We start from the raw sequence: 57,671 nt of genomic DNA on the forward strand, positions 1-57,671 counted from the left end.
CCCCCTGCCTCCCCCCACTGCTCCCCCATCCCCCATCTCCCGCATGACCCAAGCACCTAACCAGGAAACCAATATTTTAAGTAAATTCACGAGTGTACTTGGTTTACTGGGTGCAGCACTTTTCTTTGCAGGCTGGATTTATCGTTGGTCATATTTTTACTTTTTTCAACTAGAAGTTAATACCCTCGACTTACCTGCACAGTCTTTTCTCATAGTTCCCCTGCAAATATTTCTCGGAGATGGCTGGGCAATATGCAAAACAGCGATCGCCTTTTTTATCGCTGCGATCGCCATTCAGGTAACATTATGGTTAATTAAGATCATTAGTGATGTAATAGTCTCTGCAAGCCAATCACTAGTTAGCCGTATCATCTCTGCTACTCAACGCAGACGTTCATGGATAGCTAAACAGCTAAAATCTCTAGCTGAATTTGGTTCTGGGCAATTGCGTTCAGTTGATTTTTTGCGATCGCTAATTAATGAGATAGTAATAGTATCCTGGGTTCTAATTGTGATATTTTGGTTAGCTCGTTGGCAAGGCATTGCAGATGCTAAACGGGATGCTGGTCAAAACTCCACTTTACCTGTTGTAGCGCTAATTACACCTGAAGAAAAGTTTGCTGTAGGGCGCAAACTTGATGATGTATTTGCCGATCCTTCCTTGAAAGGTTATCGCATTATTGGCGATCGAGGTCTATTCGAGGACTTGCGAGGTAGGGAAGATAGTGATAGCAATCTCAAGCCGCCGAGAGTCTGGCGCTTACTCTTAGAACGTGGCGGCTGGATTTATTTGTTTCGAGCATTGCCCCCAAATGCAAAATCTAACGAGATACCATCGGTTTTAGCTATTCAAGAAAGTGAGAAGGGACATATCATCATTCGTAGCCCAGAAGTTTCTAAAACTAGTTCTCCTTGAACGAATTACGAATTACGAATTTCTTTCGTTTCGCCCACCAGCCAAAACCAAGAGCAACTAATGAGCCACCGACTGTATAAGGTTCAGGAATAGGACGTGAAGTAACACTAAAGTTGCCATAATCTACATTGCTGGAGAACTCTGAATAACCTTCACCAAAACTACTGTAAAATACGTTAACGTTTCCCTTTCCGTCCTCCCCACTTCCAGAAACTCGGTAAGAAAAACCATTCTTAGTTAACAGCGGCATACTTGCATTCAACAGATTATCATTTGTTCCATATTCACCTGGCGAGAGCAGTCCAATAATTTTCTCTGCAATTCCTTCTACCGTTCTTGTCCCATTGATTCCTGTGATTGTGTAATTGTTATTTATAGGATCTAAGTCGGTAGTGGTGAGGATGCCGCTAGCGGAAATTGCTGTACCATTTGCTTCATAACTGGGAAAAGAGTATTGAAAATCAAAGAACTGTGCAGCTTGTGCCACAGATGTACTAACACCAGTGAAGCCGATAACAACACTAACAGTAGCAATACGAAGCTTATTGGTTAATTGCATCAGATAATTCTCCAAAAACAAAGTTAACAAATTAGGTGTTGCGATCGCTACGCCCCACCATAGGCGATCGCTAATCTTGATTTGTCTAAGATGATACCAATTCACGAAAATCTTGATAAATATAGATTTCTGGTAGGGGCACGGCAATGCCCATTGGTGTCAACTTAAGGTGAAAGCCTAGTCTGATAAGCATTTCAAAGTTTTTCGATGTACCACCTAGATTTGAGATCCCCCCTAACCCCCCTTGGAAAGGGGGGAATTAGAATCGAATGCCCCCTTTTGAAGGGGGTTGGGGGATCTGAAACTACGGGAAATGAGTGTTTGAGCTGAAGTTGACACCAATGGGCAATGTCGTGCCCCTACCAACGTATTTGTATCATTTTTAAAGTTAAATGGTATGAGTTGCAAAAAAATGTAGGTTGTGTTGACGTAAGGAAACCCAACACCCTTATCAATGTTGGGTTTCGCGTTGCTCAACCCAACCTACATCTATACTTTCCGTGTAGATCGTCATTAGTCATTAGTCATTTGTGTTTACCAACAACAAAGGACAATTAATTAGAAATTACCAGGGTCATCATCAAGCGCTAGCAAGAAATTAATCAAGTCTGTTTGCTGATTTAAATTAAACCCAGCTTGCCTATCTACGTAAAATTCATGCCCAGTACCATCAAGATTACTCCGTACTAAACTAGGGTTAGCTTTATTAGCTTTCACAACTAAGGCACGAAGTTCACGATCAACCAAAGCACGCAAACTACTAGCAGCATCAGCAGGTATACTTTGGCTAAGAGTGCCAGTTAACCCTAACCCACTCTTATCAACAACAGTGATGCCATTTGAGTTAACTTGCAGGCTTCCTGCTCGCACTGCTACCCCACCATCATGCAAATATGGTGCGCTTAAATAAAGACCACGTAAGGAAATAGTTTTGTAACCGCCTTTTGGCAATATACCTTTAGGTAACGTTGTAGGATTGTCAGAAATACCCTGTGTTGGCACATCTAATACTTCAGCGTTCGCAGGTATGGGAACGGGAGTATTGAAAGTGTACAGCTTAGGTGGCACTAACAAGTTACTCAGCGCTAGCCGAGACTCAGCACGAGCTGGGTTAGTACGAATTTTATCAATTGGATAAATTTTGTTATCAGTAAAGAAAGGTGGAATGTGACAAGTTGCACAATTAGCTTTCTCAAAAACTTTGGCTCCACGTTTAACAGAATTGCTATTTAATGCTTGCCAGTTTTCCGAAGTTTTGTTAGCAGGTGGTACTAAACTATTTTGGAAAGCAGACATGGCGTTATTAGCAAATAAAAAAGAGCCACTAGCGATATCATTAGGTTTCCCAGTATTTGGACTGAAAACCAAACCGTTGTATGTAAACAAGCTAGGGCGCAGATTAGGAGAATTCCCGGCTCCTGGAGCAGCAACTTGGTCTTCTAATTCTGCTTGTATAGCATCCGGTGCAATTTGACGCAGCCACTCTGAAGGTTTGACTTTAACTCCTTCTGGTAAACGTAGACGTGGATCGGCAGCATTCTGAAGGAATGTACCAATATAAACTTCTGGATCAATGTTAAGAGTTTCTAAACTGAGTTGAGCAGCCGCCAAGAGATTAATTTCCGAAGAATGAACACCGTTATTATTAGCGCTTAATCCCGCAAACGGCCCCACAGAAAACTGTCCATCAAAGAAATAAGGATGATTGTTAAATGTGAAAGCGCTGGGAATTTGAGTAGTATTGTTGATACTATCTGAAGAACTTTCAAAATTCCCGAAAGGCACATCTAATACTGCATCGTCGAAAGCTTTTTCAAACTTTTCAGGATCAGGTAATTCTACTTCATTACCTTTACTGTCTAGAATGATTTTGCCATTGCCTCGGTATTCTGGGTTTAGGGGGTTAAACTTTAACCGCGAAAACGCCGCAGCAGAATTTGGTGCTAAAGCAACTAACAAAGGTGTGGCAATTTCGCCATTAGGTACTCCGATTAGAGGTTCACCCTGACTTGAAAGGGAGACGTGGCAGGCAGCACAGCTAATATCAATGTTAGGTGTAATTCCTATTCCAATAGGAAAAGTTCCTCCCTTTTCCATTTTTAAGCCTGTATTAATCACAGTTCCTTGAGGAAAAGTTCGACTACCTAACGTTATATCTTTCTCAAGAGTAATTTGTAAGTTAGTTGTTGGCTGACCTTGCAACTTAACTATTGCTGTTTGTAATTCTGGCAAAATCGTTGCAATACCAGTTCCAAAACCGAATACTCCTTGCAGACCAAATGTATCGCCAATTTTGCGGTTAAAGAATATATCTTTACCTTTGGTAATTAACTCTTCAGTGATTTGAACTGCTCCTACTCGTTGATAGGAAATTGGGTCATTAGGATCAAGTCCCTGCTTGGCAACTATTCTTGCTGCTTGTTGAGGATTTAGCAATTTACCAAAATAGTCGTAATAGCCTAAAGGTTGAGTTGGAGCCGCTTGCAGCAAGCCATTCTTAGCTATGGCTCTCTGTGTCATCAAGCAATTTGATAACAGAATACCAAACAAACTAATGACAAAAACACAGATTAATAAGACAACCTTAGTTTTCAAAGCATATATGACCCTAAATACACCAGTATTAGGGTTTTTTTGGCGTTTCATATTGTTAAATGCATTTTAAAATCTGTAGGTAGATATAGCACACGTCAATGTAGATATATGCAAACTAGAAAGTTTTTTCATATTCGTTAATAATATAAAAGTTCACGCGGTGTCCAGATCCCCGACTTCTCAAAGAAGTCGGGGATCTAACCTAACTGAACTAATCAATCATCTTCTGTAATGCAACCTGCAAATCTCTTGTCAAATCGCTCAAAGCTTGTCTAACTGCGTGGCGATCGCCTTGAGAGTTCGCCCAGCGATCGCTAACTGAAATTGGCTCACCCACGGTGATTTGCGCTTCTTTCCAACCTAACCGAGGTCGCCCCGGAAGTGTTGTATCTTTAATTCGGGAGAGCATATCGAACATGAGTAACGCTATTTCCGCAAACCTTTCAGCAGTAGGTTGTTCTTGAATATAAGTGGCTGTAACTGCGACAAAACTTTCCACTAACCGCATGTGTCGCATCCGCAAGTCTGCTTCTTCGGCAATCCAATCTGCTAGCCCACGTTTAAAGGGTGGTAAAGCCTTGATGTCTGGCAAATCTTCCCGGTAGATATAACTCCAGCCAGCTTCTTCCAAACGGCGACAGCGGTCAATAAAAGTTCCCTGTGACTGGAGTCCAAAATATTGCTCAGCAACTTGTAAAGCTGTATTCATTAAGCGGTGCAGTCGCTCAGTCAGCACTTGATTGGGACTAGGAGATTCTTCATTTGAGATGCTTTTGGGGATGTCTTGATGATAGAAGCGCCGATAAAACTCTTCCATCTCTGCAATCAAATATTCAGCCAAACGATAGATGCGTTGGTAGTATATTTCTTGTTGCTCGCCTTGAGCAATTTCCTTTATTGGCAAGCCGCTATCAAGTTCCAATTTACTCAATAGCCAATCTAGCTTTGACCAAGGTGGTTCAGTGTAGCGATACTGGATGGCGATCGGTACAATCACAACAGTCTCAGAACGGTTGGCTTTTTGCAAGTCTTCTAAGCACCAGAAACTCATTTGGGCAACACCAGGTTCTAAAGGGCTAACAACGCCACTAAGACCATTAGTACCGCCTTCGGGTGCAACTGAAATGGGAAATTTGCCATTAGCAAATAACTCCCGTGCTGTTTGGATAGCGTGTCTATCTAACCGCCTACCGCGACGAACTGGCACACCCCCGATTCGAGAGAACAATCTACCCAGCCAGTCCCCAGCCCATATTGTCATACCTCGGTCATAAAGAAAATAGCTGTGAACCCGATTTTTTAGCTCAATATTTTGTTGACGAGCAACCTTTGGTACAATCCGGGAAAGCAGATACAGCATACAAAGGGGATCTTCCACCTCTGGGTGACGAAATGCTATCAAAAAGCGAATTTTGCCAGCTTGAAATTGTTGATAAAGTTCGGCTAATACCTTAACGTTCCTGGCTTCAATATTGACTATACCAGCAGGTAGCCAAGGTCGAGTCCGAAACCGTAGCAAGAGCGGTAGTAACCACTGAGTAATCTTGAGTATAAATGGGTTAAAACGTAGGGCAATAAATCTCAGTGGTGGCTGAGTAGAGTGAATCGATCTAGGCAAGTCGCTCTCCAGATTGTATCTCTAGCGATTGTACAATATAGGGTCTTTGTTGTGCGGCTGGCTTTGTCAATTCATCTGTTTTTTGTCTCTCTCTTCCCTTGCTCCGACAACCGAAAGTACACGTACTAAAGCGCGTTTGACTAATTCAATTTTGAATTCATTGTGTGTTTGCGGTTTGGCATCTTTGACGGCTATTGTCGCTGCGGCTGTAAATGTAGCTTCGTTAACAGGTTTTCCTTTGAGAAACTCCTCAGCTTCCCACCCACGCCAAGGTTTGGGTGCGACTCCGCCAAAAGCGATTCGTGCTGATTTAATCGTGTCCTGTTCTACATCTAAAGCAACAGCAACAGAAACCAAAGCAAATTCATAAGCTGCGCGATCTCTGACTTTTAAATAGTAAGATTTATATGCCAAATCCGGGATTTCAATGGCAGTAATTAATTCTCCAGGCTGTAATAGAGTTTCTTTTTCTGGTGTTTCACCTGGCAACAAATAAAAATCATGAATTGAAATTCGACGTTCTGTTTGCAATCCTTGAGTACAAATTACAGCATTTAATGCTGTTAGAGCTACAGCTAAATCTGAAGGATGAACGGCAATACACGATTCACTAGCCCCAAAAATGGCGTGCATCCGGTTGTACCCTGAAACTGCCGAACAACCTATACCAGGAGTGCGTTTATTACAAGAAAAAACCGGATCTCGAAAGTAGCCACAGCGTACTCGTTGCAGCAAGTTACCGCCTACCGTTGCCATATTTCGTAGTTGAGGCGAAGCACTTTGTAGCAATGCTTGGCTAATAACTGGATAGCACTCTTGAATCTTGGGATGAAATGCCACATCACTCAGCTTACAGACTGCACCTATGCGGATTTTATTAGCTTGAAATTCAATATTTGCTAAAGGCAAACTGTTAATATCAACTAATTTATTTGCTGCTTGTACCCCATCTTTCATCAATCCCAGTAAATCTGTGCCACCAGCGATAAATGTAGCAGTTTTGTCTTGATCAACTGAAGCGATCGCCACTTCTTGGGAGGTAGGTTTAGCATAGCTAAATGGCTGCATTTTCCATCTCCTATAGCACATCTTGAATTGCAGCAATAATATTCGGGTATGCTCCACAACGACACAGGTTTCCACTCATTTTTTCCTGAATTTCTGTCTCCGATTTTGGTAATTCTTCTAATATCATCCCCACGGCTGAGACAATTTGCCCTGATGTACAGTAACCACATTGAAAAGCATCATGGGTAATAAAAGCTGTTTGCATGGGGTGAAGTTCGCCATCTTTAGCTAATCCCTCAATGGTAGTAATTGATGCACCAATGTGCATGACTGCTAAAGTCATACAAGAGTTAATTCGCCGACCATCAATTAACACAGTACAAGCACCACATTCACCGCGATCGCAAGCTTTTTTAGTACCCATTAGACCGAGATGTTCCCTAAGTGCATCGAGTAAGGTAACACGAGGTTCCAATCTTAGTGAGTAAGAAATATCATTGACATTCAGCGCCAAATCTACTACCTCCGGGCCCAATATTTGAAATTCCTGGGGAAGAGAGTTTGAAGTTATTGGAGTTAAAGATTTATCTTCCATATTTGGATTGCTAATAATAATTGTATTTATTATCTATCTTTCGTCTGTTATTTTTTTCATAATTATTAGTTAATCTAGCAAATATAGAAGTAAGTGCAAGCATTTTGTCATTTATATTTATTCACAAAGGACAAATGACAAGTGACAAATGACAAAAAACCCGTATTAGAGAAAATTGCTATCATCGGTGCTGGACTAGGCGGTTTAGCTACTGCGATCGCCCTACGAAATCTTGGCTATAACGTGCAAGTATACGAAAAAGCACAAGAGTTTCGACCTGCGGGTACTGGTTTAGGATTAGCTCCAAACGGTTTAAATTTTCTAGATGCGATCGCGCCGGGAATAGTTGAAACTCTCACAATTTCCGGCTGTCCAGTTCACAACTCAGTTTTCAAAAGTAATACCGGAGAAACGATCCGAGCTAACCAAAGCACATACTTAGAAAAATATGGACGGCCATTATTAACTGTTTGGTGGTGGCGTTTGCAGCAAACCCTGGCATCTAGATTACCATCCGATATTATTCATCTCAATCATCGCTGCATCGGTTTTGAACAAAATGAAAACGGTGTGGAAGTCTACTTTGATGGCGGAAAAACAATATATGCAGATTTGCTGATTGGTTCTGATGGCGTCAACTCCACAATCAGAGAAACTTTAGTTGGAGATGGCAAGCCGAATTATCTGGGAAGTATGTGTTGGCGTTCTGTCCTACAGTATCAGCACGAACTATTTGATTCTTATGATTTAGTTTTTATTAAAGGCAACAAACAGTTTATGTACCTTCTCAATGTTGGCGAAGGATACACCAGTTGGATTAGTCGTAAATCTACACCAGATTACTCGCTTTCTCAAACTGCTGATAAGGTTAAGTCTCGCATTCTCAATGATTTAGCTGGCTGGGATGAATCATTTCGAGTAGTTGTAGAAATGACACCAGCCGAGCAAATTTGGGAAGGGCTGATTTGCGATCGCCCACCGTTAAATCACTGGAGCGAAGGCAGAGTAGTTCTTTTAGGCGATGCTGCCCATCCGATGGCTCCATCTATTGGACAGGGAGCCAACAGCACTTTTGAAGATGCGTACGAACTGCAAGCGTGTTTTTCCCAATCATCTAGCTTAGCACAAGCTCTGACTAGCTACGAAAAGCGTCGCATCGAGCGCACACAAGTAATACAAGCTCGTAGTGCTTTGGGTGAGATACGTTACTACGAAAGCGACAGCGGGCCCTCTGCTAGGCAAATGCAAGCAAATAATGATGATTTTCAAAATTGGCTTTACAACTACAAACCCTCTGCAATTGGTTTATCTTAAGCTAGGGGTACGAGCGTCACCCGTACCCGTACGGGCAAGCAAGCTACGCGCAGCGTCCCGTAGGGAAGGGTAAGGACTTTAGTCGAATGGCACTAAGAAAAGCCGAAACACTTGTGGTTTAAGCGGTTTGCAATTGGTTTTGTAATTCGTGCCGAGGTTTCGTCATTAAAGGGTAAGCTTTCGGGCGGCGTTTACGGACTCGTGGTTCACTTCTGAGCGATCGCTCACTGCCTTGTGAGTCGGGTTCATAAATAAAAAAACAAAAGCCACCCTTTGATTTAATAGTCGGATGGCATTTAAATTTATATTCACGTTATTTTTAGGCTAACTTGCCCAACTCACGTACGGCAATTTTGCAGCCGTCGCCCGAACTTCGTTGGCGTTAGCCACCAACTGACCGCAAGCATCCCAAGTCCCAGAAATGAATGTGCTTCTAGTACCTTCACCGATCGCAACTGGGGCGGTGTAATCACCAATTTGCACTTGCAAGGTTTCTAGATTTATAGTGACGGCTGCTTGGGGATTGGCAGCTACTAGTTCTTGCAGTTGTTTAACAGTACGAGCATCAGCTGTAACACAAGGTATCCCCATTGCGACACAGTTACCAAAAAAGATTTCCGCAAAGCTTTCACCTATTAAAGCTTGGATTCCCCATTTAGCGATCGCTTGGGGTGCGTGTTCCCGTGATGAGCCACAGCCAAAGTTCCGATTAACTATTAAAACTTTTGCCCCTTGATACTGGGGTTGGTCAAATGGATGTTCACCATTTAGGGCTTTGCGATCGTCAATAAACGCGCCTTCGCCTAAACCATCAAATGTGACGGCTTTTAAATAGCGTGCAGGAATGATGCGATCGGTGTCTATGTCATTACCCACTAAAGGTACACCGCGCCCGGAAACTGTCTTAACTTCACTCACCATAAACTTAAGTTCTTATTTGAATTATTGAGATTTCTCCATTCCCCTCCTCGCTTGCAAAGAGAAGTCTGAGCGGCGGCTTCCGCCGATGGTCTGTATCACTGCCGAGAGGCGCAAAGCCTTGCGCCTCTCCCTTGTGTCCTTTGGACACAAGGCAACCGTTCTGAAAGAACGGTTGGGCAGTAAGACCCGCATAGCGATCAGAACTTCGGGGGAGAGGTTAGGGGTGGGGTTACAGCAACTCGCGCACGTCAGAAACTTCACCTTTAATTGCAGCAGTGGCGACCATCGCCGGACTCATTAGCAATGTGCGCCCGGATGATGAACCCTGTCTTCCTTTAAAGTTGCGATTGGAGGAAGAGGCGCTGATTTGCCTTCCTTGTAGTTTGTCGGGGTTCATGGCTAAGCACATAGAACATCCCGGTTCACGCCACTCAAATCCAGCTTCCTGGAAGATTTTATCCAATCCTTCGGCTTCTGCCTCTTGTTTGACTCGCTCGGAGCCAGGAACAACAAAAGCTTTAATTCCCTCAGCAACTTGACGACCTTTGGCGATTTTCGCAGCTTCCCGCAAGTCGCTAATCCGTCCGTTGGTGCAACTACCAATGAAGCAGACATCAACTTTAGTGCCCTTAATTGGTTGACCAGGTAACAAATCCATGTAGCGGTAAGCTTCTTCAGCAATAAATCGGTCTTCTTCTAGCAATTCTTCAGGCTGAGGCACTAACTGGGTGACGCCGATACCTTGACCCGGAGTGATTCCCCAAGTAACTGTCGGCGGAATCTCAGCAGCGTTGAATACGACTACATCATCGTACTCGGCATCAGCATCGCTCTTGATAGAATCCCACCAGCCTACTGCTTTGTCCCAATCTGCTTCTTTAGGAGCAAAGTCTCTACCCTTGAGGTAGTCGTAAGTAACTTGATCGGGATTGACATAGCCGCAACGCGCACCGCCTTCGATCGCCATGTTGCAGACTGTCATCCTTTCTTCCATGTTCATTTGCTCAAAGGTAGTGCCTGCAAATTCATAAGCATAGCCCACACCACCTTTGACGCCAAGTGTGCGGATAATATGCAAAATGACATCTTTGGCGTAGACACCGGGGTTCAAAGTGCCGTTGACTTCAATTTTGCGGACTTTCAACTTGGAGAGAGCGAGAGTTTGGGAAGCCAGAACATCTCGAACTTGGCTAGTACCAATCCCAAATGCGATCGCCCCAAATGCCCCATGACTTGATGTATGACTATCTCCACAGGCGATCGTCATTCCTGGCTGAGTTAGCCCCTGTTCTGGAGCGATGACGTGGACTATACCCTGACTGCCAGAACCGATATTGTAAAAAGTGATACCATTTTCTTGACAGTTCTGCTCAAGCGCCTGGATCATTTCCTCTGCCAAACTATCAGCAAACGGGCGTGCCTGATTTTCTGTCGGCACAATATGATCCACTGTGGCCACAGTCCGCTCTGGAAACAGTACTTTTAGACCCCTTTCGCGTAACATAGCAAAGGCTTGAGGACTGGTGACTTCATGAATTAAGTGAAGCCCGATAAATAGTTGCGTCAGCCCTGAAGGAAGTGTACCAACGGTGTGTAAGTTCCAAACTTTGTCAAACAGGGTTCCTTTGCTCATACGTCAATCGGTGTTTAAAGAGTCGGATCTCTTATGGTATCAAAAAAGAGTCGAGCATCTTCATATAACAATGAGCATCTGTCTTCACAAATCCTAAACGTAAAATTAATAATATGCAAAGATTTAGGCTAGACTAAATCTTTGCATATTCACCAGCCAAATCTCCTAGCTGCAAAAGTTGGGGGATTTGTTAGCAAGAGATTATATTCCCTAAAATTCCAAGCCATGTCTGAAGTAGATTTGAGTGCTCATATACCAGAGGTAAAACTAATCACAGATTTGAGGGACATAAAAGCAGCTAATCTGCATTGGAATAGCAAAGTTATTCTTGGTGATTGTCTAAAAGTATTGAAGCAGATGCCAGAGGGCATAGTTGACTTAATTGTGACATCTCCTCCCTATGCTGACAGCCGCAAGAAGACATACGGTGGCATTACACCAGATAAATATGTTGCTTGGTTTCTACCAATCTCTCAAGAGTTGAAAAGAGTTTTAAAACCAGGCGGAACGTTCATTCTTAATATTAAAGAAAAAGTTGTTAATGGACAAAGACACAACTACGTAATCAAACTAATTTTAGAGATGCAGAATCAAGGCTGGTTATGGACTGAGGAGTATATTTGGCATAAAAAAAATAGCTTTCCTGGTAAGTGGTCGAATCGTTTTAGAGATTCTTGGGAACGTTGTATACAATTCAATAAAGAACAAGATATTGAGGAAGAAGTTCCTGATGACTGGGAACATTGTATCCAGTTCAATAAGCAAAAAAAATTTAATATGTATCAGGAAAGCGTTATGGTTCCTATGGGTGATTGGGCAAAATCTAGGCTTAAGAACTTGAGTGATACTGATAAAAAAAGAGATAATTCTAGAGTTGAAAGTGGTTTTGGTAAGAACATATCAAATTGGTTGGAACGAAAAATGGCTTATCCAACCAACGTTTTACATTTATCAACAGAGTGCGGTAATAAAAATCATAGTGCGGCATTTCCTAAATCTCTTCCATCTTGGTTCATTAAATTATTTACTGAGCAAGGTAATACAGTACTAGACCCATTCCTCGGTTCTGGTACAACGTGTGTAGCAGCAAAGGAGTTAGGTAGAAACTATATAGGTATTGAGTTACAGAAAGAATATTGTGAATTAGCTGTTGCAAATATTGAAAAAGCAAAACTCAACTTACAACTTACAACTTTGACACAATCTATGAGTAGTAAAGACCAAGATAAGGTTAATGCAGACTATGAAGCTTATTATGAATATCTTATACAACACGTTCTCACTCCCTTCTATGACAAAAGACTTGAAAAGCTGAGTAAACTTAAGCTTAAAAGTATTCTCAAGCGCAAGAATCCATACCTGTTTAAGGCAAAAAACATAGAATTTGCTCAAGATTTCGTTAAAGGTATTGTAGATGCTTTTCTTTCGTCTCAAGAAGAAACTATTTTTGGCAATTTATTAGAGGAATTTGCTATCTATATATCTGAAATATTATATGGTGGTTTTAAATCCAAACTTAATAGTGTTGATTTAGAGTTTAAAAGAAATGGAATTTATTATATAGTAGGAATTAAATCTGGAATTTATTGGGGTAACTCTGACCAGATAAATAGGATGAAGGAAAATTTTAAAAAGGCTAAACAAACTTTAAGACAGCAAGGTGTGACAGATGAAATTATTGCTGTTAATGGTTGTATGTATGGAAAAGACCGTAATCCTTTAAAAGAAGATGCAGATTCAGGTAAATCTTATTATAAGTATGCTGGTCAGGAATTCTGGAACTTTATTTCAGAGGATGAAAATCTCTATCAAGAAATAATTGTACCAATTGATCAGGAAGCTAAAAATAAAGATGAACTCTTTAAAAATACATACCAAGCTAAAGTTAATGAAATGACCTTTGAGTTCATGCAATACTTCATGAATAACGGTCAGATAGATTGGGTTAAGCTGGTAAATTATGTTTCTAAGAAAGGTGATGTTAAGTTAGAGCCTTCGCCCAAACAAATGATGTTGGATTTGGAAGAAGAAACTTCAGATTTAGAAGATACATTAGACTTTGCAGATGTTTTAGACTCTGAAGAAGCTTAGATGTCAAAGCCAAACTCAAAAATATTTAGCGTAAAAGGGACTGGGGGCTGGGGACTGGGGATTGGGTAAAGAGCAAAGGAAAAATTATGCTTGTTAAGCGTAGCTAAAATATGTCCGGGGTTATTACCCACAGACAAATTTTGGAATGTTTTCCCAGTACAACCAGCACCTAGTCCCAGAGCGGCGTACCTACAGCAAAAAAGCCGTCAGTTTGGCGGCTTTTTAATAATGGGCAGTACCAGACTCGAACTGATGACATCCTGCTTGTAAGGCAGGCGCTCTACCAACTGAGCTAACCGCCCGTTTTGTCTCACAATTAAATAATATAGCAAAATATTTCGCATCGCGCTAGTATTTTTGGGAAAATATTTTTTGTATTATAATCACCCAGTACTCAGGACTTAATAATGCCCTCTGGTCGGACGCACGATCGCATTACTATGTATGCTCTGCCGTTCGTGGCGGGCGTGACTTTCTGGCAAACTCGCAGCAGCAATGCGACTTTGTTGGTTGCAGGTGGGTTTCTGTTTGGGGGGCTGATGTTTGGCCCTGATTTGGATATTTACTCTGTGCAATTTCAACGTTGGGGTTTTTTGCGCTGGATTTGGCTACCTTATCAAAAAAGTCTCCGCCATCGTTCTTTTTTCTCCCACGGGCCGATTATTGGTACGACGCTGCGGGTGCTTTATCTGAGCGGCTTGCTAGCTATCTTGGCAATTGTAATTTTGGCAGTTGCCGAAAAGCTGTGGAATATTGCTTTTACTTGGCAGGATTTGGGTGTAACTGTAGGGCGATCGCTCACGAGTTACAGTACTGAATATATCGCCCTATTTTTGGGCTTTGAACTCGGTGCGATGAGTCATTCTCTCAGCGATTGGGGCGGTTCTGCATACAAGCGCTTTCAAAAACAGGGGGTTCGGGGGTTGCTTCCAAGTGGCAAAATTAAGAAGCGTAAAGTTACAAGTCGTGGCCGTCGTCGGATTAAGCCAAAAAAATAATTCTAAAACGCAAAGGAACGCAAAGGGAAGCGCAGAGGTACGCAGAGGTATGGAAAATCAAAATGAAAGTTTGGTGGCGTTGCAGGAATTAATTGAGGTGGTGGCGAAATTACGATCGCCTGATGGTGGTTGTCCGTGGGATTTGGCGCAAACTCCCGAAACGCTGACGCCTTATGTGATAGAAGAAGCTTATGAAGTGGTAGACGCGATTAAGAGTGGGGATAAAGAGGCGATCGCAGAAGAGTTAGGCGATTTATTATTACAGGTGGTACTGCAAGCCCAAATCGCTAGCGAATCCGGGCAATTTTCTCTTAAGGAAATAACTCAAGGGATTTCCCAAAAGTTGATTCGTCGTCATCCTCATGTGTTTGGTGATGTGTCTGTGGCAAGTGTAGATGAGGTGCGGCAAAACTGGGAACAAATCAAAGCTGCGGAAAAAGGCGAACCATCACCAGAGGAGCAAAAACTTAGTGCTAAACTTAGTCGCTATGGACGTACTCTTCCCCCACTAACGGCAGCGATGAAGATTTCCCAAAAGGCTGCTGCTGTTGGGTTTGAGTGGGAAAATATTGATGGGGTTTGGGATAAGTTTCACGAAGAGTTGGGCGAGTTTCAGCAGGCTTTGGCTGAGGAAACACCAGCACGACAACAAGCAGAATTAGGCGATTTACTGTTTGCAGTGATTCAGCTTGCACGTTGGCATAATCTCGATCCTAGTGAAGCATTACAAGGTACAAATCAGCGATTCGTCCAGCGGTTACAAAAAATGGAGGCAGTTGTTAACCGCCCCCTTTCTGATTACAGTTTGGATGAGTTAGAAACTCTCTGGCAACAAGCAAAAGCCCAACTTGCTAAAGAGCATTAATACATACCAGTTTACAACTTGATAGTAACAGTCTTGATCTCTGTATATTGCTGCAAGCCATATTCGCCTAGTTCTCGACCAATACCAGATTGCTTGAACCCACCGAAGGGCGCAGCAGCATCAAATACGTCGTAGCAATTTACCCAGACTGTACCAGCACGTAAGTTGTTAGCGATCGCGTGTGCTTTGGTGATATCCTTTGTCCAGACTGCGGCGGCGAGTCCGTACATGGTGGCGTTCGCCCGTTGAATTACTTCGTCGAGATCTTTAAACTTGATGATGCTCATGACTGGGCCAAAGATTTCTTCTTGGGCAATCTTCATGTCATCGCGGACATCAGCGAAGACTGTGGGGGCGATAAAGAAACCCTGTTCTCCTACACGATTCCCACCACATAGCATTTGAGCACCTTCGCGCATCCCAGACTCAATGTAGCTCATCACCTTGTCGAATTGGTCTTTGTCTACTTGCGGCCCTTGTTCTGTGTTGGCATCGAAGGGATTACCGACAACGCGCTGTTTAGCTCGTTCTACAGTCCTGGCGACGAACTCGTCATAGCATTTTTCTTCCACGAATAGCCGCGAACCGGCACAGCAACACTGACCTTGGTTAAAGAATATGGCATCGTGGGAACCTGCGATCGCTGCATCCATATCAGCATCAGCAAAGACGATGTTGGGACTCTTACCACCAAGTTCGAGGGTGACGCGCTTGAGGTTACTCTTGGCAGCTGCTTCCATAATTAAATGCCCGACTTCAGTGGAACCAGTAAAGGCCACTTTGTCAATATCCATGTGGCGAGCGATCGCAGCTCCGGCTGTTGGGCCATAACCTGATAAGATATTTACCACACCAGGGGGAAAACCAGCCTCAATAATCAACTCGCCCACTCGCAGCGCTGATAATGGTGTTTGTTCAGCAGTTTTGAGAACTACAGTATTGCCAGTTGCCAAAGCCGGTGCTAACTTCCACGCCTGCATTAATAGCGGGAAATTCCAAGGGATAATCTGCCCAACCACACCCACAGGCTCATGACGAGTGTAGCAGAAGTACGGCCCGTTTATTGGGATGGTTTTACCTTGTACCTTGTCAGCCCAACCTGCATAGTAGCGGTAGCAGGCGATGACTAGCCCCAAGTCGTCTAATGAATCTTGTAGCGGCTTGCCGTTGTCCAGAGTTTCCAGACGCGCCAATTCATCAATATTCTGCTCAATTAAATCGGCTAGCTTGTAAATCAACTCGCCGCGACGGGTGGCAGATATCTTAGACCATTCCCCATTAAAGGCTGCGCGGGCGGCTTTTACTGCTTTATCTACATCTGCGGCGTCTGCTTCTGCTACTTCACAGATTACTTCGCCTGTAGCTGGGTTAATCGTTTCAAATCGGCGATCGCTAATACTTTCTACCCACTCGTTATTAATTAACAGTCGAGTTGGGCCGATTTTGACCTGTTGTCCTGGTTGTGTTGCTGTAACCATCAGGCCCTCCTTAAGCTTAAGAAAAAGTTTGCTTAAATCTATTAGTTATGTTTTCTTAAGTACAGCAAATTTTGTAATTTTCTTTATTTATTCTTTGGATTTATCTAACAAAAATTAACATATCAGTTAATGAGTAAAATATTCACGCTGCCATCGAATGTATTCATGAACTATCAGGACTGGCTCACGGTATTTTGCCATTTGAGGAGTGCCTTTGAATACAGGGATTTATTTTGGAGTTAGCTAAATCGCAATTTGATGTTTAATTAATCGCAAGCACAAAAAATGATGTTTATGAATCGATTATTCAAGGGATTTACTGTTGTTTTGACAGCTATAGGAGTCATATTAATTATTTGGTTAGTAGTTAACTTGGTACAGTCGCAGCTAAGAACATTGTCCCCTCGTCTTGAAGGTGGTTCTCTAGCCATAGGGCTTAATTTAGCTTTTAAGTATGCTCAAATTCAACAGAATATAACGCTTCTGCTCATTGCTAGTGGAGTTGAAATTGCCTTATTATGGCTATTAGTACTTCTCAATGTTATCTCTCGACGCCGTGGATTAATAGCTACTTTAGTCCTGTTTATTTTTGTTGGAATTGTCGTTTTGATTGTCTACAGTCAGTATCCAACGATATTAGGTTAAGTTTGGGTTGTTCAGATCCCCGACTTCTTTGAGAAGTCGGGGATCTTGGTTTATCTACTGCTCAAAAACATAGTCAAGACCACTCCTAGGATAATCGATCCACCACCGAGGATAAATGACCACAAGCGATGGTAACTGTTGACAATAGTGCCATTTTCACTTTGGAGTTGGATGAGATCCATCCAAGGTGCAACACCCCGGCGGAACCAACCCACAGCCCCGACTTGTTCACCAATCAGGCTTTGAACTCGTTTCATCCCAAACAAGAAATTGCCAATGGGGCCAAAGCGTGAGGCGTAATGCAGATAAAGCATCCCGCTAGGGTCTTGGATTTTTAGATCGGAACCAAATTTATAACCTGCGTCGCCACGGCCAATTAGTTGACCTTCAAGTTTTGCAGGTTGTCCACGCAATGGACTTGCATAGGGGTCTGACATCAGGGTGAGAATATCCGTTTCTGGTGCTTGCTTGTAGTTGGGGAACATCACCAAAGCTTTAATTAAAATTCCTATTCCTAAGCCGATGAATGGCGCACCCAATATTAAACCTGAGTTGGGTGAACTTGACCAGAGAATCACACCCATTATCAAACCGAGGAAGAAACCAATGGTTTCAGCACCATATAGTACAACATCTAAGAAGAAGTTACCGTAGAGTCTACTCTTACTCAGACTTTTACCTTCGCCAATAACTCGCCCCATATCGAACTCAGTTGGTAAACCTAGCTGTTCGGCATAGGTGCTGAGGGCGCGGACTCGTTTGCCAGTTAAGGGGTGAGTGGAATTTAACTCCATCCACCAACCCCAAGGGTTAAACATATCCCACAAAAAGACGCGACCGATTTTTTCTGGGTCGGATGCTATGCGGTAGGCGGTTCCTGTGGAAGCAGCGGCTTTATGGTCATAAATACCCAAAGCACGAGTACCTTCAATCAAGCGACTGGGTTCTGGCGATCGCGAACCTTCTTCTAAAATTCCGTAAGCAATCTTCACCAAAGCGCGGGATAATCCATTAGGGTTGCCTGTACTTTCTGCTGCAAAGTGGTCAGCAAAGTACTCCCTGGTGCGGGAGAGATATAGCAACAAGTAAGTACCGACGATGTAAAATACGTAGGCAACCAAAGCAGCTGTTTGCATGGCATCTTTGATTTTGCTGTCGCCGCCACGTCCAAATCTTCTAGCTGTGCTGTAAATGAGGTAGCAAATTTGTACTAAGGTGGAAGCTACTGTCATCACTGCAAAGTCCCAGTGGACGACGTGTCCTAGTTCGTGGGCGTAGACTGTAGCAATTTCATCATCATCAAGATAAGTGAAAAGTCCTTGACTGACTACTAGGCGGGCGCTGTTGGGCAATGAGCCATAAGTAAAAGCCGTAGGGTTTTGGTCATCAATGATTCCCAGTCTGGGCGTTTTTAAATTTTTTTGCTGACAGACTTGACGAATAACTCTAGCTGTCTCTGGACTGAGGCTTTCAACTTCTGCCAACTCTACCCAGCGAGTTTGGTACAACCAGCGTTGGGTTAAGTCCATCAGGAAGGGAGACAGGAAAAAAGCGGCGATATTAAAAATTAGGGTAATACTAATTGCGATCGCTAGCCCTTGGAGTGGATCGTCACTACCCAAAATAAATACTAAGCTCAAACCCAAAACAAACACCATGCCAAACAGCAAGGTCATGGTGACACCAGAAGCTAACACCAGACTCCCACCCACACCCCCCATTGCTAATTTCACACCAACAGTAGCAGCACGGCTGGCTTTTTGGATGGCGTTAGATTGGGTTACTGGCGTTTGGGGGAAGGATTTACTAGCTTGTTCTGCCCAAGCGCGAACCTGTGGGTTTTCACTCACGATTAACTTTTGCCACAAATTTGTAGCTTTTTCGATTTGGCCTGTGCCTTGATAGGCTTTCATCAGCCACATCTGTGCGGAAAGATAATCTGAGGAATTGTAATCAACAGCGTTACGGCAAAACTGTTCTAGTAATTGAACTGCTTCTTGATAACGTCCTTGTTGAAAGGCATCTAATCCAGATTGCAATGACATAGGATCTCCCTAATAAAGGAGTGGTATTTGATCCATGAATACTCAATAGATCCAACATACGTCATCGCAATTTCGTAAAAGTTTAAATAATTACGGTATAAATTATTTGCTTTTAGTAAAAGACTAGAGAAAGGAGACTCACTGTGTCTCTTTTCTCTAGTCTAGGGGACGCATAATTACATTTGTTTTGTGGCCGTATTAATACTTATATTTATTTAATTTACAGCTAAGTAATTACTCTTGTTTTGTCTGTACTCAACAATTACAGAATAAGTGATTTAAACCCATTCAAGCCTCACCCAATCAGAGTAGTTTTATCTACCCAGATGGTTCACCCAATTGGGGGAAGCAGAGGGGCAGAGAAGAAATAACAGTCCCCATGCCCTATACTTCTCTACGTTCGCGTAGCGTGTCGTAGATAGAGGCTGCGGCTTAAGCGTAGCTATGCCGCAGGCTTTACGATTTTGCTCAGCACAAGTCAGGGCAAGCCGCTCAGTACAAGTGCCCAATGCCCCATTCATAAATGACAAATGACTAACCAACGTTGATAGGATGGGAAAAAGGTAAAGATTTTTGCCATATTTGAAAGCTCTTTTGTGCCATGACTATTCTCGATATTGCTTCTCCCCTAATTACGATCGCCCAACGAACTCGCCAAGCTGCAAGTAAGCTAGCACTTCTCTCTACTGAGGCGAAAAATCAAGCGATCGCAGCGATCGCCCAAGCTTTAGAATCGGCTAGAGATGAAATATGCCGAGCAAATATTGCTGATTGTGAAACCGCTGCTGCTGATGGAATTCCTAAACCACTTTACAAGCGCTTGCAGTTGGATGAACATAAGTTAAGAGATGCGATCGCTGGGGTACGAGATGTCGGCAAGCTAGCTGATCCAGTTGGACAAGTGCAAATTCACCGCGAACTCGATACTGGCTTAGTTCTCAAGCGGATTACTTGTCCTTTGGGCGTTTTAGGGATTATTTTTGAAGCACGTCCAGAAGCAGCAATTCAAATTGTTTCTCTGGCGATCAAGTCGGGTAATGGTGTGATTCTCAAAGGTGGAAAGGAAGCTGTCCGTTCTTGTGAGGCAATAGTCAAGGCAATAAAGCAAGGATTATCTCAAACTGCTGTTAACCCTGATGTAGTGCAGTTGTTAACAACTAGAGAGGAAACTCTAGAACTTTTGAAGCTAGATAAATATGTGGATTTAATTATTCCTAGAGGTTCTAACTCTTTTGTGCGGTTTGTGCAAGAAAATACGCGCATTCCAGTATTAGGTCATGCAGATGGAATCTGTCATCTTTATATCGACAAAGTCGCTGATATTAATAAAGCAGTTTCTATTACTGTTGATGCTAAAGCACAATATCCTGCTGTTTGTAATGCAATTGAAACTTTGCTAGTTCATCAGTCGATTGCCGCAGAATTTTTACCAAAAGTGGCTGAGGTTTTGGAAGAACGCCACGTAGAATTAAGAGGTGATCAACGCACTTTGGCAATTTTACCTCAGATTAAAACTGCAACAGCCACGGACTGGGCAACAGAATATAGCGATTTTATTTTGTCGATTAAAATAGTGGATTCTATAGAAGATGCGATCGCTCATATTAACGAATATGGTTCTCGCCATACGGATGCGATCGTTACTGAAGATTTAACTACTGCTGAAACTTTCATCGGACTGGTAAATTCAGCCAATATATTCCACAACTGTTCTACCCGCTTTGCTGACGGTTTCCGCTACGGTTTTGGTGCAGAAGTGGGAATTAGTACCCAACAAATGCCACCTCGTGGCCCTGTTGGTTTAGAAGGATTGGTGACATACAAGTATCAAATGACTGGCGATGGTCATATTGTGGCTACTTACACAGGAGCAAATGCTAAGTCCTTTACTCATCAAGATTTAGTTTAAAGGAGATTGGGGATTGGGAAGGAATTTTGTTCCTAATCACTAATCGTTAATCCCTAGTTCCTCTTAGGAAAACTCTCTGAAGAGTGATGAAAAATTGTATTACTTAAGCTAAAAATCAATAATCAAGCGAAATACAACTTTTTGTTAGGAAAATTCCAGCAAAAACCCAAAATCATGGTCAAAAAAGTAGTTATTATCGGTGCTGGACTTGGTGGTTTGGCAGTTGCGATCGCACTGCGAAAACAAGGTATTGATGCTCAAGTCTACGAGAAAGCATATTCCTTGCGACCAATTGGTGCTGGTTTAACGCTTTTTCCTAACGGTTTGAATAGTCTCGATGCGATCGCTCCCGGTATAGTTGAGTCCTTGGAAGGCGCGGGTAGCCAAACCCGTATGCTGAACTTGAGAAAAAGTACTGGCGAACTGATTGCCCAGAAATCAGTCACGTTCATGGAGAAATATGGGCGGCCGATGTTGCAGATCCGGTGGTCACGTCTGCAAGAGATCCTTGCATCCGCATTGCCAACCGACGCTATCCACCTCAATCATCGATGCATTGGCTTTGAGCAAAACAACAGCGGTGTTGAAGTATGCTTTGACGAAGGCGAGACAGTGCAGGCTGATTTGTTGATCGGAGCTGATGGGTTAAACTCCGCAGTTAGACAGGCGTTGATTGGTGACGGATCTCCTCGCTATGCTGGTCGCATGTCTTGGCGTGCCATTCTCAAGTACAGCCATGAACTACTACCTCCTAACGAAGTCATGTCAATGACAGCACCCGATGGCAAAATTTTCGGTTTCTTTGACTTGGGTAGCGGATATTTATTCTGGAGTGCTGCTACACTAGCGCCGGACGAATTTGTCGCCCAGAGTGCCATTGATGTTAAGTCTCGCGTCCAAGAAAAGTTTTCTGGTTGGGCAGAACCAGTGCAGGCGATCGTCAAGTCAACTGCCGCTGAAGATATTATAGAACGACCGATATCTGACAGACTGCCGTTACAAAATTGGAGCCAAGGCAGAGTAACTCTCTTGGGTGATGCAGCCCATCCGATGGTTCCATTACTAGGACAAGGAGCTAATACAGCCTTTGAAGATGCCTGGGAACTTTCGCAATGCTTATCCTCTGCCTCCACCATAGAAGCAGCCCTTGCTAGCTACGAAAATAGTCGTAAACCGCGCACACAAGTCATTCAAATCCGTAACGCAGTGCAGGCAAACCGCGCTTATAAGGCTGACAGCGAGACATATCTTCGGGGAATGATGGAGAAAGCACAAGTGAGTGATGCTGAGTTTGAGGAGTGGCTGTATAATTACAAGCCATCCGTAACAGCTGACTTGAAATAGTTCTGAGTAATAAATATTTGAATTATGAGTCATGAAGCAACGCAAATCAATCAACCCGGCTTAGTATTAGCACCTGGTTCACAAGGCTGGTGGGATTCTGAACGAGTTTCCGCACCGCAGGTTATGCGCTGTCCCGATGGATGGAAGATGTGGTACTACGGTCGGGATGCTTCCTTTGATCGGCAAATCAATTTGCCTACTGGTCGTTGTGGTTTAGCTATTTCTGCTGACGGCGTTCATTGGGAACGGGTGAGGGGTTCTCTAACTATGGGAGCTATCTTTGAGCCTCACCCAGAACCCAGTCGCTTTGACTCAGCTCATGTCGGTGTCAGTAATGTACACTTCTGTGATGGTCTTTATTGGATGTGGTACTTCGGTGGCAACCATACAGTTGTCGAAGTGGGAAAGTTTCAAGCTAAAGGAGTACAGATGCGCCCTGGCTGTGCCGTTTCGCGTGATGGCATCAATTGGGTGCGACTTGAAGGCCCTTACCAAGGAGCGTTTCTTGATGTAGGTAAACCAGAAGAATTTGATGCACTATTCTGCGCCTGGCCGCAAGTACTACGTGATGATGATGGAACTTGGAAGCTGTACTATCACACCCTGAACCCAGCTAGAGGATTCCTAGTAGGCTTAGCGGTTTCCACCGATGGTTTGTACTGGGAAAAAGTCGGTCAAATCCTCGGCCCAGGTGAGCCTGGAAGCTTTGATGAGCGGGGTATTGGTACTCGCCATGTACTGAAGATCAACGGCCAGTACGTGATGTTCTACGAAGGTGTCAACAACAGTGGTTATCACTCCATCGGTGTAGCCATTTCTGACAATGGCATTCACTGGCAAAAAGAAAAAGGTGAGCAAGCCAATGGTTCCGTATTTTGCCATGCCCAGCAGGGTTCTGGTCGCTGGGACGCACGGGCAGTAGGTGCGCCTTGTGTAGTGCCAATGGATGATGGTAGTTTTCGTATGTACTACATTGGGGCTAACGAAGGTGGCTATGATGAGCTATCGTCACAGCACCAAATCGGTTTAGCAGTTAGTGCAGGAGCTAATTTTCATCAGTGGCATCGCTGGGGTAAATAAATACAAGCCGCATTTGCTGGGATAACACTTTTATTTGCTTAAAAACTTAAGCTTAAGCTGTTCCAGCAGAGAGACATGATTAAATTAGTCTTTAACTCAGCCGTCTTTTGAAGATTGAAGCGATACCCTGCTAAGTTGTGCAGTTTTTGCAGCTTGGAAAGTTCTACATCGGCTATTTTCAATCTGAGGCGATGAGCAACTAGTTGTAGTTGCTGTATATCGCGCTCGGTGAACTGATGGGACTGGAACGTACCAACGTGTAAAACCCCGGTGACTCCCTGTGTGATGGGCAACGGAACACCAACGAGCGATCGCAAACCCTTTTGGCGCAAAATAGGACTTACTACTTCTACCTTTGATAGATCATTGATTATTGTTGGTTCATTACTGGCGGCAATACGACCAGCAATACCTTTCCCAATGGGAATTTGAATATTTTCTGTGATTTCCTCCTTAAGCCCGATGGTGGCATATATGAATAAATTCTGTTTGTCTGTAGTAGGCAGTAAAAGCGTGACAGTATCTACAGACATATATTCTTTGAGCCAACCGAGCAGCTTTTTGATGGAAGCAACAAGCTGATTTTCTGTTGCATTGTCTGGGCCATTACCTACGAACACATTCCAGCCCTTATAGGACTTTGGTAAGCCAGTGTGATCTCCCCAAAATACCATTACTTAACTCCAGGAAATACAAAAAAACAGCTAGGGTGTTTATATTTCCGCAAATTATAGCTTCATATCAAAACTTGGTGTTGCCAATTAAGGTCAAATGTGCAGCACTGCCCCTTCTGCCTTCTTCCACTAAGTTGACACACGAATAAAGTTTTACGTTGTCATGCTACTGCCATAAGATGAGTTTGTTTGTATATCAAAGGTAGGAATTTAAGTAAATGCAAATAGCTCAGAAATGGTTAGCTCAAAAAGTTAACCAGTCAGTGCTTTTTTTACTGGTTGGGGGACTGCTGTTTCGAGCCTTTATTGCTTTCTGGCTTTACCCTACCTTTGATGAGGCTTACTACTATCTTTACAGCCTGCATCTGGACTGGAGTTATTTCGATCATCCAATTCTTGTAGGGCTGACAACTGGTTTTGGGCCGTGGTCAACTGGTGTTGTATCCCAATTTACTATTCGTCTGGGAGCATTGATTTGGCACACGGGCAGTTTGGTGCTATTGTATCTGACTAGCCTGAAATTATTCTCTGCTAAAGCTGCCAGATTAACTTTAGCGATCGCTACCATCAGTCCAATTTTTCTCGTTGGCTTTGGCGTCCTCAGTCTCCCCGACAGTCCGTTGATGTTTTTTTGGTCAGCTAGTTTATACTGTGCGGCTGATGAATTTTTTCGGCAGCCTCGAACTCAAAAGCACAGCCTGTTGCAAGAATCTTGCTCATCTGATTCATACCTTCCTAGTTACCGCTTGGCAATTCTTGGTATTCTGGTCGGATTAGCCTGCCTCAGCAAATATCACGGTTTTATTTTGGGACTGGGGCTAGTTGGTTTTTGTCTAACCAGTCCACGTCATCGCTCTATTGTGCGCTCTCCTTGGGCATGGTTAGCATTAGGCTTATTTATCATCACCATCTCTCCAATTTTGCTTTGGAATATGCAGCATGATTGGGTGTCGTTTCGTTTTCAATCAGAGCGAGCAGTGCCCAAAGGCGGCTACAATCTGCTGAGTGTAGGAGGCGTGTGTTTAGCTGGAGTAGCTTACCTGTTCCCAACTATAGGATTTCCCCTCTGGTGGGTGAGTTTACGGCCAGCCTTGGCTGGAACAATGCAAGTTTTTTCTAAAAAATCACTAACTTCTAGAAAAGAGTTAGAGGCTTCGTGGCTCTTGATTTTATGGGTGTCTTTGCCCTTAACTTTAGGGTTTACTCTCATAGGTGGATATCGGCAAATTTTGCCTGCTTGGTCGATGCCAGGATTTTGGGGTTTAACTTTGCTGTTAGGACAACAAGCAATTATCTGGGAACAGCAATCCCGGCGGCGTGTGCGGCGATGGCTCTTAGGTTCGGGAATTATGGTCAGCAGCATTTTACTCATTGCACTGCTGCAAGTCACAACAGGAATAGTACAAAAGCCTAGCCAATATGCTTTGATGGGCGGGTTTTTACCTCCCAAGGATGACCCCTCTACAGAACTAATTGATATTCAACAACTGCGGCGCGGCTTTGCTGAATCTCCCGTCCTTAGTGCGGCGCTACAAAACTCTAGCTTTATTTTTACCAATCGCTATTACTTGGGTGGGCCGATTGCCATGTCTCTTGAACCCATCGCTGACATACCGATTACTTGCTTTGATATTGGCAAAGATTTGCGTGGTTTTGCTTTTTGGTCAGAAGCTAATCAATGGCTGGGAAAAGATGCGCTGTATATTACTACCAATCCCTTTAATCAAAGACAAGATTTGATGGCTAACTATCGAACTTACTTTAACAGCTTGAGTGAGATCGAAACGATACCAATTCGACGCGGTGGGGTGGTTGTCAACATCATTTACATCTATCAGGCTAAGACACTTCTCAAGCCATACCCCCGCTCTTACGGAATTTGACAGTTAGCGAATTAGAAAATTTTATATGTATGTAGTGACAAAGGCGATCGCTATTTAGTCTGTTAACAGTTTGCCATCAGCTAGGGTATAAATATCTTCTTCTGGGTCTGTTATCGAACAGAAATCTGGTTCGTTGACTACTGAATGAGCATACTCTGGATCATGGAATGGCTTACCATCAGCTAGGTGTAGATATCTTCTTCCTGGTCTTTAAGAAAATCAAACACTGAATTTTTCATTGCTGCTCTTAGTAATTCATATTCTTCTAATTCTGCCTTTTTAAGCAGGATGGCCTCCAGCGCTTCTAGTCGCTGCAAATCATCGTAGGTAATAATTGCCGCTGTTGCTTTACCTTGCTGTTCAATAACGATACGTTCTCCACTTTCTGTAACTCTGTTAATCAGTTGCGGGAAATTATTATGATCTGCGCTTATATTTACTGTTGTCATATCCAACCCTATGTTAATAACGATTCTCTCAGTGTTAGGCATTCTCTATATCGCCAAGAAGCTCGTCTTCTGTTATTTTCATAAGAGGCGATCGCTTCTTGTTTTCTTCCCAAATTAGACAGCGCAATGCCCTGGCTATAACAAGCAATACTACACTGGCGATGTCGCCATCTCAACCACCATAAGAAACCTGTAATTACAGGTATCATTGCAGCTAGACCATCAGTAATAAGGTTGTTAATAAAGTCCTTGTGGTCTTGATAGAATTTCAGAATTGTCTGTAAATCCAACACGGGGTTGATTGATTGAGGAGATGAATACGCCGCAGGGCTTTTATGGATTATATCAATTGATACCTCAATGGCTTGTAAAGGTAGGGGAGTAGAGGGGCAGGGGGAGCAGGGGAGCAGGGGGCAAGAAGAAAGTTTGTAGACAAGCCTTAGAACTCCGTTGACGAGTCTTTGATATTCGTAGACAAGCCTTTGATATTCGTAGACAAGTCTTTGATATTCGTAGACAAGCCTTTGATATTCGTAGACAAGCCTTTGATATTCGTGGACGAATCTTTGATATTCGCGGACGAGTCTTTGATATTCGCGGACGAGTCTTTTATACTCTCGTCTCTCGTTCTCTGGAAGAAATTGAGAGTTATGAAATTAGCGCACGGGGGGACTGCTGAACAGTTCTGAGTGTTGAGTGAAAGCAAACAGGGTAATATTTTCCGTAATCGCTTATCCTTGAGCAGTATTTACTACTTCTTCCCTTATCCTTAACCTTTGCACAAGTGAATGCTGCTAACGATCGCAACGACACACTTCCCAGCAACAGAGTTAGGCTATTTGTTGCATAAACACCCTGACCGCTGTCAGTCTTTTTCTCTTTCTTTTGGACAGGCGTACGTCTTTTACCCGGAAGCTAACGCACAGCAATGTACGGTAGCGTTGCTGTTGGATGTTGACCCTGTGAAATTGGTGCGGGGACGCAGTGCTAGGCTGGAACAATATGTAAATGATCGCCCTTATGTTGCTTCTTCATTTTTAAGTGTAGCGATCGCTCAGGTGTTTAGCACAGCTTTAGGAGGTCGCTGCAAAGACCGTCCAGAATTGGTACAAACTTCTATTCCTTTAACAGCGAAACTTTCAGTTTTACCCTGTCGCGGTGGTGAAAGTTTCCTGCGAGAACTGTTTGAGCCGTTGGGTTACAGTGTGAGTGCCCAAGGTCACACTTTAAATGAGGAATTCCCTGAATGGGGTCAGAGCCAATACTTTAGCGTCGAACTTCAGCACACTTTGCTCTTAAGCGATTTGTTAAGCCACCTCTACGTTTTGATTCCAGTATTGGATGACGATAAACATTATTGGGTAGGCGATGAGGAAATCGAAAAGTTACTGCGTCATGGCGAAGGTTGGTTAACTGCACATCCAGCGCGAGAACAAATTACCAAGCGTTACCTCAAACGACAACAACGCCTAACTCGTCTGGCTTTAGCCCAATTAGCAGAGGAAGACAATCTTGATCCTGATAGTGTTGAAGAAAGCCACGCTGAGGAAGAAGCAGCAGTAGAAAAGCCCATTAGCTTGAATCAACAGCGGATGAATGCGGTAATTGCTGCTCTCAAGCAAAGCGGTGCAAAGCGGGTGATTGATTTAGGTTGCGGTCAAGGTACTCTATTAAAAAACCTGCTTAAAGACGGCTCATTCGAGCAAATTACAGGTGTCGATGTTTCCTACAGAGCGCTAGAGGTTGCTAAAGAAAGATTAGACCGCCTGCGTCTTCCCCGCAATCAATGGGAACGTCTGCAATTAATCCAGGGCGCACTCACTTATCAAGATAAACGCCTTGGTGGTTACGATGCTGCAACGGTAATTGAGGTAATTGAGCATCTCGATTTGCCGCGTCTGGGGGCATTTGAGCGAGTCTTGTTTGAGTTCACCCAACCTAAAACGGTGGTAGTGACAACGCCTAATATTGAGTACAACATCAAATTTGAGAACCTCCCCGCAGGGAAACTGCGACATAAAGACCACCGCTTTGAATGGACGCGGGCAGAGTTTCAAGCTTGGGCAAATCGCATAGCAGAAAGCTTTGGCTACATTGTGCAATTTCAACCCGTAGGCACGGAAGACCCAGAAATAGGTTCACCCACGCAGATGGCAGTGTTTAGCCGTAATATCATGTCCGGTTAATCAGCTGAATAAAAATGTTCGTTTGTAGTTAGGACTTTAGTCCTGGCTTTGGGGACTGAAGTCCCCACTACAAGCAGCTTATTATCAATAATCTGGCGAACATCATAATAATTACTAATTTCATCCTATTTCTTCCTTTGCGTCCTTGGCGTCCTTAGCGGTTCGTTAAAAAAAATTATGAAAATAACTATTCCCGAACTTTCCCTAATTATCCTCATCGGTGCTTCCGGTTCCGGTAAATCGACCTTTGCCCGTAAACACTTTCAACCCTTTGAAGTCTTATCCTCAGACTTTTGTCGCGGGTTAGTTTGCAATAACGAAAATAGCTAATCTGCTACCAAAGACGCCTTTGAGGTGCTACACTTCATTACTACCAAGCGGCTAGCAGCAGCTAAACTGACTGTAATTGATGCTACCAACGTGCAGATGGAAGACCGGAAAATTCTGCTGCAAATGGCACGACAATATCATTGCTTTGCGATCGCGATCGTTCTCGACCTACCAGAAGAATTATGTCATGAACGCAACCAACAACGGAGCGATCGCCAGTTTGGCCCCCACGTTGTGCGGCGTCATAGCCAAATGTTACGGCGTTCTCTGCGTGGTTTAGAAAAAGAAGGCTTCCGCTATGTCTACACTCTCAATTCTTTAGCAGAAATTGAATCTGTTGAAATTGAACGCCAACCCCTCTGGAACAACCTCAAACACGAACACGGCCCCTTTGACATCATCGGCGACATTCATGGCTGTTGCGATGAACTCGAAGCATTACTCCAACAATTAGGCTACCAAATCTCTTTATCTCCCCCTGCCTCCCCTGCCTCCCCTGCCTCCCCTGCCTCCCCTGCCTCCCCTGCCTCCCCTGCCTCCCCTGCTCCCCTCTGGGATACTCCCACTTATTACCATCCTCAAGGGCGCAAAGTTGTTTTTCTGGGTGATTTAGTAGACCGTGGCCCGCGCATCTTAGATACAGTCAAGCTGGTGCGAAACATGGTTACTGCTGGTACGGCTATCTGCGTTCCTGGTAATCATGAAAATAAGCTGTTGCGGAAACTACGAGGTAAAAATGTCCGAGTCAATCATGGATTAGAGCAAACCCTAGCTGAGATTGAGGCGTTACCAGATGAAGTGCGTGAACCTTTCACCAAAGAACTGCAAAAATTTCTGGATTCTTTAATCAGTCACTACCTCCTAGATGACGGGCGGTTAGTAGTAGCTCACGCGGGGATGAAACAGGAAATGCAGGGACGGGGATCTGGTGCGGTGCGCGAATTTGCCTTGTATGGCGAATCCACTGGCGAGATTGATGAATTTGGCTTACCCGTCCGCCATAACTGGGCGGGAGAATATCGCGGTGAAGCGATGGTAGTCTACGGGCACACTCCTGTACCAGAAGCAGAATGGCTAAATAATACTATTGATATTGATACAGGCTGCGTCTTTGGCGGCAAACTCACCGCTCTGCGCTATCCAGAAAAGGAATTGGTGAGCATTCCGGCTGGCCGTGTATACTGCGAACCTGTGAAACCTTTTATACAGAATACAGTAACCCGGACATCCCAACAGGAACTTGATGATGTCCTGCACATTGAGGACGTATTGGGTAAGCGCCTGATCAACACGCGACTTAAGCCCAACATTACCATTCGAGAAGAAAATGCGATCGCAGCTTTAGAGGTAATGAGCCGTTTTGCCGCTAATCCTAAATGGCTGATTTACCTACCCCCCACTATGTCCCCTGTGGAAACATCCTCAACACTGGGATATTTGGAACACCCAGCACAAGCCTTTGCCTACTACCACCGGGAAATTAACGAAGTAGTTTGCGAAGAAAAACACATGGGTTCGCGGGCAGTGGTGGTTGTTTGCCGAGATTTAGCCGCTGCCGAGAAACGTTTTGATGTGGTGGATGAAGGTATCGGCATCTGCTACACCCGTACAGGAAGGCGTTTCTTTGATGATCCAGCGTTGGAGACGGAACTATTGACGCGGGTGAATGCTGCCCTTTCCCAAAGTGGTTTTTGGGAAGAATTTAATACCGATTGGGTGTGTCTAGACTGTGAATTGATGCCTTGGTCAGCTAAAGCACAGGGACTACTGCGAGAACAGTATGCACCTGTGGGAGTGGCGTCCCGCCTTGCTCTTAATGATGCTGTTAGCTTATTGCAACAAGCAAGCGATCGCAACGTTGAAGTTAGTACTCAACTCAGCCACTACCAGCAACGTGCAGAGATGGCACATCAGTACATCACCGCCTACCGCCGCTACTGCTGGTCTGTCACTAATATTTCTAATCTAAAGCTCGCACCCTTCCACATCCTAGCAACAGAGGGAGCAGCTCACATCGACAAAGACCATCGCTGGCACATGGAGCAAATTGCCAAAATCTGCCAATCAGACCCCGCCCTGCTCTTAGAAACTGCCTATAAAGTGATAGATTTGAGCGACCCCAGCAGTCAGGCGGAGGGGGTTAATTGGTGGGAAGAACTCACTGCTGCCGGTGGTGAAGGTATGGTTGTCAAGCCGATGCAATTCATTGTCCAAGGTAATCGCGGCATTGTGCAGCCTGCGGTGAAGTGTCGCGGACGAGAATATCTGCGGATTATCTACGGTGTGGAATACTCAGCGCCGGAGAATTTGCAACGTTTACGGCAACGTGGATTATCTCTCAAGCGTTCTCTGGCTATGCGGGAGTTTGCTCTGGGTGTTGAGGCTTTGGAGCGATTTGTCTCTCATACTCCGCTGCGCCGCGTGCATGAATGTGTTTTCGGGATTTTGGCATTGGAGAGCGAACCTGTTGATCCGCGACTTTAGTTTTTCATTATGGGGTATTGCTGAATATAAATAGGACTTACGCTGGTGTTTTCTGTGGAATGACGTTTCCATTACTGTTTGAAGTGTATAAACCCCGTGAAAGATTAAAGCCAGGAGATAAATATCTTACCATAACTAATGACTAATGAAAATCATTGCCTACACTTACACAGATCCTTTACTAGAATCTTCTTCCGATGAAGTTAATTGGGGCTGGGAGGTGGATTGTGTTTATCAAGATTTGGGCAATAGATCGCAATTACAGCAATTATTCACGGACTGCCAAAGTGAACCAGTAGATTACCTCCTGATCCGTCGCTTGGAGGAATTGGGGGATACTGTAGATGAAGTGAGCGATCGCTTGAATGAACTTGAAGCGATGTGCGTCATAATAATTGCCATTGAACAACCATACACATCTGAAAACTCGGATATCCGTAGCGAATTGTTGAATTTGCTACACGAAGTTCAGCGTCAACAACGCAGTCGTCGTATCCGCCAAGGACACGCCCGCAGTCGTCTTGATGCTGCACCCCCACCTGGTAAAGTTCCCTACGGCTACCGCAGAGGCAAAGGAAAGTATACTATTGACCGCAGTACTTCGCCAGTGGTCAAAGATTTTTTTGAACACTTTTTACTGTATGGTTCTCTGCGAGGTTCAGTCCGTTATCTAGCGAAAAAATATGGCAAGAAAATTTCTGTAACTACTGGGCGGCGTTGGCTGACGAATCCAGTCTATCGGGGCGATACAGCCTATCACAATGGTGAAATTCTCTCCAATACCCATGTTCCGATAATTTCTAAGGAAGAAGCTGCCCAAATTGACCGACTTTTGCGCCGTAACAGCCGTTTACCATCTCGCACTGCTAGTGCGCCACGTTCTCTAGCTGGGTTGGTTATCTGTGATGAGTGTCAGTCACATTTGGTAGTTACTAGCGTCACTCAACGAAACCAAGACAAAGAGTATCTTTATTTACGTTCAATTAGCTGTCCCAAACATCCCAAGTGTCGTGCCATTCCTTACCAGGAAGTTTTGGAACACACAATTGAAACGGTTTGCCGTGACTTACCGTTAGCAGTGGCAGGAATAAATTTTCCCCAACTGGATGCAGTCAAGAATAGTTTAAGTGAAGCGATCGCCCGTCAGCAAGAAATTCTTGCTCAGTTACCCACTTTAATCGAAACTGGAATTTTAGATACTGAAACAGCAAAGTTAAGGGCTTACAAACTCCGCACAGAAATTTCTGCAATGCAAGCTAAGCTGGCAACTCTCCCACCTGTAAACTTACGTTCTGTCGCTCAAGCTGTTTCTATCCCACAATTTTGGTTAGACCTGTCAGAAGCAGAGCGACGATTTTATTTTCGAGAATTCATCAGGCAAATTGAGATTATTCGTCAGGATAAAAATTGGTATTTGCAAGTAATCTTTATCTTTTAATGCCTAATTGGCTACTATTTTCGTAAACATCTGATAAACTTACAAATTCTGCTATTTATTCAACAATTACTATATTTTCGTTAATCTTGGCTACTTAAATTTTTCTACTCGTGATTTATTTAACTTTTGCGTTACCGTCGGTATTTGTATTTTTCCCTAAAAGCTGTAGCAAAATGTTTAACTAAACTGTAATAGAAAATACTGGAGCTGTTATCATCAAAAATATTTTTATTTTCCTTGAATGCGATGCATAAGCTGACTTGCAGAATAATTCATATAATTAAATCCAGTAAAAATTTGATGTGGAGACGTTGCATTGCAACGTCTCCACAGAGTAATGTAACGTCTGTACAGAGCAATGTAACGTTTATACAGAGGTTATCGTTTAATTAAGCTTGGCATCATATTTAGAATAAAATGTATGTTAAGTTACGGACTAATTAACAGGTGAAAAAATATTGTTTATTTGTATTATTTTTATCAGATAACTGCCAAAAAGCTTGTTATATAACTGGAAAAATAACTAAGATAAATTTCTCAAAAAATTAGCACCAATTAGAAAAAACTGAGTTAACCTTAGAAACTAGCAATTGTTAAGAACACAGGTTTTTATTGGGTAGCAACATAGGAGATTCGTTCTAGTCTCTTGTAATCAAACCAGCAAGCAAAATGATTATCATAGAATATGCAAGAAGGAAGCTTTGTTTGGGGTCATCTAGAGAGACAACATCGCACGGTTGATAAATGGATTGATTGGGTATGGCTGGTAGTACTGCTTTTAGCGGCAGTGTTGCTATTTAGCATCAATCTTGGAGGATTACCGCTGCGAGATTGGGATGAAGGCACTGTGGCACAGGTTGCTCGTGAAATTTGGCGTGCTCCAGAAGGCTCAATGCGTTGGCTTTACCCAACCCTAGGAGGCGAACCATATCATAACAAGCCGCCCCTGATGCATTTGCTAATTGCTTGGGCTTATTCTCTAGGAGGCATGAATGAAGGGACAACACGCTTACCAGGAGCAATTTTAACAGCTATATCAGTACCTTTACTGTACTGTATTGGTCGAGAGATATTTCGCCAACGCTGGGCTGCTATTTATAGCGCCTTGATTTACCTAACAATGCTACCCGTTGTGCGTCATGGGCGTTTGGCAATGTTAGATGGGGCAGTGGTAAGTTTTTTGATGTTGATGATGTTGTGTGTATTACGATCGCGCCGGGATTTACGTTATTGCCTTGGTGTTGGCGTCAGTTTCGGGTTAATTTGCCTAACTCAAGGACTGTTAGGCGTATTGCTAGGCGCGATCGCGATCGTATTTTTGTTTTGGGACACACCACGACTACTTACCAGTTACTATTTTTGGCTAGCAATCTTCATCGGCATTCTGCCTGTGGCCTCTTGGTACAGCGCCCAACTGATCCATTATGGTTACACTTTTGTCGAAGACGGTATTGTAAATCAATCTCTAAATAGAATTGGCACAGTCATCGAGAAGAATCCTCAGCCACCCTGGTACTATGTCATCGAACTTCTGAAATGGACATGGCCCTGGCTAGTGTTTTTACCGCAAACTGTACGTTTAACCTGGGAAAATCGCAACCTGAGCTGGGCAAAACTCGTACTAGTGTGGAGTGGTGTTTATCTGCTGGCAATTTCTTTCATGAGTACCAAATTTGCCTGGTACATATTCCCGATTTACCCTAGCTTAGCCTTAGCTTTTGGTATCCAATTAACAGAGACGGAAAATTCTCCTTTACTGTCATCCTACCCCCGGACTTGGGTCGCTGGTTTAGCAATACTTGCTGTGGCTGCTTCTGCTGGTAGCATGTATTTCAGTTGGGGTACAGCACCAAAAACCGACTTACAGTTGATTTTTGCAGCAATAGCTTTAACTATGACCTTAGCAGCGATTTTGGCAGAGCGAGGTGATGGACAATTTCTGAAGATTTTGTTTTGGGGAAGCTATATTTCGCTACTGCTGTTGATGAAATCAAACTACTGGGTTTGGGAATTAAGTAAAGCCTATCCAGTTAAACCAGTCGCCGCCATGATAGTGCAGGCAAATCCAGCTGTGAAGAAGATTTACACATCTTTTCCCTATCATCGTCCCTCGTTGGATTTTTATAGCGATCGCACCATCATTCCCGCCTCTCCAGGTGAACTGAAATATTATTGGCACTACAGCGGACAACCCTACTTCCTGCTAAATGCATCTACTGCAAACAATCTCCAACTAGAGTCAATGAAGCTAATTGACCAAGCTGAAGGTTGGAAACTAGTTACAAAAGATACTAATCGACTGTAGAAAGTCTTGCCTAAATTTAAGCATTGTTTTGGCAATACCTTTTGGGTAAGGGGGAAAGGCTGGAATTTACCCCTTAACCTTTAACCCCTTCGGGGTGATGCCTACGGCACGCAATCATGCGAACGCCAGTCGCTCATGGGGAGCCAGCACGTTGCGGAGGTTCTCTCTGTTGTAGTTGACTGGCGTCGGCTCTGCCGACTTGTAGGAAGTGGCGTGGAAACCCCCTTGGCGCAGCCTCAAAGTAGAGAAGACCGCGCTGGCTCCCCTTCAAAAGGGGGGAATTTATAAAGCCCCCTTTTTAAGGGGGTTGGGGGATCTAAGTGCATAAGTTCTGATTAGATGTTTTGGTAGCGATCGCCTTTCTTCAGAAAGTTTGATTCTTTTTCGCTAGTTTGTAAAAGCTCAAGGATTTTAGCTTGAAGAGATGATAAACCCAGTAATCTTGCGGTTTTTATCGCAGAAATGATTTCTCTATGCTGGAAAAGATTAAGAAATATTTCATTGGATAGAAAAATCAGGTGTTAATAAATTTACAAAATATTGCATCATTTTCAGAGAAACCAGAAGAACTTGTTGAAGCGGGAGCAAATCAAAAATTTTCAGAAGCGTGGGCGAAGAAGTATTTACGAAAGCTAGCTGAACAGGATGATCTGACTGAAGCCCTCAACCACAGTGAAATGGCAACTGAGATTGCAAAAACGTTAATGCAGACACTCCGAACTATAAGTCTTCAAGCGTGGGCAAGAACGGAAGCACTTCTATCTCAAGAGGTAATTCGGCATCAAATTGACCCTCAATTCATTGATCCGTGGGCAGTAACAAAAGATGCTCACCAGATTTATCAAACTGCGCTATCAGCTTATGCTCAACAAATTCCCCCATCTAAATTTTCTACATGGATTGCATCGGATTTAGGACATATTCGGCAGAAATACATAGCAGATGACCCTAGAGTCATTGGGTTTATTAGTATGCAATTCCACTACAGCGGACAAATGCTGCTCAACTTGACACCCCCATCACAGCAACCATTGCTGAGTGCTTACTTCAAAGTAATTGATGACCATCTTTACATGCCGCTTCAGCGTGCTTACCATGCAGCAGGAGAACATGCTTACAACTCGCCACCGTTAAAAGCAGTTCAGCAACTCTTGCCGTTATGCACTGAGATTGCAACCAAGATTGTAGAACGGGTAATGGAGCTATACCCTTCCTATCAATGCCATACAGGTCGTTTAAGTGACATTAATATTAAAATTTCAAGTGTCCGTGATACTGAGATGTTTCAAGTCTATCTATGGGTCTGTGTTTTGGAAAACAACATTAGTGCCATACAACAAGAACTATTTCCACTGTGTGTGATGCTGTACCCTCGATTGAAGGTACGTTGGGAATTGGTGCGGCAATTGATTCACTTGCTTGGCACTGAGATCCGCTCTCGTCTAGAACCACAACAGGCTGCTTATTTTGTTCCTTATTATGAGTCCTTGTGGGGAATGTTTTCACCCCAAGTATTCCCAGATAGTGAATTATAGATACCCTTGTGTACCGACCTTCAAATTGCATGAGACTTTTAAATAGCTAAACTCGTAGGGTGGGCATTATAATGCTCACCCTACTGTTGTCTATTTATACAAAAGAGAAACTCTATCAGAGAATACAGCAATACATATTTATCCCAAACTGTGTTCTATTTGCCTCAAACAAATAGAACACGGTGAACACAAGTATGTTTTGTTATAATAATACTGACAGTAGTGTAAGAGTTAGTTATAACAGGGTGTAAACTTATGGAGATTTTTCCCCTACTTCTTTAATTTGCTCTATGGGAGAAACTTGGCGATCGTAGCTTGTGCTTTCCTGGGTAATAGCAATCATACTAAAGAAAATGGCACTTCCAACGGCTAGAGCCACCATAGGACGCTTGAGCAAGACAAAATCTCTTATAATCCTAGCTAGGGGTCGGCTTTGACGACGTAGCGCCGAAGCAATCATCATCTGTCTCCAGGTAAATGGATCACGGACGTAATGACCGCTTTGACAAACTACTAGACGTTCCTGGCAATACGGACAGGTAAACAAGCCAATGCACGTCTTGACTGGTTTGGGCGTAGCATTTCTCTGGCAAATTGGGCAAGTAACATAATGATTATCAAAAGTGTGTGTATTCATTTACCTTGTCCGCCTAGTCCATTTATTCGCTCTATAACAATAGCTATATTGAATTCCAATCAGTATTTAGTAAATTGCTAAGTATGGTTTGATATGAGCCATAAATCACACATAAATTTGCATTCCTAATTAAGGATAGCTCAATAGTTACAACACGAGTATAGCTAGATTTAGGAAGGATGACTCCCCTTTAATGCTTATCTATCATGCATCCATTCAACTCGCAAATATTGTATTTTGTTTACAGAGAATAGAGCCGAAGCTCACTTGTATCTAGGAGAGCGATCGCTAACCCTTAACTATTAATTCTCTCCCATTTAACCGTTCTCACCACAAAAATTTTGCACAATGACACTTTTTGCTAAAGCTTTGTAAATAAAGCAAATAAAGTCTACTTGTCTGGTTGCTGAATAATGGCTCACAATGAGAAGTAACAGATAAAAATTTAAATTTTTTCTTACATTTACCCTGCCTCTCGATGACTCTCTTGCCTCCCACTGAACTGAGGAAGGTAACGGAACAACCTGCCTTTCCTACACCTTCTGCGCGTTTAGCTCAGCTAATTAACCGTTTTCAACCATCACCAGAAACCGTAGTGCTGTTTTTAGCCATGTTAATTGGTGGTGGCACTGGTATGGGTATAGTTACTTTTCACTATTTAATCCAGCTGATTCACCACCTGATGCTGGAAACTTTGATGGGCCAGATTGGTGGTTGGGGTGCTTGGACTTTAGCCTGCGTTCCGACCCTTGGCGGACTTATCGTTGGCTTGATGCGCTGGCGCACTCAAGACTTTGGGCCTGGACTTTCGTCTCTCATCGCCGCCTCCCAAGGAACAGAAATAAAGCGACCACTACGACCAGTGACGAAGATGCTAGCTGCATCTGTTTCTTTGGGAAGCGGTGCTTCTTTAGGGCCTGAGGGGCCGAGTGTAGAAATTGGTGCCAATTTTGGGATGTTATTGTCTCTAATATTACAAGTATCTCAAGAACAACGGCGATTGCTTTTAGGTGCTGGTGCTGCTGCTGGATTAGCTGCTGGATTTAATGCTCCCATTGCGGGAGTATTCTTTGCATTAGAGGTGGTAATGGGAGCTACATCCTTCGCTACTTCTGCTGTGAGTGTGGTGCTACTAGCGGCTGTGGTGGCGGCATTAATTGCTCAAATTGGTTTGGGAGCACAACCTGCTTTTGCTTTACCTGTTTACCAAGTTCGTAGTCCTTTGGAATTACCCCTTTATCTTGGCTTGGGTTTAGGGGCTAGTCTGGTTTCTTTAGCTTATACACAATCAATTCGTTTGGCAAAAGCCTGCTTTGGCGGGAAGGTTCGGGGTTTGGACTTTTTGGGACGAATTCCTCAGCCGATTCATCCAATTATTGGCGGCGTCATCGTGGGTGCAGTTGCTTTACTTTTTCCACAAATTTTGGGTGTCGGTTATGAAACTGTGGAAGCAATGCTTCAAGATGTACAGTTCTCGCTCTTATTGTTGGTTGAGCTATTGATACTAAAACTACTGATGACTGCTATTAGTGCGGGTAGTGGTTTTATTGGCGGTTTGTTTGCACCAGCGATGTTTCTGGGTGCTTCTTTTGGATCGGCTTACGCCAAAATTTTGGCTTTAGTCTTTCCGGTAATTGGTGAGCAAATGGCAGCTCCCCCAGCTTATGCAATGGTGGGAATGGCAGCAGTACTAGCTGCCAGTGTTAGAGCACCATTAACAGCAATTTTAATGCTGTTTGAATTAACTCGTGACTACCGTATTGTTTTACCGTTGATGGCAGCTGTGGGTTTGAGTGTTTGGCTAGTGGAGCGGATTAAGCCGACTTTTAATTCTAACTCTAATTTACAGCAAATTGGTCTTTCTGAGCTGAAAGATGAACAGGCAGAAATTGTGCAGCAAATTTTGGTAGAAGATGCAATGCACTCTTGTCCAAAAAAGTTATCTGCAACTTTGGGGGTGTTAGATGCAGCTGTGGAAATGACACGCGATCGCACACGGAGTGCTTTAGTAATAGATGAAGCTGATCAATTAGTTGGTATCCTTTCTCTGGAAGATATTAACCGTGCTCTTTCTGTTTGGCAAACTTACTCAACATCAACAGAAATTGAGGATAATTTATCCAGTCAAACCCTCATAGATATTTGTACCACTGAAATCCTTTATGCTTGGCAAGATGAACTCTTGTCTGAAGCTTTAGATCGCATGGCTCTTAGAGGTTTGCATCAATTACCAGTGGTAGCACGAGACAATCCTGATCGCATTTTAGGTTTACTAGAAAAAGAGCAAATTGCATTAACTTGCAATTTAGCAGTTACGCGTAAGGCGCTTCGTTACTATTTACCAGTTTTATCCACAACAGATGTAGTAAAAAGTCAAGAGTCAAGAGGAGGCAGTGCGGTTTTAGGGTCTCCCCAATTAGAGCAACTGCCGTTCAAAAGTCAAGAGTCAAAAAATCTTTGATTGTTGACTTTGGACTTTAGACTCTTAACTATTTATTAAGCTGTAGCTTCTATAGCTTCTATACCTTCTTGATCTTCTGGATCTACCTGCCTCAGACGAATATGCTTTTTCCCTAAAGTGATGAGAAACTCATCTCCTGGTTTGAGATTCATCTGTTTTGTATAAGCTGAACCTATTAGTAAGTTCCCATTCGATTGCACACTAATTCTATAGCTAGCACTGCGTCCACCACGCCCATTGGCATTGGGCGCACTGTCCAACTGAATGCCTTCAGCATCAATTAGGGCGTTTAAGAACTTCATCATATTAACGCGCTCTATACCATTTTTGGTAACGGTATAGTAGCCGCACTTCTTGGCTTTGTCTTCTTTGCTCTCGTTCTCTAGCTCTTTAACTTTTTTGAGCAGTTCTTCACCGACAAGGGGTTCAATTTTTTTCTGTTTAGGCATCAACTTAGGTTGAAAACGAATGTTTGAAGTGTTGGAATCGATTTTATTTTAGCTGACGTTAAGCTAATAAGAACAGAGTCTTTTAGTTTTTATCTCAGCCTAGCCAAGTATATTACACTCATAGACAGAATTGTTGTCTGATTACTAATATTGTTAAGACAATCTATTTTATATAATTCTGGCAATGCTGATAACTACATATAGTTTGTGAATCACTGCTAGACTATATTTGTTTAAGTTTTTTAAACTAACCCTAAAAAGGTAGTCTACTCGCTGAACATGATAATTGGAATACAGAATGATAAGCAAAACTGATCCTTAGTCAAGGCTCAAGAGTCAAAAGTCCAAGAGTTTTTGTCCATTGAGTATTGACTCTTGACTAAATAACAAAGCCTACCAAAATGAAACTAACTACCAGAGGACACTATAGTGTAAAGGCATTGCTAGATTTGAGTTTACAGCCAGAATATGGCCCTGTATCTGTCAGAGCGATCGCTAAACGTCAAGATATCCCTGCTCCCTACTTAGAAAAACTGCTAATAGAAATGCGTCGTGCTGGGTTAGTAAAATCAATTCGCGGTAGCATTGGTGGATACCAATTGGCACAACAGCCTGCACAAATATCTATAGGTCAAATTTTAGAAGCAGTCGGTGAAACTATTACCCATTTACCACATCACACACCAGCACCAGCACAAGCTGAAGATTGGGTAACATTTACCCTGTGGCAGAGGCTCAATCAAAAACTGAAAGAAGCTTTATACAGTATTACTCTGGCAGACCTTTATTACGATGCTCGCAGTTGGCAAGCTTCTCTAGGGGAAGAAGCTAGTTTTGTTGTTTAGTCAAGAGTCAAAAGTCAAAAGTCCACAGTTTAAAACTTTTTGACTTTTGACCCATGACCCATGACTCATGATCCATGACTATATTAATCATTGCCGCATTTTTAGATTACTTAATTGGTGATCCTTGGGGTTGGCCTCATCCAGTGCAATTTATGGGATGGGGAATTTCTCACTTGAGCAAATTTTCTGGGCGATTGTGTAAGAATTCTCTAACACAACGCATAGCTGGAATTGTACTAGGTGTTGTCCTAATAATTGGGAGCGGCATTTTTGGCTATTTTATAATTCAAAGTGCCAGATGGTTGCATCCGTTATTGGGAATCACTTTAGAAAGCATTCTCTTGGCTAGTTGTTTTGCTGGTAGAAGTTTGCGAACAGCAGCAATTACTGTTTTACAACCTTTAACAGCAAAACATCTAGAGGAGGCTCGTAATATCTTAAGTAATTATGTTGGACGAGATACACAAAACCTCTCAGAAGCAGAAGTTTTGCGAGCCGTTTTAGAAACAGTTACAGAAAATGCCACCGATGGGGTAATGGCTCCGCTTTTTTATGCAATTGTTGGTGTCTTTGTGCCAGGTGTGGGGCCAGTTCCTTTGGCTTTAGCATACAAAGCTAGTAGTACTTTAGATTCAATGGTGGGCTATCGAGAAGCACCTTATACTTATTTGGGATGGTTTAGTGCGCGGTTAGAAGATTATTTGACTTGGCTACCTTGCCGGCTAACAGTTATGACTTTGGCAATCTTATCAGGTAAGCCCATGCATGTTTGGCGAATTTGTCGCCGGGATGCAGTTACCGATCCTAGTCCTAATTCTGGTTGGAGTGAGTGCGCCTATGCTGCTATTTTAGGTGTGCAGATGGGAGGCACAAATTGGTATCGCGGGGTGGCTAAGCAAAAACCACTGCTAGGAGATGCAATTTATCCCATCACGCCAACTTCTATTTATGATGCTTTGCAACTGACTCGATATAGTTTTTTGCTGTGGTTAGTGGTAGCGATCGCTATATTTTTAATACTGCTAAACAGGTAATGATAAATATAGGGGATAGGAAATGGAGAATAGGGACTGGGGATTAGGAATTAAGAAAGAGTTTTCCCAATACCAAGTACCCAGTCCCCAGTCCCCAATACCCAGTCCCCAGTCAATTCAGGGGTATCCGTCTATGACTATGTCTACCAAAGTAGTTGAAATTCTCTCATCCGAAGAAATCCGTCGTACTTTGACTCGCCTTGCTTCTCAAATTGTGGAAAGGACACGTGATTTATCTCAACTGGTGCTTCTTGGGGTTTATACCAGAGGTGCGTTATTAGCCGAATTGTTGGCGCGTCAGATTGAGATACTGGAGGGTGTACATGTGTCAGTCGGCGCTTTGGATATTACATTTTATCGAGATGACCTCGACAAAATTGGTTTGCGGACTCCCGCAAAAAGCGATATTCCTTTTGACCTCACTGGAAAAACGGTTGTACTTGTAGATGATGTGATTTTTAAAGGACGAACGATTCGCGCTGCTTTAAATGCAGTCAACGACTACGGTAGACCAGAGTTAATTCGTTTAGCTGTATTAGTAGATAGAGGACATCGTGAATTACCAATTCACCCAGATTTTATTGGTAAGAAGTTACCTACTGCTAAAGAAGAAATTGTCAAAGTTTACTTACAAGATTCGGATGGACGAGATGCTGTGGAGTTAATTGGGGATTAAGTGATGAGGAGTCATTTATCCTTGGTCATTAGTCACTTGTGATTGGTCAAAAGTCAAGGGTCATTAATTATTCTCTCCCCCTGCTCCCCCTGCCCCTCCACTCCCCCACTCAGCATTCTCAAATCAGGAGGTCGTGGTAACTCCGAATAAACCTTGTGTTCAACATTCTTCAGCCAATTCCCACATTTTATAGAGATAACAAGGAATTTATTGACAACCTGCTCTCTGGTGGGTTGCCTGCTATTTTGCCTGCTATTGTCAGCTTTTTTTGGTGGCTGGCATGGCGCGATCGCCAGCGGCGCATTCCTCATGCAACTTTTGCTTTTGAGGTGATTAAACCTCAAAGTCCAGGTTTGATGCAACAGATTCTTGGCGGGAATGATAAAGACCCTTTGGCAGACCGCAATATTGCTTACCAAAATCGAGTAGTGAATCGCAGTATCCGCCAAGAACTCCAACAGCAGCTAGAAGAATACCGGTGGTTATTAATTGTGGGACGTAACGGACTAGGAAAAACGCGGGAAGCAGCGGAATTAGCCCAGCATCTCAACCAAGCAGGCTGGACGGTGCTTTACCTCAAGCCAAATGAATGGTTAGATATTCCAGCACGAATGCCAAGGGAGATAGGCGGCGATCGCAAATTGCTATTTTTCTTAGATGACCTCAATCAGAAAATGCACCGCAGTCACGAAGAAATATCTCCTGAAGCTGAAAAAAGTCAAGTAGAAAGGTTTACAGTCCCGTTGCAACAGCGTCTACTGGATGCCTTAACAAGATATGAGTCATTCTGTGGCAAAGCGGAAATCCGCGTAATTGCTACAGCACGCAATGAACGACAACCAGATTTTCCTGGAGAAGCCAGCGCTTGGGAAAAACTGCAATGGGAAAAATACTCCAAGTTATGGCAAAAATTCCAAATTTATGAATTGCCGGAACCGGAAGATCGGGCAATTATTGAAGTATTAACAGCAACCGTTCCTAAAACTAATATTTCCGCGCAGCCAGAACAGTATCCCGAACTGGCGAGGCGTAACGATGCCACCTTTAGAAATGTGGTAGAGAATCTCCAACACCTGCGAAATGATGGTTTAGCTTTGAATCCCAAAAATTACCGAGAAAGTCTCGGCAAAACTTGGAAAAAGCGCTATCAAGAGTCAGTTGAGAGATATCCAGTTAGTCGCTACATTTATGATGCAGTGGACTTGTTGCGGCAATTCGACATCCCACTTTATCGCTTCAGTGTGGAGGCAACAGCACGAATGTTGGCGGGGGGAAATTGTTGGCAACGGTTGTGGTATCGCTGGCAAGTTAGCACCGCTACCAACTTTTTAATTCACACTGAACGCATCCTCGAACCTCGTGATGGGCAAATTGAAGCCAAGGGTAGCCATGTAGAAGTTGGGGAATACATCTTGCCTTTTACCCAACTGATTTTACAACTGGCAGATCAACACCCCCAAGAAATACACCGTATACTCCTAAATTTTGGTGTACAGATGGCGCAATCAAGTTACTATCAGCAAGCTGTTACCTGTTGGGATAAAGCGATACAAATCCAACCCGACTACTACCAAGCTTGGGGGAACCGGGGTATTGCACTGGGTAACTTAGGACTGTGGGCAGAGGCGATCGCATCCTATGACAAAGTATTGGAATTCAAAGCTGACGATTATTTAGCGTGGTATTACCGGGGTAATGCCCTAGATGAAATGGGGCACAGTGCCGAGGCGATCGCATCTTATGACAAAGCAATTGCCATCAAACCCGATTTACATCAAGCTTGGAACAACCGGGGTATTGCGCTGCGAAATTTGGGGCAACATGAAGAGGCGTTCGCATGCTATGACCAAGCAATTGCTATCAAACCCAATTTACACCACGCTTGGATTAATCGCGGCAATGCACTCAAAAACTTAGGTCGATTTGCAGAGGCGGTTACTTCCTACGATCAAGCACTTTTAATCAAACGCGAGGACTATTATACCTGGTACAGTCTGGGTAATGTGCTCAAGAACTTGGGTCGATTTGAAGATGCTGTTGCTTCCTACGACCAAGCCCTCGCCATCAAACCTGAAGACGATGAAGCCTGGTATAATCGGGGTCATGCTTTGGGTGATTTAGGAAATTATACGGAAGCGATCGCCTCTTACGACCAAGCACTCGCCATCAAAGCCGACAAACACGAAGCTTGGTACAATCGGGGCAATACCCTGTTTAATTTGGCAAAATATCCAGAAGCGATCGCATCTTACGACCGAGCACTCGAACTTCAGCCTGATAAACATGAAGCCTGGAATAATCGAGGCAATGCTCTGTTTAATTTAGAAAAGTACACCGAAGCGATCGCATCTTACGACCGAGCACTCAAACTTCAACCTGACAAACATAAAGCTTGGAAAAACCGAGGCAATGCTCTATTTAAATTAGGACAATATGATGATGCCATAGCATCTTACGATCAAGCACTCATAATCAAACCTGATAAACATGAAGCCTGGTACAACCGAGGTAATGCTCTGTTTAATCTAGGAAAATATGATGATGCCATAGCATCTTACGATCAAGCACTTATAATCAAACCCGACAAACACGAAGCTTGGAACAATCGGGGATTAGCGCTGACATCTTTAGTAAAATATAGCGATGCGATCGCATCCTATGAGCAAGCACTCTTAATTAAACCCAATGATGACTGTGCCTGGTACAACAAAGCTTGCTGCTATGGATTTCTGGGGAATGTAGAGTTAGCGATCAAAAATTTACAACAAGCTATTAAGCTAAATCCTCAAGAATGTCGAGAAATGGCAAAATCTGACTCTGATTTTGACAAAATTAGGCAAGATAGCCGTTTTCAAGATTTGATTAGTCATTAATCATTTGTCATTTGTCAAGACTCATTAGTAATTAATTATTCTCTCCCCCTGCTCCTTGGCTACGGTGTACACACAAGTCTTCTAGAGGTGTCCCACAGGCTTTCGATCCCCCCAACCCACGCCAGTCGCTCATGGGGAGCCACCCCTTTGCGGAGGTTCCCTCCGTTGTGGGGAGTGGCGTGGAAACCCCCTTGGCGCTAGCCTCTCCCTTTGGGAGAAGACCGCGCTGGCTCCCCTTGCAAAGAGGGGGCAAAAACCTCTCAAAGTCCTCCTTTTTAAGGAGGATTTAGGAGGATCTACAACGATTTTGGTTTTGTACAGAGATGTGTGTACACCTTAGCTGCTCCTTGGTCACTGAGCGGCTTGCCTTGAGCGGAGCCGAAAGGAGCCGAAGTGCCACTCCCCTACTCCCCATCTTCCCCTACCGCATAAGTGGACTACCATGATGATGTACTAAATACCATTTCCCTCCGAGAAGGTGAAATACATTTGTAGCCATTGATTGTGCTTCGAGTCTTCTTCCACCAACGACTTGAAAGATATTTTCTATCAACACAACGTAAGCGATATTATCAGTTACTTCAGTAGTAATTATTTCCGTATTAATTTCAATGTATGCAGTATTTTTAAATATCTGTGCCCAAGAGTTGCGAATCTCCTTCCAACCTCGCAATACGTTGCTTCCAGGATGGATACAGAAACTCCCAGTTCCTTGTGACCATACTGTACTCATTGCCTCAATATCTTTTTTTTCAAAAGCTCGATAAAAAGCTTCGTTAGCTGCTAAAACTTCAGATGTCATGGCGAATGAGGGGCGAATGTGGGGGGAGCAGAGGGGCAGGGGGAGAGAATAGTTAATGACCTTTGGCTTTTGAGCAATCACAAGTGACTAATGACCAATAACCAAGGACAAATAACTCCTAACATCTTTTAAGTGTGCTAATGGTTTGTAATAGTTGGCTAGCTGTGTAAGGTTTGGAAAGAAAAGCTTTAATACCCATATCATAAGCTATGTTGACTTTATCGCTCGAAGCCAATCCGCTGACAGCAATAATTTTGACATCTGGGTTAATTTTTCGGAGAGTGCGAATGGTAGTTAATCCATCCAAAGACGGCATTACCATATCAGTTAACACAAGAAATATTTTATCCCGATGTTCTGCATATAAAGCTATTGCTTCAATGCCGTCCTTAGCTGTAATTGCTTTGTAGTTATGGCTTTCTAGGGATGTTTTTGTAACATCTCGAATGGCATCTTCGTCATCAACAACTAAAATCAGTTCTCCGTTACCTGAAGGTAATTGTTGTTCTTGTTCTGCGATAGTTTCGCTTGCTTCTTGTGCAGGCAAATATACCTTAAATTGACTGCCTCTACGTTGTTCGGTATATACGTTGATAAAACCACCGTGGCTTTTAATGATACCAAGTACTGTAGAAAGACCTAAACCTGTACCTTTACCAAGTTCTTTGGTGGTAAAAAATGGCTCAAATATCCGCTCTAATATTTCCGGTTCAATACCAATTCCACTATCAGTAATAGCTATGGCAACATAGGAACCAACTTTAGCATCAATATGCATCTTGGCGTAATTTTCATCAACTAAGAGATTTTCCGCAGTGATTTTCAAAGTTCCACCATTAGGCATAGCATCACGAGCATTGACACAAAGATTCATCAGTACTTGATGCAGTTGAGTGGCATCACCAGATACAGTGTAAAGATTATGCGGAATTTGAGTGGAAACTTCAATTGATTTGGGAAAAGTTTGTTTAATAATTTGTTGAATTTCGACTATTAAATGCTTTAGTTGCAGAAGGGTACGCTCGCCTTCAAGCCCTCTAGTGAAAGACAGTACTTGCTTGACTAACTTTGCCCCACGTTGAGCATTTGTGATCAATATTGGTAGGAGTCGCTGAGAACGCTCATCATGTACTTGTGCTTCCAAAAGTTGTGCTGTCATCAAAATGGGAGCAAGAACATTATTGAGGTCATGGGCAATACCACTTGCTAGAGTACCAATACTCTCTAATCGCTGGGCGCGGAGAAATTGCGCCTCCAGTTGTTTTTTTTGCGTGATATCAGTGTTAACAACGAGGATTGATTGGGCTTGATGACTGAACTCACGCACTAGTGTCCAACGGCTTTCGACAATAATTTCTTTGCCGGATTTTGTTATTTGATGTAACTCACCCTCCCAAGAGCCATTTTTTGTTAAAATAACGAGTGCTTCTTGCAATTGAGATAAATTTTTTTCTTGCCAGAGTTTTTGTTTATATTTAGCGATCGCCTCTTCATTTTTCCAACCGTACAGACGCTCGGCGGCTTTGTTCCAAAATAAAATTTTGTCGTCTAAATTATGTACAAAAATTGCATCGGTAGCAATATCTAGTAAAGCAGCTTGTTCGCGAATTTTCTGTTCTGTTTGTTTGCGTTCTATGGCGTAACGAATAGAACGCTCTAGTAAAGGTGCTGTCAGCTGGCTTTTTTCTAAATAATCGGCTGCTCCGGCTTTCATCGCCTCCAAATCTATTTCTCGATCTCCCTGTCCTGTCAGTAAAATCATCGGAGAAGAACAGCCCTGAGCAATTGTTTCGCGCAACAGTTCTAGTCCGTTGTGTTTGCCCAAGCGGTAGTCTACCAGATAAATATCATGCTGGAACTGAGCGATCGCATTTCTTGCCGCTTCATAGTTATCTAACCATTCCAACTCACAACTAGTTCCTTGAAACTCACCAAACCAATCACGAGTTAAAATATAATCATCTTCATCATCATCAATTAAAAGAACTTTGATTGGGCTGTTGTCCATTGTTTTCTCCCACTGCTTCTAGCGGCAGCTTTACAATTTCAAACCAGTATTTTCCTAAAGTTTTCATGACTTCTACTAAGGAAGCAAAAGTCACTGGCTTAATGATAAAGGAGTTTGCACCTAAATCATAGGTATTATCTATATCTTCCTCTGCCCCAGACGTTGTCAGTACTACAACAGGAATTCGCCGTAATTGTGGGTCACTTTTAATGTCTCTGAGTGCTTCAAGACCGTCTTTTTTGGGCATATTTAAATCTAACAAAATCAAATCTGGACGCGGTGCATTGCTTTTGTCAGCGTACCGACCACGATTATAGAGATAATCCATCAACTCCTCACCATTCCTGACGATGTATGGTTCGATTGACAATTGACTTTCTGCCAATGCTTCACTAACTAACATACTGTCGTCTTCATCATCATCAGCCATTAAAATAGTGACGGTTTTTTGCCGACCTTTCACTCTGTATTCTCTCCTTAATAATTTTTGTTAATATGAACATAATTTTTAAGATGTTATGAATTACCAGACACAATTGTACAATTAACCTTTTTTTTTGGCCTATTAGTAATCCTCCTCTAGGAATAAAAATCAAGGATGGGAAATAATTGGTAATGTTACAATAAATCTCGCACCTTGTCCTGGTTGACTTTGTGCTGTGATATGACCATGATGACGTTCAATAATTTTTCGACAGATAGCTAAGCCCATACCAGTGCCTTCGTATTCTCTGCGACTATGTAGGCGTTGAAAAACATTAAAAATGCGATCAAGATACTTTTCATCAAAACCAATGCCGTTATCTTCAATAATAATTTGATAAAGTTCACAACAATTGCAGGTTTTATCTGATGGATTTTTTGAGGATTGACTAAAAATTTTGATCACAGGTGGTACTTGTGGGCGGTGAAATTTGAGGGCGTTGCCGATTAAGTTTTGCAATAATTGGCGCATTTGTAGGGGGTCGGCTGCAATGGTGGGTAACTCTCCTACATGCACCTGTGCCTCAGTTTGCTGAATACGCACTTCTAAATCAGACAGTACTTCTTGTACTATCTGTGATAGATTCACCGACACAAAGGGTTTTGCCCTAGTGGTAACTCGTGATAGTCTCAACAAATCTTCAATCAATGTCTGCATTCTCAAGGCTGCATTCTGCATCCGCTCTAGGTAGTCATGTCCCTGTTCGGTTAAGTTGTTACCACAGCTAGCTTTGAGTCGTTCGCTAAAGGTCTTAATTTTACGTAGTGGCTCTTGCAAATCGTGAGAGGCGATAAATGCAAATTGTTGCAGTTCTTCATTAGAACGGGTGAGTTCTTGCCGCTGACGAGTTTCTTGTTCTAAAATCAGACTTTGAGCTACGGCAATGCCTATTTGATCTGCCAACTGCTGCAAAAGTTCAATTTCCCGGTTAGTCCACTGACGGGGGTGAGCACACTGATGGGCAATTAGCAGCCCCCAGAGTTGATTTTTCAGAAGAATTGGGACAACAAGGTTGGCTTTGACTGCAAATTGTTGCAGAAATTCAACGTGGCAAGGTTGAATATCAGCTCGTTCTATGTCGGGAATGGAGCCAATTCGCCCTTGGCAGTACTGCTGGATGTAATCTTGCTTAAAGCAAGGGTCGGTAATCTGCTGCCCTAAAATAACGGGCAAACCGGGAACTACTGCTTCTTGAACCGCGATGAAATCGCCATTTGACCGTAAGCGCAAGATTAATACACGGTCTGCGTGCAGCAGCTTTTGCACTTCTGTAACACTGGTTTGGAGAATTTCATCAATTTGTAAAGACTGACGAATTTTTAGGGTAATATCGGCGAATAATTGCGATCGCAAGTTTTGACGTTCTAAATCTGCTTGTGTGCGTTTGCGATCGGTCATATCCATCATTGCACCAATCATCCGTACTGGCTTGCCTGTCTCCTCATAGACAACATAACCGCGATCAAAAATGTAGGCATAAGAATTATCGCTGCGGCGAAAGCGGTATTCACTTGACCAAAATTGTTTACCGCTATTCATCACAGCACCCACACTAGAAACAATTTTTTGCCTATCGTCTGGATGTATACGTTCAGTCCACCAAGCCGCATTAAAATTTACTTGCTCTGTTGAGTATCCAAAAAGAGCCTGTAAAGATTGATTCCACCACACTTCATCTTTGAGCAAATCCCAGTCCCATAAAGCATCATTGGTAGCGCGGGCAGCTATTTGGAAACGTTCTTCACTTTGACGCAGTTGTTCTTCTGCCAGTTTACGTTCAGTGATATCAGTATGGGAACTTGCCATTCGCACGACACTACCATCTTCATTCCACACCGCCTGACCGCGATGCAAAACCCATTTGTAAGTACCGTCCTTACACCGGACTCGATGTTCGTTGATGTAAAACGGGTTTTTTTTAGCAAAGTGGTTAGCGATCGCTTGTGTCACCGAGCCGATATCATTTGGATGTATTCGTGTTGCCCATTCATCTAATTGATTAGAAATCTCATGGTCTTCGTAACCAAGCATTTCTTTCCAGCGAGTTGAGAAAAACACTTCCTTATTTTTAACGTTCCAGTCCAAAATGCCATCATTACTACCCTGCACTGCTAACTGCCAGCGTTCTTCACTTTTTTTCAGGGCATCTTCTACACGTTGGCGCTCAATTGCTGTAGCTAAAACATTGGCAACAGCTTGGAGAAAATAAATATCATCTCTAGTGAAGGTGCGCTGTTTGGTTGTGTGTGCTCCCAAGATGCCAAAAGGGCGCTCTTTGCCATGAATCACCACACTCATACCACTGACCACTTGGCTGTGATGACCGATAATAACTGGCTCAGGGGAAAGAGCTGTATAGTCGATTGGCGAATGCATCTCAGTTGTGATTTCTTGCTGCGTTAGGTCTTGTTGGCAACCTATGCCAGCACGCAGCAGTAATCCATTATCATCTGGTAGTAGTTCCAAAACCTTGCAAGACTGGACTTTCAGGCATTCAGCAACGAATGTCACGCACGAGTTCATCAGCCTGGTTAAATCTTTATGAGATAATGCTATTTGACTAAGTTCTGCCACAATTGCCTGCTGCTTGGCATTAACTTCCAGCGCCTCCTCTGCTTGCTTGCGCTTGGTGATATCTATATATACTCCAGACATCTGCACAGCTAACCCAGATGCGTCTCGAAAAACTACTCCTTTGCTTGCTAAAGTGCGAATCCGAGCACCAGGCAAAACAACTCGAAATTCGATGTCATATTCTACCCCATCTCGAATAGCTTGCTGATGCGATCGGCTAACAAGATCGCGATCTTGGGGATGAATTAAGTTAATGAAAGCTTCGTATGTGTCAATGAAAACGCCTTTTTCCAAGCCAAAAAGTGCTTCTAGGTTATCTGACCAAGTAATTTTTTGAGTCAGTAAATCCCAGTTCCAGATACTCATGCGAGCAGCGTCTAACGCCATCCTCAGTTGTGTTTCACGCAGTTGTGCTTGTGAAGTTTGTTGTCGCAATTCCTTTATGGCCCGATGAGCTTCTAAAAGACGACGCAATCTTTGACGTAAAACCGGCCATTGAATCGGCTTGCTAATAAAATCAGTTACACCCACAGCAAAAGCTTGCTCCACGGTTGCTTGATCATAAAGAGCAGTAATCATTAACACAGGTGTGTCTTTGCCATTGGGAAGTTTTTGCAATTGAGAGCAGCAACTAAAACCGTCCATTACGGGCATCATGGCATCTAGTAGTACTATATCTGGATGCAGGCGAGTATAGATAGCTAGCGCCTCTAAACCATTACTCGCCTGTGCCACTTGATACCCTGCTTCTTCTATTAACTCACACAGATGAATTCGAGTTAAATCGTCATCGTCTACAACTAGAATGAGGGGAAAATCTTTTTTAATCATGAGTCAAGATTCAAGAGTCAAGAGTTCTTAAAATCAAGACTAGCTTGTCTTGGCTGATCAGTGTTTTTTAACTTGTGTGAGGTTAATACGTGTATTTTTGCTGTACTTAAGTAGAGGATGATGAGGATAATATTGTTGAGGTAGCTTCTCAGTCAGTGTTTTTTATCACATTTTTGTTGTGATATTAATCACTAATTATTTAAATAATTTAGCCAAGTCTAGATCAAAGCATTTTGATCTTTGACAAATGACAAAGTGCAAAGTCTGTAGCAAGACCCATAGGGCACGCCGGAAACCAACGCTCAGACAGAAGCCTGTGACGCTCCTGCGTCGCTACCGCTACGCTAACGCACAAGTTGAGGAACCCGCCTAAGCAACTGGCTCAACTTTGTCAAAGATGACATAGACGCCTCAGCGGCTACCCGTAGGGTAAGACTAATGACAAATGACTGTATGCAAAGTTTTCAATAACTCTTGTGTTGTGTAGGGTTTGGGCAAAAATGCTTTATGCTTAGCTGTTTTATCGATTGGTATATGTTCGCTTGTCGATAAGCCGCTGATAGCAATAATCCGTAATTGTGGATTTATTTTCTGTAATGTGCGAATGGTAGTTGCTCCATCCATATTGGGCATCATCATATCGATAATTGCTGCACTAATTTGATCTTTGTGCTCGGCGTATAGTGCTACTGCTTCTATGCCATCACTAGCAGTCATTGCTGTATAGTTATGATTTTCTAAAGAGATTTTGGTAATCTTCTGAATCGCAGCTTCATCATCTACAACCAAAATGCATTCTCCGCATCCAGTTGGCATTTCTGTATCTTCTAACAACTGAGTTGCAAATGTATTAACTGCTGGCAAGTATACCTTAAATTTTGTGCCTATACCCACACGACTTGAGACAGTGATAAAACCACCATGCCTTTGAATAATTCCGATTGCTGTTGACAGTCCAAGTCCAGTTCCTTTACCAGATTCTTTTGTTGTAAAAAATGGTTCAAATATTCTATCTAATACTGCGCTTTTGATGCCAAATCCTGTATCAGCAACGGTTAGGATAATATAAGAACCAACATGAGCCTCTGGATGCATACTGGCATAGTTTTCATCAATGAAAATATTCTCGGCAGATATTGTCAAAGTTCCACCTCTTGGCATGGCATCACGCGCATTGAGGCACAAATTAATTAGTACCTGATGTAGTTGGGTACTATCGGCACAAACAGGCGATAAGTCTGGTTGAATTTCAGTGTAAACTTGGATTGATTTGGGAAATGTTTGGGCTACGATTTGCTTCATTTCTAAAATTAAGTGCTTGACCTGAAGCACGGTACGATCGCCTTCAACTCCTCTAGCAAAGGACAACATTTGTTTGACCAAATTAGCACCACGTTTGGCATTACTTTCAACTATTGATAGCATTTGGTGAATGCTGCGATCGCGGTTTTTACTTTTTAGCAGTTGCACTGACATCAAAATTGGTGACAACACATTGTTTAAATCGTGAGCAATACCACTAGCAAGAGTGCCGATACTATCCACGCGTTGAGCACGTAAAAACTGTTTTTCTAGTTGTTTTCTCTGGGTGATGTCAGTATCAACGACAAGGATTGATTTGGCTTGAGAATGTTCATCCTTTAACAACGTCCAGCGACTTTCAACTATGATTTCCTTGCCAGATTTGCTGGTTTTGTGTAACTCACCTTGCCAAGAGCCATGTTTCCAGACAAGTTGGTAAATTTCCAGTTGTTGCGGTAAAGATTCGGTATCTAAAAGTTCGCTAGCATTCTTGCCAACAGCTTCTTCTGCTTTCCAGCCGTAAAGGTTCTCGGCACTTTTATTCCATGATAAAATTTGGTTGGATAAATCTCGTACGACAATTGCATCTGTAGTAATATCTAGCAATATTGCTTGTTCACGTAGTTGGTTTTCTAGATGTTTGCGTGAAGTGATATCCTCAACAATATAGGTAAATTGCGGATGGCTACTAGAACTCACTGCGATCGCACTAACTGTTGCTGACAGCCATTTTTTACCTTGGGGAGTATCGTGAGAGTATTCAAACCTCACTGGCAATTGGGTACGTTCTGCTTGACGGTAGTGATGAATCCACTGGGATAAATATTTGTGTACAGTACCGATTTCACGTGCTAGGCGATTTTGAATGGCTTCTGGAGTCAGTCCAAAGAATTTCGTTGTGGTAGGGTTATCTGAAATATGCACGATGTCATTATCTACCAGCTCCACAATTCCCATCATCATCGGCGCACTGTCAAAAAAACTCTTAATAGCACATTTACTTTGACATAATGCCTCTTGTACCTGTTTATACTCCTTTTTAAGGCTTGCTAGTTCTGCTAGATTCCGCCGAATCTCCAGTTGTCTAACTACCAGACGGCTAAGAGTTTGCAGTGCTTCCACCTGTTTTGAACTAATTTGGTGTGGTACGCGATCTATTACACACAGAGTACCAATCGCTTTTCCTCCTGGTGTAAACAAGGGTACGCCTGCATAAAATCTTACATAAGGTTCACAGGTGACAAGTACATCTTTAGCAAAGCGTTCATCTGCTAGTGTGTCAGAAATAATTAAAATATCATGCTGGATACAAGTTTGGCAAAAGCCTTGCTCTAGTGGCATTTCCTGTATATCTAATCCCACCTTCGCTTTGATCCATTGACGGCTGGCGTCTATTAAATTAATCATAGCGATCGGTGCATCACAAATCTGCGCCGCTAAGAACACTAAATCGTCAAATGCTTGTTCTGGTGCAGTATCGAGAATCTGGTACTGATGGAGAGCCTCTAGCCTCGTTGCTTCGTTATTACACACTAAAGATTTCATTCAATTTTTCCTACTATTACTGAATTACAACTAGCCGTTGTATTACTAGGAGTCCTCTAAGTTCATGAAGCAGGGGTGTAAGCTTGGCGGCGCTAAAATGCTGCCTATCAGAAATTTGGTTTCAAGTACCATATACATTTGCTAAGTGATAGCCCAAATCAGAAATTTGTTGCTTGATTAACTCAGCTGTCATTGCACTTGATTGCTTAATGAATTCGCTATCAGATTATCTATAGAAGTAACAAGCAAGTAGCTTGATACTTTTATAGTACAGTAATACGTCTGAAGATGGATGACCACAAAGTTGAGTTACTTAAGTAAGTTTACGTAAAATCTACCAAGTTTACGTTATCATTAAAAGCTTTAGTTCAAAAATAAATTACTGTCACGAGAGGAAAAGGCTTTCAAGCCTTGATTTCAAAGTGAAATGATTCTGTATCTATTCAGTGTTTCTTGCTTATTTACAAATTTTCACAAAGACTTGTCTATTTGTACAAACTAAAAAGCTAAAGGGAAACCGCATCAATACTTTTCGATTCATGGAGAAAAGGGGAAAGGCTGAAATCTACCTCTTACCCTTTTCTCAGACTACAAAGGAGAGTCAGGGAGTTTACAGGGGAAAGTATTGGAAACCGCATTTGGTATTTGTTAAACAACATATACCAGAGCATCTGAATAGAGCTAACAGCACTTAATTCAAGGACAATATATTTAGTGCTAACCAAAACTGATCCTAGTTAATCTCAATCCAGTTATGACAACTCTACTTAGTCCGATTAAACCAAGAACCGAAGATAGCTTTGCTATTAGCTTTGCACCATTGTCTATTGCTGAAATCTACGCCAAAGCCGATGATCCCGCCGACGGTGCTGTGGTTGTAATGAGTGGAATGGTTCGCAATCAAACCGACGGTAAACCTGTGGTTGCCTTGGAGTATCAAGCTTACGAACCGATGGCATTACGGGTATTTTATCAAATTGCTGCTGATATTCGCTCCTCTTGGTCTGATGTCAATCGAGTCGTGATTTATCATCGCGTTGGACGTTTGCAAGTTGGGGAAATCAGCGTTTTAGTGGCTGTAGGTTGTCCTCACCGTAGTGAGGCGTTTGAAGCTTGCCGCTATGCGATTGATAACCTCAAACACAATGCACCTATATGGAAAAAAGAACATTGGGAAGATGGTTCTAGTACCTGGGTAAGCATTGGTGCTTGTGAACAGTCAGGAGAAAATTGTTAAAATTCCTAAGACAATCGACCAAATAATTACAAATTACGAATTACGAATTACGAATTACGAATTACGAATTATTTGGTCACTCATCATCTGTAAATAAAGACTCTAAATCTCGATAACCACTTACCACGCGCACAATGACTACGCTATCCTCAAACACTCGATAAAAATAATATAACCATCGACAGAAATCCCTCTGAGTGTCGGATCGATATTGGCATAACTCCTACCAATATTTGGAAATTTTGTTAGGTTTTGACATTTTTTATTAAACTCTTGAATAAACTTTTCCCCTGCATCAATATTGCGCTGGAGAAAATAATCTAAAATATTATCTAAATCTTGACTAGCTTCTACAGAAATTACATATTGCATTATCCTTGATTCTCACGCGCTTTTCGTAATTTTTCTTCCAAACGTGCTATAACCACTTCACCATCAAGCACCTCTCCTATTTCAATTTGAGCAAGTCCAACAGCTATTTTTTTACGAGTTTCTTCCTCCCACGCCTGATAACCTTTGTCTGATTCTGCTAGCAATTTCAAGGCTTTAGTAATCACGTCTTCCGCATTTGCATATTTACCTGTAGCAATTTGCGCTTGGATAAATTGCTCTATTTCTGGCTTGAGTGTGATATTCATAACTTGTACCTCAACTAAAAAAAATAGATACGTTAACTTTGTTTTAACAGTATTGTCACATTCTTAGAAATACCCGACGACTAAAGTCGCGGCTATAGGAACGAAGGCTGCAAAGCAGCCTAATGAAATCTAGCCTATTTATGTAGCCCCAGATTTCAGTTTGTGGGCTATGCGCTTGCATTGGGATGCTCCCTTAACTTATTCCTTCACATCACAAACTAACTTTTTAAATAAAGACAGAGAAATAATAGTTGTATTTAACAAAGTTTGCGCTTCATTAAAATCAGTATCACCTGTAATAAAAAAATCTGCTTCTGCTGCGATCGCACAAGCTAAAAACTTTGCATCTTTCCTATCTCTGGGAAAATCAACCTCTA

At 42.8% G+C, this 57,671-nt stretch carries 42 protein-coding genes, 1 tRNA gene and 1 pseudogene (1 of these 44 running past the window's edge); 21 read left to right on the forward strand and 23 right to left on the reverse strand.

Annotation, left to right across the window (positions count from 1 at the left end; genetic code table 11):
* The coding region (locus FNW02_RS28580; RefSeq protein ID WP_348535464.1) for a hypothetical protein at positions 1-916 on the forward strand (916 nt) is incomplete at its 5' end.
* Here the strand turns inward: FNW02_RS28580 and FNW02_RS28585 are convergent.
* From FNW02_RS28585 to FNW02_RS28605, 5 genes are all read right to left on the reverse strand, one after another.
* Positions 903-1,580, reverse strand: a complete 678-nt coding sequence (locus FNW02_RS28585; RefSeq protein ID WP_348535465.1) for a PEP-CTERM sorting domain-containing protein — start codon at positions 1,578-1,580, stop codon at positions 903-905. The two genes, FNW02_RS28580 and FNW02_RS28585, sit on opposite strands and share 14 nt — an antisense overlap.
* 453 nt (positions 1,581-2,033) lie before the next feature.
* Complete coding sequence (locus FNW02_RS28590) at positions 2,034-4,121, reverse strand: hypothetical protein (RefSeq protein ID WP_225225962.1); 2,088 nt, start codon at positions 4,119-4,121, stop codon at positions 2,034-2,036.
* Positions 4,122-4,281: 160 nt separating this feature from the next.
* Positions 4,282-5,688, reverse strand: coding sequence for a lysophospholipid acyltransferase family protein (locus FNW02_RS28595; protein WP_191760852.1), 1,407 nt, complete (start codon positions 5,686-5,688; stop codon positions 4,282-4,284).
* A 66-nt stretch (positions 5,689-5,754) separates the two neighbouring features.
* A complete protein-coding gene (locus FNW02_RS28600) occupies positions 5,755-6,756 on the reverse strand; it encodes an FAD binding domain-containing protein (RefSeq protein ID WP_191760853.1) in 1,002 nt (333 codons plus the stop codon).
* Between the two features lie 10 nt (positions 6,757-6,766).
* Positions 6,767-7,291, reverse strand: a complete 525-nt coding sequence (locus FNW02_RS28605; RefSeq protein ID WP_191760854.1) for a (2Fe-2S)-binding protein — start codon at positions 7,289-7,291, stop codon at positions 6,767-6,769.
* A 141-nt stretch (positions 7,292-7,432) separates the two neighbouring features.
* Here FNW02_RS28605 and FNW02_RS28610 point away from each other — a divergent pair, with 141 nt between their 5' ends.
* Positions 7,433-8,605, forward strand: coding sequence for an FAD-dependent monooxygenase (locus FNW02_RS28610; RefSeq protein ID WP_191760855.1), 1,173 nt, complete (start codon positions 7,433-7,435; stop codon positions 8,603-8,605).
* A gap of 324 nt (positions 8,606-8,929) precedes the next feature.
* On the opposite strand, the gene leuD is transcribed toward FNW02_RS28610, so the two are convergent.
* Both leuD and leuC read right to left on the reverse strand, forming a co-directional pair.
* Positions 8,930-9,526, reverse strand: a complete 597-nt coding sequence (gene leuD, locus FNW02_RS28615) for a 3-isopropylmalate dehydratase small subunit (RefSeq protein WP_191760856.1) — start codon at positions 9,524-9,526, stop codon at positions 8,930-8,932.
* A 229-nt stretch (positions 9,527-9,755) separates the two neighbouring features.
* A complete protein-coding gene (gene leuC / locus FNW02_RS28620) occupies positions 9,756-11,159 on the reverse strand; it encodes a 3-isopropylmalate dehydratase large subunit (RefSeq protein ID WP_191760857.1) in 1,404 nt (467 codons plus the stop codon).
* Positions 11,160-11,384: 225 nt separating this feature from the next.
* Between leuC and FNW02_RS28625 the strand changes: the two genes are divergently transcribed.
* Positions 11,385-13,250 carry a PmeII family type II restriction endonuclease gene (locus tag FNW02_RS28625; RefSeq protein WP_191760858.1) on the forward strand — a complete coding sequence of 622 codons (1,866 nt, stop codon included), beginning with the start codon at positions 11,385-11,387 and terminating at the stop codon, positions 13,248-13,250.
* Between the two features lie 229 nt (positions 13,251-13,479).
* Here FNW02_RS28625 and FNW02_RS28630 read toward each other — a convergent pair.
* Positions 13,480-13,552: transfer RNA gene (locus FNW02_RS28630), tRNA-Val, on the reverse strand.
* 105 nt (positions 13,553-13,657) lie between these two features.
* On the opposite strand from FNW02_RS28630, the gene FNW02_RS28635 reads away from it, so the two are divergent.
* Together FNW02_RS28635 and mazG are read left to right on the forward strand one after the other, a co-directional pair.
* Positions 13,658-14,248 (forward strand): metal-binding protein, encoded by a 591-nt coding sequence (locus FNW02_RS28635; protein WP_191760859.1) that lies wholly within the window; start codon positions 13,658-13,660, stop codon positions 14,246-14,248.
* Positions 14,249-14,297: 49 nt separating this feature from the next.
* Positions 14,298-15,113, forward strand: coding sequence for a nucleoside triphosphate pyrophosphohydrolase (mazG, locus tag FNW02_RS28640; RefSeq protein WP_191760860.1), 816 nt, complete (start codon positions 14,298-14,300; stop codon positions 15,111-15,113).
* A gap of 11 nt (positions 15,114-15,124) precedes the next feature.
* Here the strand turns inward: mazG and FNW02_RS28645 are convergent, their stop codons facing one another.
* Positions 15,125-16,591, reverse strand: a complete 1,467-nt coding sequence (locus FNW02_RS28645; RefSeq protein WP_191760861.1) for an aldehyde dehydrogenase family protein — start codon at positions 16,589-16,591, stop codon at positions 15,125-15,127.
* Positions 16,592-16,885: 294 nt separating this feature from the next.
* On the opposite strand from FNW02_RS28645, the gene FNW02_RS28650 reads away from it, so the two are divergent.
* Positions 16,886-17,236: a hypothetical protein gene (locus tag FNW02_RS28650; RefSeq protein WP_191760862.1), complete on the forward strand. Its 351-nt coding sequence runs from the start codon at positions 16,886-16,888 to the stop codon at positions 17,234-17,236.
* Positions 17,237-17,286: 50 nt separating this feature from the next.
* Here the strand turns inward: FNW02_RS28650 and FNW02_RS28655 are convergent, their stop codons facing one another.
* The gene (locus tag FNW02_RS28655; RefSeq protein ID WP_191760863.1) at positions 17,287-19,281 is read right to left on the reverse strand and encodes a zinc metalloprotease HtpX; all 1,995 of its coding nucleotides are present in this window, start codon (positions 19,279-19,281) and stop codon (positions 17,287-17,289) included.
* Between the two features lie 601 nt (positions 19,282-19,882).
* Between FNW02_RS28655 and FNW02_RS28660 the strand changes: the two genes are divergently transcribed.
* The 3 genes from FNW02_RS28660 to FNW02_RS28670 all read left to right on the forward strand — a co-directional run bounded on the left by FNW02_RS28660 (position 19,883) and on the right by FNW02_RS28670 (position 23,614).
* Positions 19,883-21,190, forward strand: coding sequence for a glutamate-5-semialdehyde dehydrogenase (locus FNW02_RS28660; protein WP_191760864.1), 1,308 nt, complete (start codon positions 19,883-19,885; stop codon positions 21,188-21,190).
* A gap of 174 nt (positions 21,191-21,364) precedes the next feature.
* A complete protein-coding gene (locus tag FNW02_RS28665; RefSeq protein WP_191760865.1) occupies positions 21,365-22,534 on the forward strand; it encodes an FAD-dependent oxidoreductase in 1,170 nt (389 codons plus the stop codon).
* Between the two features lie 24 nt (positions 22,535-22,558).
* Positions 22,559-23,614 (forward strand): glycoside hydrolase family protein, encoded by a 1,056-nt coding sequence (locus tag FNW02_RS28670; RefSeq protein WP_191760866.1) that lies wholly within the window; start codon positions 22,559-22,561, stop codon positions 23,612-23,614.
* 38 nt (positions 23,615-23,652) lie between these two features.
* Here the strand turns inward: FNW02_RS28670 and FNW02_RS28675 are convergent, their stop codons facing one another.
* On the reverse strand, positions 23,653-24,288 hold the full coding sequence (locus FNW02_RS28675) for a GAF domain-containing protein (RefSeq protein WP_191760867.1): 636 nt from the start codon (positions 24,286-24,288) through the stop codon (positions 23,653-23,655).
* A gap of 218 nt (positions 24,289-24,506) precedes the next feature.
* Between FNW02_RS28675 and FNW02_RS28680 the strand changes: the two genes are divergently transcribed.
* Positions 24,507-26,171: an ArnT family glycosyltransferase gene (locus FNW02_RS28680; RefSeq protein ID WP_191760868.1), complete on the forward strand. Its 1,665-nt coding sequence runs from the start codon at positions 24,507-24,509 to the stop codon at positions 26,169-26,171.
* A gap of 182 nt (positions 26,172-26,353) precedes the next feature.
* Here the strand turns inward: FNW02_RS28680 and FNW02_RS28685 are convergent, their stop codons facing one another.
* Positions 26,354-26,620: a type II toxin-antitoxin system Phd/YefM family antitoxin gene (locus tag FNW02_RS28685; protein ID WP_225225963.1), complete on the reverse strand. Its 267-nt coding sequence runs from the start codon at positions 26,618-26,620 to the stop codon at positions 26,354-26,356.
* Between the two features lie 8 nt (positions 26,621-26,628).
* The gene (locus FNW02_RS28690; protein WP_191760869.1) at positions 26,629-26,913 is read right to left on the reverse strand and encodes a hypothetical protein; all 285 of its coding nucleotides are present in this window, start codon (positions 26,911-26,913) and stop codon (positions 26,629-26,631) included.
* Positions 26,914-27,408: 495 nt separating this feature from the next.
* Here FNW02_RS28690 and FNW02_RS28695 point away from each other — a divergent pair, with 495 nt between their 5' ends.
* From FNW02_RS28695 to FNW02_RS28715, 5 genes and pseudogenes are all read left to right on the forward strand, one after another.
* A complete protein-coding gene (locus FNW02_RS28695; RefSeq protein WP_191760870.1) occupies positions 27,409-28,806 on the forward strand; it encodes a 3' terminal RNA ribose 2'-O-methyltransferase Hen1 in 1,398 nt (465 codons plus the stop codon).
* Positions 28,807-28,983: 177 nt separating this feature from the next.
* Positions 28,984-31,620: pseudogene (locus FNW02_RS28700) on the forward strand (polynucleotide kinase-phosphatase).
* A gap of 145 nt (positions 31,621-31,765) precedes the next feature.
* The gene (locus FNW02_RS28705) at positions 31,766-33,058 is read left to right on the forward strand and encodes a recombinase family protein (protein WP_191760871.1); all 1,293 of its coding nucleotides are present in this window, start codon (positions 31,766-31,768) and stop codon (positions 33,056-33,058) included.
* Between the two features lie 685 nt (positions 33,059-33,743).
* Positions 33,744-35,363: an ArnT family glycosyltransferase gene (locus FNW02_RS28710; RefSeq protein WP_191760872.1), complete on the forward strand. Its 1,620-nt coding sequence runs from the start codon at positions 33,744-33,746 to the stop codon at positions 35,361-35,363.
* A 518-nt stretch (positions 35,364-35,881) separates the two neighbouring features.
* Entirely contained in the window at positions 35,882-36,898 is a 1,017-nt protein-coding gene (locus FNW02_RS28715) for a hypothetical protein (RefSeq protein WP_191760873.1), read from the forward strand.
* A 253-nt stretch (positions 36,899-37,151) separates the two neighbouring features.
* On the opposite strand, the gene FNW02_RS28720 is transcribed toward FNW02_RS28715, so the two are convergent.
* On the reverse strand, positions 37,152-37,535 hold the full coding sequence (locus FNW02_RS28720; protein WP_191760874.1) for a hypothetical protein: 384 nt from the start codon (positions 37,533-37,535) through the stop codon (positions 37,152-37,154).
* Positions 37,536-38,013: 478 nt separating this feature from the next.
* Between FNW02_RS28720 and FNW02_RS28725 the strand changes: the two genes are divergently transcribed.
* Positions 38,014-39,996, forward strand: coding sequence for a chloride channel protein (locus tag FNW02_RS28725; RefSeq protein ID WP_225225964.1), 1,983 nt, complete (start codon positions 38,014-38,016; stop codon positions 39,994-39,996).
* 35 nt (positions 39,997-40,031) lie between these two features.
* On the opposite strand, the gene FNW02_RS28730 is transcribed toward FNW02_RS28725, so the two are convergent.
* Positions 40,032-40,445, reverse strand: a complete 414-nt coding sequence (locus FNW02_RS28730; RefSeq protein ID WP_162394991.1) for an AbrB family transcriptional regulator — start codon at positions 40,443-40,445, stop codon at positions 40,032-40,034.
* A 401-nt stretch (positions 40,446-40,846) separates the two neighbouring features.
* Between FNW02_RS28730 and FNW02_RS28735 the strand changes: the two genes are divergently transcribed.
* From FNW02_RS28735 to FNW02_RS28750, 4 genes are all read left to right on the forward strand, one after another.
* Positions 40,847-41,290: an Rrf2 family transcriptional regulator gene (locus tag FNW02_RS28735; protein WP_162394992.1), complete on the forward strand. Its 444-nt coding sequence runs from the start codon at positions 40,847-40,849 to the stop codon at positions 41,288-41,290.
* Positions 41,291-41,364: 74 nt separating this feature from the next.
* Positions 41,365-42,324: an adenosylcobinamide-phosphate synthase CbiB gene (cbiB, locus tag FNW02_RS28740; protein WP_191760875.1), complete on the forward strand. Its 960-nt coding sequence runs from the start codon at positions 41,365-41,367 to the stop codon at positions 42,322-42,324.
* Between the two features lie 139 nt (positions 42,325-42,463).
* Positions 42,464-43,000 (forward strand): bifunctional pyr operon transcriptional regulator/uracil phosphoribosyltransferase PyrR, encoded by a 537-nt coding sequence (gene pyrR, locus FNW02_RS28745; RefSeq protein ID WP_191760889.1) that lies wholly within the window; start codon positions 42,464-42,466, stop codon positions 42,998-43,000.
* A 155-nt stretch (positions 43,001-43,155) separates the two neighbouring features.
* Positions 43,156-45,873 carry a tetratricopeptide repeat protein gene (locus tag FNW02_RS28750; protein ID WP_348535466.1) on the forward strand — a complete coding sequence of 906 codons (2,718 nt, stop codon included), beginning with the start codon at positions 43,156-43,158 and terminating at the stop codon, positions 45,871-45,873.
* Between the two features lie 421 nt (positions 45,874-46,294).
* Here the strand turns inward: FNW02_RS28750 and FNW02_RS28755 are convergent, their stop codons facing one another.
* From FNW02_RS28755 to FNW02_RS28775, 5 genes are all read right to left on the reverse strand, one after another.
* Positions 46,295-46,675: a nuclear transport factor 2 family protein gene (locus FNW02_RS28755; protein ID WP_191760876.1), complete on the reverse strand. Its 381-nt coding sequence runs from the start codon at positions 46,673-46,675 to the stop codon at positions 46,295-46,297.
* A 118-nt stretch (positions 46,676-46,793) separates the two neighbouring features.
* The gene (locus tag FNW02_RS28760) at positions 46,794-48,683 is read right to left on the reverse strand and encodes a hybrid sensor histidine kinase/response regulator (protein WP_191760877.1); all 1,890 of its coding nucleotides are present in this window, start codon (positions 48,681-48,683) and stop codon (positions 46,794-46,796) included.
* The gene (locus FNW02_RS28765) at positions 48,649-49,146 is read right to left on the reverse strand and encodes a response regulator (RefSeq protein WP_191760878.1); all 498 of its coding nucleotides are present in this window, start codon (positions 49,144-49,146) and stop codon (positions 48,649-48,651) included. The genes FNW02_RS28760 and FNW02_RS28765 overlap by 35 nt, the downstream gene beginning before the upstream one ends.
* A gap of 129 nt (positions 49,147-49,275) precedes the next feature.
* Complete coding sequence (locus tag FNW02_RS28770; RefSeq protein ID WP_191760879.1) at positions 49,276-52,572, reverse strand: PAS domain-containing protein; 3,297 nt, start codon at positions 52,570-52,572, stop codon at positions 49,276-49,278.
* Positions 52,573-53,007: 435 nt separating this feature from the next.
* On the reverse strand, positions 53,008-55,419 hold the full coding sequence (locus tag FNW02_RS28775; protein WP_191760880.1) for a hybrid sensor histidine kinase/response regulator: 2,412 nt from the start codon (positions 55,417-55,419) through the stop codon (positions 53,008-53,010).
* A 754-nt stretch (positions 55,420-56,173) separates the two neighbouring features.
* On the opposite strand from FNW02_RS28775, the gene FNW02_RS28780 reads away from it, so the two are divergent.
* Positions 56,174-56,656: a molybdenum cofactor biosynthesis protein MoaE gene (locus FNW02_RS28780; RefSeq protein ID WP_162395000.1), complete on the forward strand. Its 483-nt coding sequence runs from the start codon at positions 56,174-56,176 to the stop codon at positions 56,654-56,656.
* Between the two features lie 138 nt (positions 56,657-56,794).
* Here FNW02_RS28780 and FNW02_RS28785 read toward each other — a convergent pair whose 3' ends face one another.
* From FNW02_RS28785 to FNW02_RS28795, 3 genes are all read right to left on the reverse strand, one after another.
* A complete protein-coding gene (locus FNW02_RS28785; RefSeq protein WP_225225965.1) occupies positions 56,795-57,028 on the reverse strand; it encodes a type II toxin-antitoxin system RelE/ParE family toxin in 234 nt (77 codons plus the stop codon).
* Positions 57,028-57,294, reverse strand: coding sequence for a type II toxin-antitoxin system ParD family antitoxin (locus FNW02_RS28790; RefSeq protein WP_191760881.1), 267 nt, complete (start codon positions 57,292-57,294; stop codon positions 57,028-57,030). Before FNW02_RS28790 ends, FNW02_RS28785 begins: the two co-directional genes overlap by 1 nt.
* A 198-nt stretch (positions 57,295-57,492) precedes the next feature.
* On the reverse strand, positions 57,493-57,671 hold the final stretch of the coding sequence (locus FNW02_RS28795; RefSeq protein ID WP_191760882.1) for a putative toxin-antitoxin system toxin component, PIN family. Its footprint extends 235 nt past the window's final position; 179 of the gene's 414 nt are visible here — the last part of the coding sequence; the start codon falls outside the window, past its right edge; it ends in the stop codon at positions 57,493-57,495.

It is taken from the genome of Komarekiella delphini-convector SJRDD-AB1 (genome assembly GCF_014831675.1).
Lineage (GTDB): Bacteria > Cyanobacteriota > Cyanobacteriia > Cyanobacteriales > Nostocaceae > Komarekiella.

Excerpts from the sequence above, each read along its gene's own strand:
- FNW02_RS28590 (WP_225225962.1), bottom strand. The coding sequence starts at position 4,121 with ATGAAACGCCAAAAAAACCCTAATACTGGTGTATTTAGGGTCATATAT.
- FNW02_RS28600 (WP_191760853.1), bottom strand. The coding sequence starts at position 6,756 with ATGCAGCCATTTAGCTATGCTAAACCTACCTCCCAAGAAGTGGCGATC.
- FNW02_RS28605 (WP_191760854.1), bottom strand. The coding sequence starts at position 7,291 with ATGGAAGATAAATCTTTAACTCCAATAACTTCAAACTCTCTTCCCCAG.
- leuD (WP_191760856.1), bottom strand. The coding sequence starts at position 9,526 with ATGGTGAGTGAAGTTAAGACAGTTTCCGGGCGCGGTGTACCTTTAGTG.
- leuC (WP_191760857.1), bottom strand. The coding sequence starts at position 11,159 with ATGAGCAAAGGAACCCTGTTTGACAAAGTTTGGAACTTACACACCGTT.
- FNW02_RS28625 (WP_191760858.1), top strand. The coding sequence starts at position 11,385 with ATGTCTGAAGTAGATTTGAGTGCTCATATACCAGAGGTAAAACTAATC.
- FNW02_RS28635 (WP_191760859.1), top strand. The coding sequence starts at position 13,658 with ATGCCCTCTGGTCGGACGCACGATCGCATTACTATGTATGCTCTGCCG.
- mazG (WP_191760860.1), top strand. The coding sequence starts at position 14,298 with ATGGAAAATCAAAATGAAAGTTTGGTGGCGTTGCAGGAATTAATTGAG.
- FNW02_RS28645 (WP_191760861.1), bottom strand. The coding sequence starts at position 16,591 with ATGGTTACAGCAACACAACCAGGACAACAGGTCAAAATCGGCCCAACT.
- FNW02_RS28650 (WP_191760862.1), top strand. The coding sequence starts at position 16,886 with ATGAATCGATTATTCAAGGGATTTACTGTTGTTTTGACAGCTATAGGA.
- FNW02_RS28655 (WP_191760863.1), bottom strand. The coding sequence starts at position 19,281 with ATGTCATTGCAATCTGGATTAGATGCCTTTCAACAAGGACGTTATCAA.
- FNW02_RS28660 (WP_191760864.1), top strand. The coding sequence starts at position 19,883 with ATGACTATTCTCGATATTGCTTCTCCCCTAATTACGATCGCCCAACGA.
- FNW02_RS28665 (WP_191760865.1), top strand. The coding sequence starts at position 21,365 with ATGGTCAAAAAAGTAGTTATTATCGGTGCTGGACTTGGTGGTTTGGCA.
- FNW02_RS28670 (WP_191760866.1), top strand. The coding sequence starts at position 22,559 with ATGAGTCATGAAGCAACGCAAATCAATCAACCCGGCTTAGTATTAGCA.
- FNW02_RS28675 (WP_191760867.1), bottom strand. The coding sequence starts at position 24,288 with ATGGTATTTTGGGGAGATCACACTGGCTTACCAAAGTCCTATAAGGGC.
- FNW02_RS28680 (WP_191760868.1), top strand. The coding sequence starts at position 24,507 with ATGCAAATAGCTCAGAAATGGTTAGCTCAAAAAGTTAACCAGTCAGTG.
- FNW02_RS28685 (WP_225225963.1), bottom strand. The coding sequence starts at position 26,620 with ATGACAACAGTAAATATAAGCGCAGATCATAATAATTTCCCGCAACTG.
- FNW02_RS28695 (WP_191760870.1), top strand. The coding sequence starts at position 27,409 with ATGCTGCTAACGATCGCAACGACACACTTCCCAGCAACAGAGTTAGGC.
- FNW02_RS28705 (WP_191760871.1), top strand. The coding sequence starts at position 31,766 with ATGAAAATCATTGCCTACACTTACACAGATCCTTTACTAGAATCTTCT.
- FNW02_RS28710 (WP_191760872.1), top strand. The coding sequence starts at position 33,744 with ATGCAAGAAGGAAGCTTTGTTTGGGGTCATCTAGAGAGACAACATCGC.
- FNW02_RS28720 (WP_191760874.1), bottom strand. The coding sequence starts at position 37,535 with ATGAATACACACACTTTTGATAATCATTATGTTACTTGCCCAATTTGC.
- FNW02_RS28725 (WP_225225964.1), top strand. The coding sequence starts at position 38,014 with ATGACTCTCTTGCCTCCCACTGAACTGAGGAAGGTAACGGAACAACCT.
- FNW02_RS28730 (WP_162394991.1), bottom strand. The coding sequence starts at position 40,445 with ATGCCTAAACAGAAAAAAATTGAACCCCTTGTCGGTGAAGAACTGCTC.
- FNW02_RS28735 (WP_162394992.1), top strand. The coding sequence starts at position 40,847 with ATGAAACTAACTACCAGAGGACACTATAGTGTAAAGGCATTGCTAGAT.
- cbiB (WP_191760875.1), top strand. The coding sequence starts at position 41,365 with ATGACTATATTAATCATTGCCGCATTTTTAGATTACTTAATTGGTGAT.
- pyrR (WP_191760889.1), top strand. The coding sequence starts at position 42,464 with ATGTCTACCAAAGTAGTTGAAATTCTCTCATCCGAAGAAATCCGTCGT.
- FNW02_RS28755 (WP_191760876.1), bottom strand. The coding sequence starts at position 46,675 with ATGACATCTGAAGTTTTAGCAGCTAACGAAGCTTTTTATCGAGCTTTT.
- FNW02_RS28760 (WP_191760877.1), bottom strand. The coding sequence starts at position 48,683 with ATGGACAACAGCCCAATCAAAGTTCTTTTAATTGATGATGATGAAGAT.
- FNW02_RS28770 (WP_191760879.1), bottom strand. The coding sequence starts at position 52,572 with ATGATTAAAAAAGATTTTCCCCTCATTCTAGTTGTAGACGATGACGAT.
- FNW02_RS28775 (WP_191760880.1), bottom strand. The coding sequence starts at position 55,419 with ATGAAATCTTTAGTGTGTAATAACGAAGCAACGAGGCTAGAGGCTCTC.
- FNW02_RS28780 (WP_162395000.1), top strand. The coding sequence starts at position 56,174 with ATGACAACTCTACTTAGTCCGATTAAACCAAGAACCGAAGATAGCTTT.
- FNW02_RS28785 (WP_225225965.1), bottom strand. The coding sequence starts at position 57,028 with ATGCAATATGTAATTTCTGTAGAAGCTAGTCAAGATTTAGATAATATT.
- FNW02_RS28790 (WP_191760881.1), bottom strand. The coding sequence starts at position 57,294 with ATGAATATCACACTCAAGCCAGAAATAGAGCAATTTATCCAAGCGCAA.